At 67.1% G+C, this 57671-nt stretch carries 43 protein-coding genes and 1 tRNA gene (2 of these 44 cut by a window edge); 20 read left to right on the forward strand and 24 right to left on the reverse strand.

The features are described from left to right. From ABE85_RS26025 to ABE85_RS26050, 6 genes are all read left to right on the forward strand, one after another. Window positions 1-8428 carry the 3' portion of a C80 family cysteine peptidase gene (locus ABE85_RS26025; protein ID WP_067283731.1) on the forward strand. It extends 7445 nt beyond the left edge of the window, so only the last 8428 of its 15873 coding nucleotides appear in the window; the start codon falls outside the window, past its left edge; it ends in the stop codon at window positions 8426-8428. An 82-nt stretch (window positions 8429-8510) separates the two neighbouring features. Beyond that, window positions 8511-9407, forward strand: coding sequence for a LysR substrate-binding domain-containing protein (locus tag ABE85_RS26030; RefSeq protein WP_067283733.1), 897 nt, complete (start codon window positions 8511-8513; stop codon window positions 9405-9407). Between the two features lie 92 nt (window positions 9408-9499). Then, entirely contained in the window at window positions 9500-9862 is a 363-nt protein-coding gene (locus tag ABE85_RS26035) for a helix-turn-helix domain-containing protein (protein ID WP_067283736.1), read from the forward strand. A 337-nt stretch (window positions 9863-10199) separates the two neighbouring features. Next, entirely contained in the window at window positions 10200-11396 is a 1197-nt protein-coding gene (locus ABE85_RS26040; protein WP_067283743.1) for a CaiB/BaiF CoA-transferase family protein, read from the forward strand. A 10-nt stretch (window positions 11397-11406) separates the two neighbouring features. Then, a complete protein-coding gene (locus ABE85_RS26045; protein ID WP_067283745.1) occupies window positions 11407-12417 on the forward strand; it encodes a hydroxymethylglutaryl-CoA lyase in 1011 nt (336 codons plus the stop codon). 61 nt (window positions 12418-12478) lie between these two features. Continuing rightward, window positions 12479-13483: a tripartite tricarboxylate transporter substrate binding protein gene (locus tag ABE85_RS26050; RefSeq protein WP_067283747.1), complete on the forward strand. Its 1005-nt coding sequence runs from the start codon at window positions 12479-12481 to the stop codon at window positions 13481-13483. Between the two features lie 13 nt (window positions 13484-13496). Here the strand turns inward: ABE85_RS26050 and ABE85_RS27830 are convergent, their stop codons facing one another. From ABE85_RS27830 to urtA, 7 genes are all read right to left on the reverse strand, one after another. Next, window positions 13497-13829: a hypothetical protein gene (locus ABE85_RS27830; protein WP_157523218.1), complete on the reverse strand. Its 333-nt coding sequence runs from the start codon at window positions 13827-13829 to the stop codon at window positions 13497-13499. Window positions 13830-14103: 274 nt separating this feature from the next. Next, window positions 14104-18876, reverse strand: a complete 4773-nt coding sequence (locus ABE85_RS26055) for a TcdA/TcdB pore-forming domain-containing protein (RefSeq protein ID WP_067283748.1) — start codon at window positions 18874-18876, stop codon at window positions 14104-14106. A gap of 149 nt (window positions 18877-19025) precedes the next feature. After that, window positions 19026-19730 (reverse strand): urea ABC transporter ATP-binding subunit UrtE, encoded by a 705-nt coding sequence (urtE, locus tag ABE85_RS26060; RefSeq protein ID WP_067284006.1) that lies wholly within the window; start codon window positions 19728-19730, stop codon window positions 19026-19028. A 49-nt stretch (window positions 19731-19779) separates the two neighbouring features. Beyond that, complete coding sequence (gene urtD, locus ABE85_RS26065) at window positions 19780-20616, reverse strand: urea ABC transporter ATP-binding protein UrtD (RefSeq protein WP_067283750.1); 837 nt, start codon at window positions 20614-20616, stop codon at window positions 19780-19782. Next, a complete protein-coding gene (gene urtC / locus ABE85_RS26070) occupies window positions 20613-21830 on the reverse strand; it encodes an urea ABC transporter permease subunit UrtC (protein WP_082939146.1) in 1218 nt (405 codons plus the stop codon). The genes urtD and urtC overlap by 4 nt, the downstream gene beginning before the upstream one ends. An 18-nt stretch (window positions 21831-21848) precedes the next feature. After that, window positions 21849-23459: an urea ABC transporter permease subunit UrtB gene (gene urtB / locus ABE85_RS26075; protein WP_067283752.1), complete on the reverse strand. Its 1611-nt coding sequence runs from the start codon at window positions 23457-23459 to the stop codon at window positions 21849-21851. Further along, a complete protein-coding gene (gene urtA, locus ABE85_RS26080; RefSeq protein ID WP_067283754.1) occupies window positions 23459-24775 on the reverse strand; it encodes an urea ABC transporter substrate-binding protein in 1317 nt (438 codons plus the stop codon). Before urtA ends, urtB begins: the two co-directional genes overlap by 1 nt. Window positions 24776-24902: 127 nt before the next feature. Here urtA and ABE85_RS26085 point away from each other — a divergent pair, with 127 nt between their 5' ends. Next, complete coding sequence (locus tag ABE85_RS26085; RefSeq protein ID WP_067283755.1) at window positions 24903-25505, forward strand: 2OG-Fe(II) oxygenase; 603 nt, start codon at window positions 24903-24905, stop codon at window positions 25503-25505. A 190-nt stretch (window positions 25506-25695) separates the two neighbouring features. Then, on the forward strand, window positions 25696-26745 hold the full coding sequence (locus ABE85_RS26090; RefSeq protein ID WP_157523221.1) for a hypothetical protein: 1050 nt from the start codon (window positions 25696-25698) through the stop codon (window positions 26743-26745). A gap of 103 nt (window positions 26746-26848) precedes the next feature. Here ABE85_RS26090 and ABE85_RS26095 read toward each other — a convergent pair whose 3' ends face one another. Further along, window positions 26849-27742: an NAD(P)/FAD-dependent oxidoreductase gene (locus ABE85_RS26095; protein WP_067283759.1), complete on the reverse strand. Its 894-nt coding sequence runs from the start codon at window positions 27740-27742 to the stop codon at window positions 26849-26851. Continuing rightward, window positions 27732-28202 (reverse strand): Rrf2 family transcriptional regulator, encoded by a 471-nt coding sequence (locus tag ABE85_RS26100; protein ID WP_067283761.1) that lies wholly within the window; start codon window positions 28200-28202, stop codon window positions 27732-27734. Before ABE85_RS26100 ends, ABE85_RS26095 begins: the two co-directional genes overlap by 11 nt. Window positions 28203-28326: 124 nt before the next feature. Here ABE85_RS26100 and ABE85_RS27215 point away from each other — a divergent pair, with 124 nt between their 5' ends. Together ABE85_RS27215 and ABE85_RS26110 are read left to right on the forward strand one after the other, a co-directional pair. Continuing rightward, window positions 28327-28704 (forward strand): TA system antitoxin ParD family protein, encoded by a 378-nt coding sequence (locus ABE85_RS27215; protein WP_067283764.1) that lies wholly within the window; start codon window positions 28327-28329, stop codon window positions 28702-28704. 2 nt (window positions 28705-28706) lie between these two features. After that, window positions 28707-29501 carry a hypothetical protein gene (locus ABE85_RS26110; RefSeq protein ID WP_067283766.1) on the forward strand — a complete coding sequence of 265 codons (795 nt, stop codon included), beginning with the start codon at window positions 28707-28709 and terminating at the stop codon, window positions 29499-29501. A 24-nt stretch (window positions 29502-29525) separates the two neighbouring features. Here ABE85_RS26110 and ABE85_RS26115 read toward each other — a convergent pair whose 3' ends face one another. The 4 genes from ABE85_RS26115 to ABE85_RS26130 all read right to left on the reverse strand — a co-directional run bounded on the left by ABE85_RS26115 (window position 29526) and on the right by ABE85_RS26130 (window position 36037). Continuing rightward, window positions 29526-30575 carry an AraC family transcriptional regulator gene (locus tag ABE85_RS26115; protein WP_067283768.1) on the reverse strand — a complete coding sequence of 350 codons (1050 nt, stop codon included), beginning with the start codon at window positions 30573-30575 and terminating at the stop codon, window positions 29526-29528. Next, window positions 30572-31393, reverse strand: a complete 822-nt coding sequence (locus tag ABE85_RS26120) for an oxidoreductase (protein WP_067283770.1) — start codon at window positions 31391-31393, stop codon at window positions 30572-30574. The genes ABE85_RS26115 and ABE85_RS26120 overlap by 4 nt, the downstream gene beginning before the upstream one ends. A 100-nt stretch (window positions 31394-31493) precedes the next feature. After that, window positions 31494-32531, reverse strand: a complete 1038-nt coding sequence (locus tag ABE85_RS26125; RefSeq protein WP_067283772.1) for a response regulator — start codon at window positions 32529-32531, stop codon at window positions 31494-31496. Window positions 32532-32533: 2 nt separating this feature from the next. Next, on the reverse strand, window positions 32534-36037 hold the full coding sequence (locus tag ABE85_RS26130) for an ATP-binding protein (RefSeq protein WP_067283774.1): 3504 nt from the start codon (window positions 36035-36037) through the stop codon (window positions 32534-32536). 47 nt (window positions 36038-36084) lie between these two features. Here ABE85_RS26130 and ABE85_RS26135 point away from each other — a divergent pair, with 47 nt between their 5' ends. From ABE85_RS26135 to ABE85_RS26170, 8 genes are all read left to right on the forward strand, one after another. Further along, the gene (locus tag ABE85_RS26135; protein ID WP_067283776.1) at window positions 36085-36387 is read left to right on the forward strand and encodes an urease subunit gamma; all 303 of its coding nucleotides are present in this window, start codon (window positions 36085-36087) and stop codon (window positions 36385-36387) included. 25 nt (window positions 36388-36412) lie between these two features. Continuing rightward, on the forward strand, window positions 36413-37072 hold the full coding sequence (locus ABE85_RS26140; RefSeq protein WP_197507421.1) for a HupE/UreJ family protein: 660 nt from the start codon (window positions 36413-36415) through the stop codon (window positions 37070-37072). Window positions 37073-37080: 8 nt separating this feature from the next. Then, on the forward strand, window positions 37081-37386 hold the full coding sequence (locus ABE85_RS26145) for an urease subunit beta (protein ID WP_067283781.1): 306 nt from the start codon (window positions 37081-37083) through the stop codon (window positions 37384-37386). Next, window positions 37386-39104 carry an urease subunit alpha gene (gene ureC, locus ABE85_RS26150; protein ID WP_067283783.1) on the forward strand — a complete coding sequence of 573 codons (1719 nt, stop codon included), beginning with the start codon at window positions 37386-37388 and terminating at the stop codon, window positions 39102-39104. Before ABE85_RS26145 ends, ureC begins: the two co-directional genes overlap by 1 nt. Next, window positions 39105-39728, forward strand: a complete 624-nt coding sequence (gene ureE, locus ABE85_RS26155) for an urease accessory protein UreE (RefSeq protein WP_067283786.1) — start codon at window positions 39105-39107, stop codon at window positions 39726-39728. After that, window positions 39712-40425 carry an urease accessory protein UreF gene (locus ABE85_RS26160; protein ID WP_231993372.1) on the forward strand — a complete coding sequence of 238 codons (714 nt, stop codon included), beginning with the start codon at window positions 39712-39714 and terminating at the stop codon, window positions 40423-40425. Before ureE ends, ABE85_RS26160 begins: the two co-directional genes overlap by 17 nt. After that, on the forward strand, window positions 40422-41093 hold the full coding sequence (gene ureG / locus ABE85_RS26165; RefSeq protein WP_067283788.1) for an urease accessory protein UreG: 672 nt from the start codon (window positions 40422-40424) through the stop codon (window positions 41091-41093). Before ABE85_RS26160 ends, ureG begins: the two co-directional genes overlap by 4 nt. A gap of 82 nt (window positions 41094-41175) precedes the next feature. Next, on the forward strand, window positions 41176-42675 hold the full coding sequence (locus ABE85_RS26170; protein WP_157523225.1) for a hypothetical protein: 1500 nt from the start codon (window positions 41176-41178) through the stop codon (window positions 42673-42675). Between the two features lie 95 nt (window positions 42676-42770). Here the strand turns inward: ABE85_RS26170 and ABE85_RS26175 are convergent, their stop codons facing one another. The 3 genes from ABE85_RS26175 to ABE85_RS26185 all read right to left on the reverse strand — a co-directional run bounded on the left by ABE85_RS26175 (window position 42771) and on the right by ABE85_RS26185 (window position 45906). After that, window positions 42771-44327, reverse strand: a complete 1557-nt coding sequence (locus ABE85_RS26175) for a tripartite tricarboxylate transporter permease (RefSeq protein ID WP_082939124.1) — start codon at window positions 44325-44327, stop codon at window positions 42771-42773. Between the two features lie 13 nt (window positions 44328-44340). Next, window positions 44341-44766 (reverse strand): tripartite tricarboxylate transporter TctB family protein, encoded by a 426-nt coding sequence (locus tag ABE85_RS26180; RefSeq protein ID WP_067283790.1) that lies wholly within the window; start codon window positions 44764-44766, stop codon window positions 44341-44343. Window positions 44767-44958: 192 nt separating this feature from the next. Further along, window positions 44959-45906: a LysR family transcriptional regulator gene (locus ABE85_RS26185; protein WP_067283793.1), complete on the reverse strand. Its 948-nt coding sequence runs from the start codon at window positions 45904-45906 to the stop codon at window positions 44959-44961. A gap of 100 nt (window positions 45907-46006) precedes the next feature. Between ABE85_RS26185 and ABE85_RS26190 the strand changes: the two genes are divergently transcribed. Continuing rightward, window positions 46007-46810 (forward strand): NAD(P)H-dependent oxidoreductase, encoded by an 804-nt coding sequence (locus ABE85_RS26190; protein ID WP_067283796.1) that lies wholly within the window; start codon window positions 46007-46009, stop codon window positions 46808-46810. 28 nt (window positions 46811-46838) lie between these two features. On the opposite strand, the gene ABE85_RS26195 is transcribed toward ABE85_RS26190, so the two are convergent. The 8 genes from ABE85_RS26195 to ABE85_RS26230 form a co-directional block, all read right to left on the reverse strand. After that, a complete protein-coding gene (locus ABE85_RS26195; RefSeq protein ID WP_067283801.1) occupies window positions 46839-47774 on the reverse strand; it encodes a cyanophycinase in 936 nt (311 codons plus the stop codon). Between the two features lie 21 nt (window positions 47775-47795). Next, window positions 47796-50909, reverse strand: a complete 3114-nt coding sequence (locus ABE85_RS26200; RefSeq protein ID WP_067283804.1) for a type I restriction endonuclease subunit R — start codon at window positions 50907-50909, stop codon at window positions 47796-47798. Further along, window positions 50906-51592 (reverse strand): nucleotidyl transferase AbiEii/AbiGii toxin family protein, encoded by a 687-nt coding sequence (locus tag ABE85_RS26205; RefSeq protein ID WP_067283807.1) that lies wholly within the window; start codon window positions 51590-51592, stop codon window positions 50906-50908. The genes ABE85_RS26200 and ABE85_RS26205 overlap by 4 nt, the downstream gene beginning before the upstream one ends. Continuing rightward, the gene (locus ABE85_RS26210) at window positions 51579-52133 is read right to left on the reverse strand and encodes a hypothetical protein (RefSeq protein WP_067283809.1); all 555 of its coding nucleotides are present in this window, start codon (window positions 52131-52133) and stop codon (window positions 51579-51581) included. The genes ABE85_RS26205 and ABE85_RS26210 overlap by 14 nt, the downstream gene beginning before the upstream one ends. Window positions 52134-52203: 70 nt before the next feature. Beyond that, window positions 52204-53463 carry a restriction endonuclease subunit S gene (locus ABE85_RS26215; protein WP_231993373.1) on the reverse strand — a complete coding sequence of 420 codons (1260 nt, stop codon included), beginning with the start codon at window positions 53461-53463 and terminating at the stop codon, window positions 52204-52206. A gap of 74 nt (window positions 53464-53537) precedes the next feature. Continuing rightward, entirely contained in the window at window positions 53538-55382 is a 1845-nt protein-coding gene (locus tag ABE85_RS26220; RefSeq protein WP_067283814.1) for a class I SAM-dependent DNA methyltransferase, read from the reverse strand. Window positions 55383-55432: 50 nt separating this feature from the next. Beyond that, a tRNA-Ser gene (locus tag ABE85_RS26225) sits at window positions 55433-55522 on the reverse strand. 38 nt (window positions 55523-55560) lie between these two features. Then, on the reverse strand, window positions 55561-56391 hold the full coding sequence (locus tag ABE85_RS26230; RefSeq protein ID WP_067283816.1) for a symmetrical bis(5'-nucleosyl)-tetraphosphatase: 831 nt from the start codon (window positions 56389-56391) through the stop codon (window positions 55561-55563). A 99-nt stretch (window positions 56392-56490) separates the two neighbouring features. Here ABE85_RS26230 and ABE85_RS26235 point away from each other — a divergent pair, with 99 nt between their 5' ends. Continuing rightward, window positions 56491-57671, forward strand: the 5' portion of a protein-coding gene (locus ABE85_RS26235; protein WP_067283818.1) for a hemolysin family protein. 121 nt of this gene lie beyond the right edge of the window; 1181 of the gene's 1302 nt are visible here — the first part of the coding sequence; it begins with the start codon at window positions 56491-56493; its stop codon lies off the right edge, out of view.

The raw sequence follows: 57671 nt of genomic DNA on the forward strand, positions 1-57671 counted from the left end.
CCCCGCCATGCGGGGATTGAGTGTGACCCAGACCTTGAGTGTCGTCATTTCCCCGCTGGCCACGATGTTGGGCCAGGCGCTGGGAACGCTCGGCACGGTAGCTCGTTTCGGGGTGCTCCGCGCTGCCACGACCGGCCTCTCGATGGGCGCGGCCAATGTCGCGTTCTCTTTGGTCGGTGCGGCCATGTGCGGCTTGCAATGGAAAGACTTCCTGGCAAGCGGGCAATCGTTCGACAGCTATGCCGGCAAGTCACTGATCATCAACACGGTCATGACATCCATCGCCGTCGCCATTGCAATCACCAGTTTCGTGATCGGCACGGTCGCTGCGGTGTCTGCCGTGGTCAGCGTTGCCTTGGCGACGGCATCGATGGTGATGTCCAAGGTTGCAGGGCCGATTGCGATCATCATGTTCGTGGCCAACGCCGTGGCCCAGGCGGCGCTCTGGTTCGACACCTTCGGCCAGTACATCCGCGAATCGACCAGCGTCGGCGACCGCGTCCTGGCAGCGTTTGCCAAGGCGTTCGGCTTCTCGACCGATGTCACGTTGAGGGCCGAAGTGGAGAAGGCCGCGCGGGAGGCTGCGGCCAGCCTCTCCAATGCATTGAAGGGTCAGTTCAACGATTCCATGGCGTTCGAGGCTGGCCAATTGGCCAAGCTGGGCTACGACACGTTCATGGTCCCGGAGACGACGCATCCGGTGAAGGAAACAACTTTCTACGATGCCCAAACCACCCAGAAGTACACCTTCTTCCTGCAGCCGGGGACGGCAACGGCCGAAACGTTCCGCAAGGACACCCGTCAGCGGCTGCGTCAGGAACTTCCATCCGGGACTGCTTGGCTGTCGATGGAAAAAGTCAGGGAAAAGCACTTCTTTGCCGATGACGGTTCTCGTCGTCAGCTGTTCCAGGTCGGCAATCGCGCGCACGTGTTTGTGCACGGAGGTGGTAAAGCCGATGTCTTCCAGATGAAGAAGACCGATGGGGCATATATCGATGGGACGGGCGTCTATGACGGGCAGTCCGGCGAAGGCGATGAGGTCCAGATCGATGCGGAGGGTGCGGATCTGAGGATCTCTCCGCGTTGGCCCGGCGCTAGAGTTCTGAAAGTTCTTAGTTACGCCGACGCCGAAGACACTTCGTTGGTGTGGATCTCTCACTTTGTTGTGCGTAATGCTGGCAAGGCTGAGATAACAGGAGACAGCGGAGACGAGCGTTTCGATATCTCGGCGAAGGAAGCGGACATCAAGGGAGGCGGAGGGCGCAACACGTATGCGGTGCGCAAAGGCAATCGGATCGTCTCGACGTCTAACGACGTGGCCATCTGGACGCGTGGTGTCAGCGATGCCAGCGTCGATGTCGGTGAGAGCGCCAAAGCCAGTCTGCTGCTCAAGGTCGACGTGCCGCACGAGTCGCTGTCCTTGCGCCGCGACGGAGCGGATCTGCTCGTGTTCAATGGCAACGAACGGCTGACGCTGAAGCGATATTTCGACCGGCTTGGGTCGTCCAGTTCGGGCACCTTGCCGCCAGTGTCCTTCGTCGACGGGCTCGGCACTGTGATCACCCTGATCAATCCCGGAGTGATCGACGACAAGGTCGTTGCCATGACCGACCTCGCGAAGCACCTGGTGATCAACAGTGATCTCCCGGCTTCGCGAAGGACGCTCTCCGGCGACAACGCGTACAACCGCATTCATCTCTCATCGGGCGCGGGTGACATTCGCGTCTTGCCGATGACGGGCATGCCCATGGACCTGTCCCTGGACATTTCCGCAGAGCGTCTCCGGATGCTGTCGGAGGGGGATGACCTCCTCATCATCGAGACGCCGCCGGCTGATGCCGACGCGAACTTCGCGCCGCTGCGCTTGCGGCTCTCGGGGCAGCGGCGCGCCGCCGTGCACGTGGGGGGGGAGATCCTCACTGTCTGGGTGAAGGAAAGGGAAGCGGGCGAGTCCTTTGTTACCTTGCTTCTTCCGGGGAGTGACCAGCCGGTCGACGGACCTGTGCGCCTCAATGCCGCGCTCACGGAGAACAAGGTCGATGTGAGCGACAAGACGACCGACGCCTCGTCTGCGAAGACGAATGTTGCGGCGTCGATACCCGGTCAGGGGACGGACAAGGACGATGTCATCGAGGCCTGGGAGCTTCCGGAAGGCACCGTCCTGCGCGGCGGCGGTGGGGCTGACACATATCGCATGCGCGCTGGGCAGTCCGTCATCATCGACAACAGCGCAACTGATTCGGCAATGGATGTCCTCGCGCTGGAATTCGAGGGATTGCCCGGGCTCTCACCACTAGGCAATCATCAGTCGTCGACGGCGAGTGATATCGATCGCGGGGACAGGCTGCGTGCGCTCCTGGACGGCATCCGGTTTTCGCGCGCGGGAGACGATCTCCAGATCGAATTGGGCGGCGGCAGGATCACGGTTCTCAAGCACGCGACGACGAGTCAGGCGCGTCGCCTGTCGCTGGAAATCGCGGGCGATCGTTTCGCATTGCCTGTCATCCAGAAGGGTGTGATGGTGCACGAGCCCTCCGGCACGGCAGGGACTGTGCTGGCAACGGCACCGGGGTCACACCTGGTCTTGCCTTCGGATGGCGCACCATGGAACCTGAAGCAGGCGCCGCGAATCGTCCGGATGAATCAGCCCGGCGTGTGGAGCAGGCATGGATCGATGGCGGAGACCAGCGTCGAAGGTGAGCGCGCTTCGACCGTCACGTTGCTGGACTATCACCTGTACCCTCAAGGCTGGCAGCTGTGGGTATCGCAGCCCTCGACGCAATGCGATGTGATGCAGACAGTCGAGTCGGCGAATGCCCAGCCCGAGAAACTCCTGCGTCTTGGCCGCGCGATCCGATCTGGCGAGGACTACAGCCCCCCGCCCGAGGACGTCATTCCCTATCTGGCAGCGCTCGGAATGCCCGAGCGGATCGCGACGCAACTTCACCTCACCACCACGGACCAGCTGCGACGACTGCATGCACTGCTGACCGTCACGGGTGATGGCGGCAAATGGCAATTGCCGACGGCATTCGTCGCGGCCTATCTGGCGACAGGCTTGACGCCGCTGCCTCACCAGGGATCGTTGCTCACCCACCTAGCGTCAGGCAGCATGCCATGGCGGTTTGCCGAGCGAGTCCTGCGCGGCACGCTCACCATGGCGCAACTCGGGGCCTTCGAATCGTGGGCCGCCGTCAGCCTGCCAGGCGAGTGGGGAGACGAAGCACTGGCGGCGTTGAAAGATTTCATCCTGATGCTGGGCGGCGAAGCGCCGTCGGCGAAGATTCCGTCGTTGCTCGCGACCGTGCTGGAGTTGAAAGGACGGCCGTCCACTGTGTCGCAGGAGCTGGCGATGGCCATGCTGGCCGCGGGCACCATGGACGATCAATGGACGGCCGGCATGCTGCAGGCAGGCGTTGTTCACCATGGCGTCCTGTCCCTTCTGTCGAAGGAGAAGGTGTCGCCGCAGGACGTGGTGCTGAGCAATGCCAACCGTCTCCGCTACGAATCTGGCGATCGTTCTGCGCTGATCGCGGTCGACACCTCGCCAGAGTTCAAGAGCAAGCCGACCAAGGCGTACCGGTACACCTTGACTCGCTATCTCAAGTTGGACAATGACGGAGAAATTGATAAAGCTCACAAAGCTCCTGTACCGGGCATCGAGTACGACGCCGTTCCCGGAGTGATCGTCGACCAGAGCGGCGCATCGCCAGAACCGCAATCGACCTATGACGCCTGGAAAAAGATGCACGACGAGAAGAAGGCAGCGGAACACAAGAAGCAGCAGGAGTACAGCGAAAGATCCAAGATGGGGGCCAGCCAAGGATCCTCGAACCAAGTGAACCTCATCGAACCGGCCTTGGACAGGCGGACGTTCTATATACCGCCGCTGTCTTCTGTGGTGCGCCTATGGGACTGGGGATATGCCAAGGCCGAGCCGTATGACGTCGACGGCTCGTGGTGGATGCGATCCACACCCGGAAACCTCGTCGACGGGCTTGAGGGTCGGGACGACATCGTGGCGTGGGAACCTTACGAGCACCTCTGGCTGAAGGACAGGTACATACAGTTCGACTTTGCGCATCCAATCGCGTTGGAGAGCCTGTCGCTGAGTAGCCGGACGTCATTGGGGTCGCCAGTCGAGTTCAACTCCGAGTGGCCCGCTGAGTGGGTGGTTCAAGCGCAGAGCCAGGATGGGCAGTGGATTTCCGTTTCTCCCATCTGGAAGATGGCCAACGGCTATACCAAGGCCCAGCGACTGACTGGCATCGATACGAAGGGCGTCCCGTACCGTAGCTATCGACTGACTGGCGTAGGCGGGGTGTATCCGAAGTGGGTCTGGTTCAGCGAGGTCACCTTCACCACGGCCGAGGCGGGTGCGGCGCCCAAGGCCATCACCGATGCATTGCGAAATGGTGGCTTCAGCGACGAAGAAGCGCGAGGCCTGTACCTGCACGGCCTCCGTGACGAGGAGCAGGCCAGGCGGGCGATCGACCTGCGTCTGCCTTTCGACGATCTGCCGCCGGCTGTCATCATGAAGGACGTGGAGGCGCATCGCCCGATGGGTGAAGCGGCGCGCAAGATCCTGGACAATCTGTTCGACTCCTCGATGGACGCGCGCCAATGGCCGTCCGAACGGTTGCTCAAAGCGGTCCGCTTACGCATGGCGGTACGTCACATCGATCTGCTCAACCAGCGGCTGCCGTTCCTGGACCCCGCGCCGGTCAAGGAGGAGGACGCTGAACACAGCAAGTTCGTCGCCGAGATCAAGACGCTCCTCAGCAAACTGCGCGATCACGTGGCCAAGGGCGGTGACCAGGACAAGGCCGGCCTCCCGGTGATCGATCCCCTGGTCTACAAGCGTGCCCAGGAGCTTCTGGAGAAGCATCACGGTGAGCTTCGGAAGCGCCTGGGAGAGGACAAGGCGGCGCTTGCCACGGTGCCCTGGTCGCTGCACCTGACGATGCTGATGGACGCTGCCCATGACCGGCCACTCATTCTGTCATTGGGGGCCGGAACGTCACCGACGGAGCGTGCCACCGTGGCGGTGATCGAGAACTCCCTCGTGCGGCTGCAGAGCGCCACGGAAGAGGGCTTGATCGGCGTGTCGTTCCTGTCGTTGTGGCGGCCTGTCGGCGGCAGCACGCGCTGGAGGACTAAGGGGGGGGGTTACGGCGATGAACGGATCTACTCGCCCGGTGCCGACCTCGCCGCCGAATTCCGCGCGGCCCGGGCCGGCCAGCCCATCCAGCGCCTGAGGGCGGGCGGCTTCACGCAGATCGAGGCGGAGTCGATGTTCAACAAGGGCGTGGTCAAGCTGAGCCAGGTGACCCAGGCGATCGAATGGCGCAGGCTCTTCACGAGACTGTCCTCGGACGCCATCGCCAAGGACGTGCTTCTTGATCGACCCTTCGATGACGGCCAGCACAAGCTCGTGAACTACATGAGCACGAGACACGCGTGGAAGGAGCATCCGGAGAAAAGCGTCGAGAGGTTCCGCAAGGGGCTCACGAAGGAGCAACGAGTCGGCGTGATCGACGGCCTGCTGCCCAACAGCCCGGAAGGCCTGGTCGACGGCAATCTGACCATGCCGATGGACGACCAGGTGAAAGCGTGGCTGCACGCCGCCCAAGGGAAGAATTCCGGAATCCGCCCTTTGGACGTGAACATCTCGATCGCCATGCGTCTGCTTCTGGCCGCGAGGGGAATCAGCAGCGGGTTGCAGGGAGCCTTGGAGCTGGCCGTGTTCAAGGACCTGCGCCGCTTCGGGAAAGAAGAGGTCACCGAGACCTCTCCGTGGACGCCGCGGATGCTCGGTGGGCTCGTATCGCTGGCAGGTGCCTCTTCGGGCGCGGGCTTCAAAGCCGCCCATTACATCGTGCTCAGCACATATGAACAGCTCCTCGACGAGCTGGACAAGAAGCTCAGGGCGGCGGGGTACTCCGAGGAAAAGGTGCTGGCGGAGCTCCGTCCGAAGTATTTCGATCTTGCCGTGATCCGCGCCGCGCTCAGCGGACAGCAACTGAGGCTGCATGTGCCATCGGGGGAATCGCCGCAAGAAAAGGAGCTCATGACGCTGATCGAGGCGAGACTCAAGGCCTTGGAAGATGCCGAGCTCATCGGCTTCGTCGACGCGACGATCGCCTCGTCGATGCCTCCCAGCAATGAGGCGGTGCCGTGGACGACGGAAGTCGTGGGCGGCAAGACCTGGTACCTATCGCCGCAGGGGCCGCTGGAAACGGCGTGGAACGAAGCCAAGGCCGGTCAGCCCATGCCCCTGTTGAAGTCGGCCGGCTACAGCGAGAAACGGGCGCAAGTGCTGTTTGCGCAGGGCGTCTGCACGCCGGAGCGCGTGGCGCGGGCGATCGAGCTGAGGGAGCATTTCGGCGACCTGCCGACGGATGTCATCGTGAAGGATGTCGAGACGCCGCTCGACAACATCGACGACGCCTGGTACTGGCGTCTTGTCAAGGAACATGCTTCTCCGGATCCTGCGGCGTTTCTGGCAGCCGTCCGCGGCAATCTGGTCAGGCCGCTTCCGGAGGTGGTGCTCGACCCCGGCTATCTGCCCCTCTCGCGTGACTCGTTGCTGAACGTCGACGAAGAGAAGTACAAAGAAGTCAGGGATGCCGTCATCGATCGCCTGTCGCAGATGATGGGCGTTGAACCGGACGCCCAGGGGCGCACAGGTCAACTTGTGCAGTCTCTCCGAGAGCATCGCGAATTGAATCCCGCCATGCTTCGGTCGCAGTGGTGGCACATTCAGCGCGGCCTGCAGGACGCGGTTGACGATACATCGCCCTGGGATCCGGAGCGCCTGCGAGGCATCGTGTCGATCGGACGAGGTGAGGGAGCCGGAAGGGAGATCCTCCGCTCGACTGCCGTCGTCCTGCAGGCGTATGAGCAATATGTCGATCTGCTGGCTGCAGAACTTCAGAAGCAGGGGTGCAGCGAGGCCGAGGTGACCGAAGCCGTCGTTCCATTGTTCCTGCAACTGGCCATGTTGCGCGCAGTCGCCAGCGGGGAGCCATTGCGTCTGCATGTGCCGGTCAAGGGGTCGCCCCTGGAGTCGACGATCCGTCGCGTCGTCGAGCGGGAGCTTCCCCTGCTGGAAGTGGCCAGGCGCGATGGCGCCATGGATATCGCCATTGCCTCCTCGCTTTCGCCCGGTGTCGAGCGGCACAAGTGGACCTCTCATGAAGTGGAGGGCAAGTCCCTGTATGTCTCCTCGAACGGGTCCCTGGAAGTCGCTTGGCGCGACGGGATCCTGAACGATCCGTTCAATCGTCTTGCAGCCGGTTCTGGCGACGACGAGGCGCGGTCGCTGCATGACGGTGGCATCCAGACGATCGACCAGGTCGACCGGGCGATTCAATTGCGCAACTTGTTCGGCGAACTGCCTTCGGAGGTAGTGCTGCAGGACGTGCTTGGCAGCCCGCCCCTCACCCCGTTGCAAGCCGTGCTGGGCGCTCGCCTGGGCAAGCTCCTGCACGCTTACCAGATGGACGCGCTCGGACTTGTCCGGGGCGGCTTGGGTGACATCGCGCCGCTGATCCTGATCAGCGATGCACTACGTGTACAGGGAATGCTCAGCTTCGTTTTCGATGAAAGACTCAGAAGCGCCCGTGCCGCGAAGTTTCTCGATTGGCTTTCCAGCACGCAAGGTCCCGGGTGGTCGTCCGACAATGCTGCCGTCCTTGCGCTCGCTGATGCGATGGTTTCCGCTGCCGGCGGACACTGGCAATCTTTGTCTCGTGCGCTCGCCATCTCCCGGGGTTTGAACCTCCTGCACCTAGGACAAGCCCGTGTCGCCGACGCCGAGAACTGGATGCCCGAATTCGTGAGCCGCCACGCGAAGCTCGTCGCCGCAGGTGACGTCGGAGTCGCCAGGGACATGGCTGCGTCGGACTACATCGTCCTGCAAGGGTACAAGCGTCTCCTGGACGGGCTGTATGACGAATTCCTGAGGGATGGCGTTCCCGAGGAATCCATTTCTTGTCTGTACGACTCCTACTTCCACCTGCAAGTGCTGCGTGCCGTCGCGACGGGGCAGCGCGTCGAACTGCATCCGCCGCAGGGCGACAACCGTCGGGACCGTTCCTTCCGGCAGACGTTCATCGATCTTCGGCGCTCATTGGAGAAGCTCCAGTCGTCGGGATTGCTCAGGCTCGACCTCCTGACCGAGGTCTCCCAGCTTGTGGGTGAAGAAAAGCCTGCTTCCGATGCGCCAGCCCCATTGGCTCAGGGGGGCACTGCGCACGCCGAAGAAAGCGCCTTGGACGACGCCGGGAGCGGTTCGATCCGCCAGGCCAGCCTGCTCAAGCAGGCGATGTCGTCGTTGCAGGACGAAGGTTCCGGCGGCCCCAGTGCTTTCGGTGTTTCGGAGACGCAGTCCAAGCAGGTGACGCTCGCCGGCCAGGCGACCTGACGCGCTGACTGCGCCATGGCGCCGCCGCCCGTCAGGCAGTGGCGCCAGCACCTCGACGCTGCGGACGGATACTCCCTCCGCCATGAACCTGCATCGCGTCGATCTCGTCTCGCTGTCGCTCTTCAGCCTGGTCGCCCGCACGGGCAGCATCAGCAAGGGGGCGGCCCTGGCCGCGCTGGCGGTCGGCGCGGCCAGCAAGCGCCTGAGCGACCTGGAACACTCGCTCGGGACCCTGCTGCTGGAGCGCCATTCCCGCGGCGTCACGCTGACCGCCGCGGGCCTGGCGCTGCAGCAGCATGCGCAGCGCATCCTCAGCGACGTGGACCAGATGACCGCCGACCTGTCCGACTACGCGTCGGGCCTGACCGGCGTCGTGCGGTTGTGGGCCAACACCTCGGCGGTGACGCAGTTCCTGCCGGCGCAGGTGTCGGCCTTCGTGCGCGACAACCCGCGCATCCGCATCGAGCTCGAGGAAGCCGACAGCCACGAGATCGTGGTCGCGGTGCTGGACGGCCGCGCGGACCTCGGCATCTTCGCGGACCGCACGCCGGCGCTGGGCCTGCACGTCCTGAACTACCGGCACGACCGGCTGGTGCTGGTCGCGCCGGCCGGGCATCCGCTGACCAAGCGCAAGACGGTCCGCTGGGAGCAGGCCGTCGAGCACGACTTCGTCACCCTCGCCAAGGCGACCTCCTTGCAGAAGCGGCTGGAGATGGAGACCGAGAAACTCGGCCGCCGCCTGAAGAACCGCATCCAGGTGCGCAGCTTCGACGCGATGTGCCGCATGGTCGCCGCGGGCATGGGCATCGCGGTGCTGCCTGACGTGGCGGTCGAGCCGCTGCTCAAGCCGCTGAACCTGCGCCGCATCGGGCTCGACGAAATCTGGTCCGATCGGACGCTGCTCATCGGGGTCAGGGACCTGGATGCGCTCCCGAGGCATGTGCGGGTGTTCATCGATCATCTTTGCGAGAGCAGTTAATGGTCCTCTTGTCCGCAAGCGGCAGGATCCTGCCGGTAGAGGCTGAACCCCGGCTCAATCGGCAGAATATTGCCGCTTAAGAAATTTCATTCATGCGGACCTTGTTGAACGACGACGAGGTTGAGCAAGGCATCGGCGAGACGATCCGAGCGCTTCGCCTTCAACTCAACCTTGACCAAGCCACGGTGGCCGAGCGATCGGGCGTCAGTGTTCGAGCACTACGCAATCTTGAGAAAGGCGCCGGCTCGACCGTGCGCACATTGCTGGTAGTGATGCGTGTGCTGGGACGTGAATCGTGGTTCGACGGCATGGCACCCATGCCCACGATCAATCCGCTCAACCTGCCTCGCAGAAACAAACAGCGGGAGCGGGCAACGGCAACGAGCGTGAGGCAAGCGCAGGAGAGGGCGCGGAAGTCGGCATTCGTTGCCAATCGCCTCGCGCAGATCAAGTAGCCTCGGCGAACCAGCCGATCGTGTTGCGACCCTTCTGCGGGGCAGCGCATCCAGTCTGAGAGCGACTCGGTCTTGCTCCCTCTCCCGCTTGCGGGAGAGGGCAGGGGTGAGGGCCAGCAGCGGTGGAAGTACCAAAGCCTTCTTGCTGACTGCCCCGACCGCGCGCGCTGCGCGCGCCCCTCACCCCCACCCTCTCCCGCAAGCGGGAGAGGGAGCAAGACGAGGGAGAACCCCACCCCGCTTTCGCGATCCGTGAAAGCTGTCGCCGCCACTCCGGCATTCCCACCGGAGGCGGACCTTCCCAGAATCCGTCTCCACAACAAGGAGACAGCTCGCCATGGAAGGTCTGCAGGCCCTGCACGGGTTGCGCATCGTCGAGATGGGCCAACTGATCGCCGGCCCGTTCGCCGGCAAGACGCTCGGCGACTTCGGCGCCGACGTGGTGAAGATCGAGGCCCCCGGCAGCGGCGACCCGCTGCGCAACTGGCGCATGATCCAGGACGGCACCTCCGTCTGGTGGCAGGTGCAGTCGCGCAACAAGCGCTCGATCGCCCTCGACCTCCGCCAGAAGGACGGCCAGGACATCGCCCGGCAGCTCATCAAAGAAGCCGACGTGCTGATCGAGAACTTCCGCCCCGGCACGCTCGAGGGCTGGGGCATGTCCTATGAGGAACTCGCCAAGACCAACCCCGGCCTGATCATGCTGCGCATCAGCGGCTACGGGCAGACCGGGCCGTATCGCGATCTGCCGGGCTTCGGCGTGATCGGCGAGGCGATGGGCGGCCTGCGCCACCTGAGCGGCGAACCCGGCCGCGTGCCGGTGCGCTGCGGCATCTCCATCGGCGACACGCTCGCCGCGCTGCACGGCACCATCGGCGTGCTGACCGCGCTGTACCACCGCAAGGTCAACGGCGGACGCGGCCAGGTCATCGATGTCGCGCTCACCGAAGCCGTGCTCAACGTGATGGAGAGCCTCGTGCCCGAGTACAGCGCCTTCGGTGCCGTGCGCGGTCCGGCCGGCTCGGCGCTTCCGGGCATCGCGCCGTCGAACGCGTATCCCTGCGCGGACGGCGTCGTGCTCATCGCGGGCAACGGCGATTCCATCTTCAAGCGGCTGATGCAGGTCATCGGCCGCGAGGACCTGGCCAACGACGAGGCGCTGGCCAACAACGCCGGCCGCGTGGCCCGCGTCGAGGAGATCGACGCCGCCATCGGCGCCTGGGCCGCGACGCGCAGCGTCGAGGAGGTGCTCGCGCCGCTCGGCGAGGCCAGCGTGCCTGCAGGCCGCGTCTACACCGCCAAGGACATCGTCGAGGACCCGCACTTCCGCGCCCGCGACATGATCATCAGGCAGCAGACGCGCGACGGCCATGAGCTCGACGTGCCGGGCATCGTGCCCAAGCTGATGGGCACGCCCGGCGCCGTGCGCCGCGCCGCGCCGCGCCTGGGCGGCGACACCGACGAGGTGCTGCGCGAGATCGGCCTCACCGCCGAACAGATCGCCGCGCTGCGCGCCCGCAAGATCGTTTCCTGAAGGTCCCGTGATGACTGCTTCCTCTTCCTCGTCCTCCTCCCCCTCCGATGTCTGGACCGGCGCCGGCCGCCGCATCTTCATGCAGGACGTCGGTACGCGCGACGGCCTGCAGGCCGAGACGACCTTCGTTCCCACCGCCGACAAGATCGCGCTGGTCGACGCGCTGTCCGACGCCGGCCTGGCCAAGGTCGAGGTGACGGCCTTCGTCTCGCCGAAGGCGATCTCCGTGCTGGCCGACGCCTCCGAGGTGATGGCCGGCATCACCCGCAAGCCGGGCGTGATCTACACGGTGCTGGTGCCCAACGTCCGCGGCGCCGAGCGCGCCATCGAGGCCCGCGCCGACGAGCTCAACCTGGTGATGTCCGCCAGCGAGAGCCACAACCTGTCCAACCTGCGGATGACGCGCGAGCAGTCCTTCGCCGGCCTGGCCGAGGTCGCCGCGATGGCGCACCAGGCCGGCATCGCGGTGAACGTGTCGCTGTCGTGCTCGTTCGGCTGCCCGATGGAAGGCGACGTGCCCTTCGAGACGGTGCTCGGCTGGTGCGGCCACTTCCTGGAGGATCTCGGCGCTCGCGGCGTCACGCTGTGCGACACCACCGGCATGGCCTATCCGACGCAGGTCGTCGCGCTGGTGCGCGCCTTCCGCGCGCGCTGGCCCGAAGCCCAGCTCACGCTGCACTTCCACAACACGCGCGGCATGGGCCTGGCCAACGTGATCGCGGCGATCGACGCCGGCGCGGACCGCTTCGACGCATCGCTGGGCGGCATCGGCGGCTGTCCCTACGCGCCGGGCGCGACGGGCAACGTCTGCACCGAGGAGATCGTCCATGCGCTGCAGTGCATGGGCTGCGACACCGGCGTCGATCTCGAACGACTGATCGCCGCGGCCAGGCGCCTGCCGCCACTGATCGGGCATGCGGTGCCCAGCCAGATCGTCAGCGCCGGCCGCCGGCTGGACCTGCATCCGAGGCCGCGCGACTTCGACGCGATCCGCGAGCGCGCGCTGGCCCGCGACGCCTGAGTTCCTTTCCGCTTCACCCCAACGACAACGCCGCCACGAGCGGCTTCCCGGAGACAAGACCATGAACCGAATCCGCCGCCGCCTCGCCGTGGCCGCTCCTGCCGCTGCGCTGATCGCGACCGCTGCCACGGCGCTGGCCGTCCTGGCGCCGATGAACGCCGCGCTGGCGCAGTCCTATCCGAACAAGCCGATCACGATGCTGGTGGGCGCCGCGCCCGGCGGCACCACCGACATCGCCGCGCGCATGCTGGCCGAGCCGCTGGGCAAGGCGCTGGGCCAGACGGTGGTGGTGGACAACCGCTCCGGCGCGAGCGGCGCGCTGGCCGCGGTCGCGACCAAGCGCGCGGAGCCGGACGGCTACACGATCCTGATGCAGTACTCCGGGTATCACGTGATCACGCCGCACATCCAGAAGGGCGCGTGGGAGCTGAAGGACCTGCGCCCGGTGGCCAACGTGCTGACCGCGCCGCAGCTGATCGTCCTGCGCGAGGGCGTGCCCGCGAAGACCACCGCCGAGTTGATCGCCTACGCGAAGAAGAACCCCGGCAAGCTGTCGTTCGCGTCCTCGGGCAACGGCTCGCTGCAGCACGTCACCGGCGTGATGCTGGAGCAGCAGGCCGGCATCCAGATGATCCACGTCCCGTACAAGGGCACGGGGCCGGCGCTGCAGGACCTGCTGGGCGGGCAGGTCGATCTCACCTTCGGCACGCCGCCGCCGTTCATGCCCTTCATCGCGGCAGGCAAGCTGCGCGCGGTGGCGGTGACGGGCAAGGAGCGCCTGTCCTCGTTGCCGGACGTGCCGACCGCCGCGCAGGCGGGGTTGCCCAGCCTGGACGCGGGCTCGTGGTTCGCGGTGTTCGCGCCGGCGAAGGTGCCGCAGGCGGTGGTCGATCGTCTGACCTCGGAGATCCAGAAGATCATGGCCACGCCCGAGTTCAAGAAGAAGGCCGCCGAGCTGGGCGCGACGGCGGACTACATGAACCCGCAGCAGCTGCAGGCGCATTCCGATGCCGAGTTCCTGCGCTGGGGCAAGGTGATCTCGTCGGCCAAGATCCAGGCGGATTGAGCAAGCTGCCCGATCAGTTCGGAGGCGCCAGCGTCGGCGGGATATCTTCGGGCGGAGGGGATCCTGCGGTGGCGTCCGCCGCCGACGGTGGAAGGGCCGCGATCGCATCAATCAATTGCGCGGCCTGCCGCCGGGAAGTTTCCCCGAACAGGCTGGAGGCCGGGATCTGCGCCCTGAGATCGGGTATGAGCGCCTCCGCGGTGGGCAGGGTCGCCGGCGTTTCAGGTGTCACGTCGGCGTCTGCCGGACCGGCGGCGGGCTCGTCGCCGGACAGGGCCGCGCGATCGAACGGATCGGCGGGACGACGGCGCGCGGGGTTGTTCGTGGAAGGGTCAGGTTTTGACATCGCACAGCTCCATGGGAAGAGCGTTGTCAGTGTGCGCGTGACACCCTTCGTTCGGCCGAGTATGTAACAGCGCTTCCCGCGGGCTGGATGCCTTCGGTCGGCTCGTCCAGGATCAGCAGACTCGTCTTGCCTACGCCGTCGCGGCCGAGCAGCACCGCGTGATGCGCCCTGGCGATGCGGTCACCAACACGTCGCGCAGGATGTGCGCGCCGCTCAACACGCCCCACAGCGACGCGCGCAGCGCACGCGAGCCCTGCAGCGCGAGCTCGAGGCTTCAGCTGCCGTGCGGCGCGAGCAGCACGGCCGGAGACGCCCGGGGCGACTGCGTCAGGCGGGTCAGGCCTGAACCCTCGGGAAACTCGGGGGGCATACCGGCGATGAAGGCGCCCATCTCCGACGCCCGCGACTGGAAGGGCAGCGTCGGTGGATCCCGCCGACGCGACTTGGGCGCCAGATAGTCGTCGATCTCGATCAGCCGACCAAGGTCTTCCTTGAACAGCGCCAACCGGCCGGCATCGGCGTCGTAGTGGTCGTCGACGCTGTCCCGGTCGACGCCGCGCGGGTCGTCACCGACGTCGATCACGATGTCCACGCCGGCGTGGCGCAGACGCAACGCGAAGTCGCGCGACAGCGCCGGGGTGTCGCCGAGATTCATCCATGGTCGGTCGCTTGTCGTCAGCTGAGTGGCAAAGCCTTCCACGGCGGCAAGCAGCGTCTTGCGCTCGGCGCGCAACGGCGCGCCACGATCCGACGCGTGCCTCCTCCGCGCATCGGCCGTGGACGACCTGTCTACGCCGACTTCGACGTCGCTGTCGCTGATCTCGTCGATCGTCGTCTTCCGTATCCACTGGCCTGCCGGATCGGAGCCAGCGCGGGTCGAGGCGTTCGTCGGGATGCTCACTGGATCGTGGATCCACAGCGTCCGGCCGCCTTGCAGGACCGCGTGACCGCTCTGCAGGTCGAGGTAGCCGACTAGCGGTATGCGCGGCCCGATGTCCGTCGATGCCAGTTGCCGCCGAAGATCCGGCGCGGCGGACGTCCGACCGTCGCGCGGCGTCGCATCGGTGGCGTCGACCTGCGCCGTCAGCAATACCTGACTCTCGTCGTCTTCGGGCAGAACCAGCGCGGTCAATCCGCCTTTCATCAGATCCTTTCCCAGCGCATCGAGGTGGGCGTGAACCTCCGCCAGCGGGTCGACGTCGTAGGGCTCATAGCCCAGGTCGACCACCAGCGTGGCGTGCCGTCGCCGCAGGTCCAGGCTCACGCTCAGTTCCGGCTGACCTGGATCCACCACGCGAACCGGACCGTCCGGCATCGCCTCGAACCGGATCGTCTGACCGTTGAGCCGGAAACCGAGGGTGGCGCTTTCACCATGGCCGCTGTCCTTGCCCTCGTCATGCAGGAACTCGAAGGCCTTGCCGCCTGCAGTCAATGCGCCGTCGAGCATGATGGTCCACGACTCTCCCGACCGAGCCGACGGCACGATGGTCACCGGGTTGCGCACGGTGCCGTCGCCGGGCAGCAGCAGCACGACCTGACCCCCGCCGCCGATCAACCGGTAGTCCGTCGACGACTGATCCAGCGGGCGGATCTCGCGGTCCGGCTCGCCATCGTGGTTGCGGAAAGTGAAGCGCGCGTCGTCGAGGCCGGCGCGGCCCGGCAGCACGAGCACGCGCGGCTGCTGGTCGAGCACCACCGACAGCGTGCCGTTCCGATAGCGGTAGCGCCAGACGTCGGCCGACTTCGCCATGCTGCCGGAAGACACGTAGTCGCCGACGAACTGTCCGCCGCTGCGGCGTTCCATCCGGTCCAGCCGCGCATCGCCGAGCAGGGAGAAATCGCCTCCCGCCCGGCTGTTCGAGAAGGTCTCGGAATCGATGTCGACTGTGGCGCTCGTCGCGAGGATCAGGAGGTGGGACGGATCCAGGTGCGCCTGGGTGAGCGCCGTCACGGGACGGATGGCGCGGCCCTGTTTCCACAGCAGGGACCAGAGGTCGAGGTCCATCCCTTCGCGGGATTTGGCCGTCTGCGCATCGGACCCGTCGTTGATCTTCCACTCGTGCGGGTGACCGGCGGAGGTGTAGAGCCCCGACAGGCGGAGCGACGTCTCCCCGATCGTGGCGTCGCCGAAGCCGACCTCGCCGTTCACGAAATCGATGCGGTTCACCGGCGCCCAGCCGGCGACGGCGAGGAACTGTCGGTCACCGTCGCTACCGCCCGAACTTGCACGTGCACCGGTGTCGGCGCCGGTGCCGGGAGGCAGCAGGCGGAGCGGCGTGTCGTATCCCTCGTCGATCTTGCCCAGGGGTTGCAGGTTGTAGACGAGCCGCTCCTGTTCCTGCGCGACGGCGAGCGCCAGACCGGTGACGCCGATGGCGATGCCCGCGAGCGGCACGGCCAGCTCCCGCAGGCCGGCGGCCAGCGTGGTGAAGCCGGCCAGGGCGGCGATGGCGCTGGCGCCCAGCAGTCCGAGCCCGGCGATGTCGAACGCGAGCTGCGTGCCTGCGACGCCGATCGCGCTCGACCGTCCCGAGGCGATCGCGTCGACCAGGCTCTTGATGTCCAGGCCGACGACGCCGACCTGCAGCAGGGAGCCCAGCCCGCGCAGGCCCTCGGCCAACAGCCCGGCCGTCCGTGCAAGGCCCGAGACGACGGCAGCGTCCGTGCTCTGCATCGTCGCGCGGATCGAGTTCGCCAGCGTCACCGCATCCGCCCCCAGGAAGGCGGCGCCCTGCGTCATGCCGAGGTAGGCGACGGCCGCCTGGTAGGGCGAGCCCGTCGCGGAGGTCCTCGAGAGCTGGCTCAGCGCCAGTGCGAGCAATCCGGCATTGAGGCCGTCGGGCGCCTGGGTCTCGAGCATCGCGGACAGCTGCCGCAGGTAGAGGTCCACGAGCCCGGCTTCGCCCGCGTCGTCGAGCGCCGCGACCACGACGGTCCCCGTCGTCTCGTCGAGGAAGCGCAACGTCGCCGGGTCGGTGTTGGACGGCACGGGCAGCAGGTGATGGCGCGCGGAAGGCCGCACGCGGTCGATGATCCGGCCGGCCGCGCCGAGGATGACGCAGTAGTCCGAGCCGAGCGAAGACGACTCGCGATAGACCGTGTCCGCCGGACGCTGGCCCGGCGCGGCGGGGTACTTGTCGTGGCGGGTGATCAGGCCGGTCGCCGGATCGCGCCGGTAGATCCAGGTCTTGCCCGGCGCATGGCGTTCTTCGGCGGCGCCGAGGTAGCGGAGCGTGACGCGCACCGTGTCCGGCCGCCGCAGCGGCGCCATGAACCAGTCCAGCCGGCGCAGGTCGAAGCCCATGATCTCCGAATAGGCCGTGACCTGCGCATCGCCGGTCAGCAGGCCGCGATCGACGCCGGCCTCGATGAAACGCTCGGCAAAGGAATCGGGCACGGCACGGCTGACCAGCGCGCAGGAGCGCAGGGTGACCCGGCTCGTGGTCCGGGTGATGCCCAGCTCGTGCAACGCCGACTTCACCCGGTCGACGAGCGCTGCCGGAGCGTAGTGTTCGAGCTCGGTCGTCCCGGTGTCGCTCAGGCTGTCGTGGCCTTCGATCTCGAGCTTCACGCGGGTGTCCGGCGTGATTCGCGACAGCAACGCTCCGCCTCCGACGATGCGCTGATGGCCATGGCGATCGATCTGGATCCAGACGGCCTCGTCCGGGTAGCGGAAGCGCTCGAGCGCCAGGTTCGGGCTGTCCGGGCCCATCTGGAGGAACAGGCGCAGCTGCCGGACTTCCGTCGCACGGATGCGGGGTTCGAAGAACCGGTAACCGCCGCCGTCCCACCACTGGTCGACGGTCGAATGGACGCCCGGCCGCTCGATGACGGTCGTCACGCTCCGTGCCTCCTTGAGGGCTTCGACGTCCGGAAGCCAGACGCCGCGGCGGGACCGGCTGGCGACGGGGAGGTCGCCGACGAGGATGTCATCCCCCTTGAGCGTGACCTGGAGCCGGTTCGTGACGCCTTCCTGGAACAGCCGGACCATCACGAAGTCGCGGAGGAGCCGGAACTGTCGATCCTGTCTGGCGATGTCCTCCATCGATGCGTCGGCGGGGAGCGGATCGACGTGCAGGGTCGCCCTGGATCCGCGGCGATCAGGTTGGAAAACCCAGGCCCCTTGCGCGCGCTCCGAAGGCGTGGGCGCGATGTCGAGCATGCTCAGCACGCTCCAGGACGGCGGTGGCGTGGCGGCTTCCGGCCCGGCGGGCCGGTCCGTGCCGCCGGACAGCAGCGCCCCGATGAGCACTCGATCTTCCGGGGTTCGCTGCCGTGGCCGCGACGGACCGGGCGGGATGAACCGGGTGGCGGGCACCAACCCCCGGCGCGCGAGCCCGTCCTGCGCCGCGACCACGTCGCGGATCGCTTCGAAGGCTGCCGGCTGTTGCGGCGCCTCCGCACGCCACAGCGTGCGCGCGTGGGCGAGGTCCACCTTCAGCGGCTGCTCGCAGAGCAGCGCCTTCAGCGCCTGGACGCGCGCCTTCACGCCCGCCGTGGCGTCGTCGGGACTCGCGGACCGCGCGGAGGCCACGGCCAGGCCGAGCAGCTTCAGCATCAGGCCTTCGGAAAGCGGCAGCACGACCTCGGTGGCCTTGACCGGCGCGAGCGCGAGGGTGTTGTCGGAGCGGTAGCGGCACAGATGGACCGGGTCCTCCGGCTCCTGCCCCAGCCGCAGGTTGCTGCTCAACGCATGCGCCGCGTCGGGAAGACCGGAGAAATCGGCCGTGCGCACCGCCGTCATGATCGACGCGATGAGGGGCGACAGCATGGACGTCCACATGCCTCGCAGGCGTGCAGGCGGGATGACCACCTTCGGAGGCACGGCCCGCATGACGAAGTCCACCGCCCATGCCGTGAGCGCATCCTTCGTGCCGTCGGCGAACCGGACCTCGCCGGGCGCCGATACGCCCGCGCGCGGCGCAAGTTCCCGTGCGAACAGCATCAGCACGCCTGCATGCGACGCCAGCGCTGAATCCGTCCGGGATCGCTCCACCGGTTCCAGGCGCGTCAGGTTGTCGGCGAGGGCGGGGTTGAAGGCGGGCATGGTGGGTCCGGCAGCGGAGGGACCCCCCTAGTGGCCCGGCGCGCGTGCCAGGTCTTGCCTTGATGCTTCGATGCGCCGCCGACAACGCCTGCAGCGGTTGTCGAGCCCGCGGGTTTCAGGACTGTCGCTTGTTCTCGGAGCGCATTGCGTCAGATCGCCACCAATCCTCGAATCTCCGGCGTCTGCATGTCCGCGTTGTTCCCCCGCGCGATGACGCTCCCGCGCTCCAGCACGAGGAACTCGTCGGCCAGTTCCGCCGCGAAGTCGTAGTACTGCTCGCAGAGCAGGATGGCGACCGGGTGGCCGTCGAGGCCTTCGTCCGCCAGGCGCCGGATGACCCGGCCGATGTCCTTGATGATGCTGGGCTGGATGCCTTCGGTCGGCTCGTCCAGGATCAGCAGTCGAGGCGACGCCGCCAGCGCCCGCGCGATCGCGAGCTGCTGCTGCTGGCCGCCTGAGAGGTCGCCGCCGCGGCGCTTGAGCATCTGCTTGAGCACCGGGAACAGCGCGTACAGGTGCTCCGGGATGGGCGTGCCGCCGGGCTTGCTCGCCAGGCCCATGCGCAGGTTCTCCTCGACGGTCAGCCGCGCGAAGATCTCGCGCCCCTGCGGCACGTAGCCGATGCCCGCACGTGCGCGCTGGTACGGCGTCGCGCGCGTGATGTCCGCGCCGGCCAGCGTGACCCTGCCCGCGCGGATAGGCACCAGCCCCATGAGACTCTTCAGCAGGCTGGTCTTGCCGACGCCGTTGCGCCCGAGGAGCACGGTGATCCGTCCCGGCGACGCGCTCACCGACACGTCGCGCAGGATGTGCGAGCCGCCGTAGTACTGCTGGATGCCGATGGCTTCGAGCATCGGTGCGATCGTCGTCGTGGCGCCGTTCGAGCCGGGCCGGTCCTGAAGTTCAACGTCCAAGGTACACCTCGATCACGCGTTCATCGGCTTGCACCTGGGCCAGCGTGCCTTCGGCCAGTACCGAGCCTTCAGCCAGCACCGTCACCTTCTCCGCGATCCGGTCCACGAAACCCATGTCGTGCTCCACGACGATGATGCTGTGCCTGCCCTTCAGCGTCAGGATCAACTCCGCGGTGCGCTCGGTCTCCTGGTCCGTCATGCCGGCCACGGGCTCGTCGAGCAGCAGCAGCTTCGGGTCCTGCACCAGCAGCATGCCGATCTCCAGCCACTGCTTCTGCCCGTGGCTCAGCAGCCCGGCCGCGCGCTTCATCTGGTCCTGCAGCCGGATCAGCGTCAGCACCTCCGCCAGCCGGTCCTTCTGCGCGCCGCTCAGCACGCCCCACAGCGACGCGCGCAGCGCGCGCGAGCCCTGCAGCGCGAGCTCGAGGTTCTCGTACACGGTGAGCGCCTCGAACACCGTCGGGCGCTGGAACTTGCGGCCGATGCCGAGCTGCGCGATCTCCGCCTCGCTGTGGCGCAGCAGGTTGATGGTGCCGCCGAAGAACACCGTGCCGGTGTCGGGCCGGGTCTTGCCGGTGATGATGTCCATCATCGTGGTCTTGCCCGCGCCGTTCGGGCCGATGATGCAGCGCAGCTCGCCGGGCGCGATGTCGATGGACAGGCCGTTGATCGCGCGGAAGCCGTCGAAGCTGACGAACACGTCCTCCAGGTACAGGATGCGGCCGTGCGCCAGGTCCAGCTGGCCCGGCAGCACGACGCGGCCGTAGCCGGGACCGCTGGCGGCGCGCAGCCGCTCCTCGCCTTGTTCGAGCAGGTCGGGACTCATGCCTTGTTCTCCGCGTTCTTGCTGTCAACGCCTGCGCCGATCCTCTTGCCGGACCTGCCGCCGAGCTTGCGCCTGACCAGCCCCGCGATGCCGTCCGGCATGAACAGCGTGACCGCGACGAACAGCGCGCCCAGCAGGTACAGCCAGTACTCCGGCGCGAACTGCGTCAGCCAGCTCTTCGCGCCGTTGACCGCGAAGGCGCCGACGATCGGACCGATGAGGGTGCCGCGCCCGCCGACCGCCGCCCAGATGGCGATCTCGATCGAGTTGGCGACGCTCATCTCGCCCGGGTTGATGATGCCGACCTGCGGCACGTACAGCGCGCCGGCCAGACCGCAGATCAGCGCCGACAGCACCCACGCGGCCAGCTTGTAGGGCAGCGGCGAATAGCCGCAGAACATCAGCCGCGACTCCGCGTCGCGCACGGCGCTGAGCACGCGGCCGAACTTCGCGCGGGTCAGCCAGCGCAGGCCGAGGTAGCAGCCGGCCAGCGCCACCGCGCTCAGCACGAACAGCGTCATGCGCATGCCGGGCGTCGTGACCGACAGCCCCAGCAGCCGCTTGAAATCGGTGAAGCCGTTGTTGCCGCCGAAGCCGCTCTCGTTGCGGAAGAAGAACAGCATCGCGGCGTAGGTCATCGCCTGCGTGATGATGGAGAAGTACACGCCCTTGATCCGCGAACGGAAGGCGAAGAAGCCGAAGAGGAACGCGATGCCGCCGGGGACCAGCAGCACGAGGAGCATCGTCGCGAGGAAGCTGTCGCTCAGGCTCCAGTGCCAGGGCAGTTCCTTCCAGTCGAGGAAGACCATGAAGTCCGGCAGCGTGCTGCGGTACTGGCCGTCGGTGCCGATCTGGCGCATGAGGTACATGCCCATCGCGTAGCCGCCGAGCGCGAAGTACAGGCCGTGGCCCAGCGACAGGATGCCCGCGAAACCCCAGATCAGGTCCATCGCCAGCGCGCACATCGCGTAGCAGCAGAACTTGCCCAGCAGGCTGATCCAGTAGCCGTCGACGTGCAGCGCATGACCGGCCGGCACCAGCAGGTTCAGCGAGGGCAGTAGCACGCAGGCGACGGTCAACGCGGCCAGCACGGCGACCCAGCCGGAGCGACTCAGCAGGGCGGGGCGCTGCGGCAGCAGCAGGACCGCAACCGGAGCGGCGGAGGTGCCAGGTGTTGCGCCGGTGGGCGCTGGGAGGGGAGACGTCGCGGTCATGAGGGGATCCCTGCGCATTCAGGACTCCTGCGCGCGGCCCTTGACCGCGAACAGGCCCTGCGGCCGCTTCTGGATGAAGACGATGATGAAGAGCAGCACGGCGATCTTGGCCAGCACCGCGCCGACGACGCCTTCGAGCGCCTTGTTGGCCAGGCCCAGCCCGAGCGCCGCCAGCACCGTGCCGGCGAGCTGGCCGACGCCGCCCAGCACGACGACCATGAAGGCGTCGACGATGTAGCTCTGGCCGAGGTCCGGGCCGACGTTGCCGACCTGGCTGAGCGCGCAGCCGGCGAGGCCCGCGAGTCCGGAGCCGAGCGCGAAGGCATAGGTGTCCACGCGCGCGGTCGGCACGCCCATGCAGGAGGCGATGGGGCGGTTCTGCGTGACGGCGCGGACGAACAGGCCGAGCCGCGTGCGCGCGATGAGCAGCGACATGCCGCCGAGCACGACGAGCGAGAAGACGATGATCACGAGCCGGTTCGCCGGCAGCGCGAGGCCAGGCATGACACTGGGCAGGAGAGCGATCGAGCCGCCCATCCACGACGGGCTTTCCACCGCGACGTTCTGCGCGCCGAAGAGCGAGCGCACCGCCTGCATGAGCACCAGGCTCAGGCCCCAGGTGGCGAGCAGCGTCTCCAGCGGCCGGCCATAGAGCCAGCGGATGACGGTGCGCTCCAGCGCCGCGCCGACCAGCGCGGAGGCGAGGAAGGCGGCGGGCATGGCGACGATGAGATAGGCGTCGAACCAGCCCGGCAGCCACTGGCGGAAAGCGACCTGGACAAGGTAGGTCGCGTAGGCGCCGATCATCATCAGCTCGCCGTGCGCCATGTTGATGACGCCCATCAGACCGTAGGTGATGGCCAGGCCCAGGGCGACCAGCAGCAGGATGCTGGCCAGGCTGATGCCGGTGAACAGCGCGCCCAGGCGTTCGCCCCAGGCGAGGGTGTCCTCGACGGCGCGCAGCGAGCGCTGCAGCGCGCGTTTGACCTCGGGGTCCTGTTCGTCGGACAGACGCTGGTTGAGCAGCAGCCGCGTCTCGGGGCTGTGCGATTCGCCGAGCAGCTTCGCGGCGGCGAGCCGCTTGACGGGGTCAGGACTTGCGGCGAGCGCGGCGGCGCGGGCGAGCTTCAGGGCGTCGAGGACGGCGGCGTCCTGCTCCTTGGCGATGGCGGTGTCCAGCAGCGCGACACGCGCGTCGTCGCCGCCGGCTTCCATCAGCGCCTTCGCGGCGGCCAGGCGTTCGGCCTTGTCCGCGCTCGACAGATGGAGCGCGGCGAGCGCGCCGTCGAGTTCGCCGCGCAGCCGGTTGTTGAGCATCACGTCCTCGAGCGAGGACTGGGCGTCCGTCGTCAGCGTGACTGCGGCGCCGGTCGCGGCGTCGACGACGCCGGCGTCGGTCGTGATCAGCACGCGCTGATCCGGACCGAGCTTCACGCGTTCGTCGGACAGCGCCTGCAGCAGCACGGCCGTGCGCGCGTCCGGTGCCGCGACGAGCCTGCCGAGCGCAGCGATGCGGTCGTCGGTCTCGCCCTGCGCCACGGACAGCGCCTGCGGCTGCGTCAGCGCCTGCGCTGTCGACGCGAGGCTGCCGATCGCCAGCAGGATTCCGAGGAGCAGGGCGCGTCGCATCACTTCTTCGCCGGCTCGTCAGGCTTGCCTTCGTTCCCGGCGATGTACGGGCTCCACGGCTTGGCCTTCACCGGCGCGGGCGTCTTCCACACCACGTTGAACTGCCCGTCCGCGCGGATCTCGCCGATGAACACCGACTTGTGCAGGTGATGGTTCTTCTCGTCCATCTTGGACGTGATGCCCGACGGCGCGCTGAAGGTCTGGCCGGCCATCGCGGCGATCACCTTGTCGGTGTCGGTCGACTTGGCCTTCTCCACCGCCTGCTTCCACATGTTGATGCCGATGTAGGTGGCCTCCATCGGATCGTTGGTCAGCGGCTTGTCCTTGTGGCCGGGCAGGTTCTTGGCCTTCGCATACGTCGACCACTTCTTGATGAACGCGTCGTTGGTCGGGTTCTTGATCGACATGAAGTAGTTCCACGCCGCCAGGTGTCCGACCAGCGGCTTCGTATCGACGCCGCGCAGCTCTTCCTCGCCGACGGAGAACGCCACCACCGGCACGTCCTTGGCCTTCAGCCCGGCGTTGCCCAGCTCCTTGTAGAACGGCACGTTGGAGTCGCCGTTGATCGTCGACACCACCGCGGTCTTGCCGCCGGCCGAGAACTTCTTGATGTCCGCGACGATGGTCTGGTAGTCGCTGTGGCCGAACGGGGTGTACTTCTCGTCGATGTCGCTGTCCTTCACGCCCTTGCTCTTCAGGTAGGCGCGCAGGATCTTGTTGGTGGTGCGGGGGTAGACGTAGTCGGTGCCCAGCAGCACCCAGCGCTTGGCGCCGCCGCCGTCCTTGCTCATCAGGTAGTCGACCGCGGGGATCGCCTGCTGGTTGGGCGCGGCGCCGGTGTAGAAGACGTTCTTGCTGAGTTCCTCGCCCTCGTACTGCACGGGATAGAAGAGCAGGCCGTTGAGTTCCTCGACCACCGGCAGCACCGACTTGCGCGACACCGAGGTCCAGCAGCCGAAGATCACCGCGACCTTGTCCTGGGTCAGCAGCTGGCGGGTCTTCTCGGCGAACAGCGGCCAGTTGGAGGCCGGGTCGACGATCACCGGCTCCAGCTTCTTGCCCAGCACGCCGCCCTTGGCGTTGATCTCGTCGATGGCCATCAGGACGGTGTCCTTGAGCACCGTCTCCGAGATCGCCATCGTGCCCGACAGGCTGTGCAGCACCCCGACCTTGATGGTGTCGGCGGCGAAGGCGGGCAGGGCGGCGAGGTTCAGGCCGGTCAGCGCGCCGGCGACGGCCAGGGTCTTGAGGGCGAAGCGGCGCTGCTGGGGCTGCGGGCGAGGTGTGCGAGCGGTTTTTGGCGGGTGCGACGACATGGGGAGCTCCGGTGGATGAAGGAAGACTTCGACGGACTTCGCAGGACTTCAGGAAGTGACCGGATGCTAGGAAGGAGGGGACGCGGGGCATATACGGCACATGGCGTACATCGGGTGAGAATGGGCCATGCAGATCCAGACCCACAACGATCGCGTGTTCACCGTGCCGGGTTTCCTCTCCCCCGAGGAATGCACCGAGGTGATCGCCCTGGCGGAGCAGAGCGGTTTCGACGCCGCGACGGTCCGGCTGGAGGCGGGACAGCAGTTGCTGGCCCACATCCGCAACAACGAGCGGACGACGGCGGCCAGCGCCGCCTGGGTCGAACGGCTGTGGGGGCGGTTGCGGCAGCTGCCGCTGCCCGAGATCGACGGCTCGCGCGCGGTGGGCCTGCCGCGGGAGCTGCGCTTCTACAAGTACTCGCAGGGCCAGCGCTTCCGGATGCACAAGGACGGGCCGTGGCGCGAAGACGGGCTCGTCAGCCGGCTGAGCTTCCTGGTCTATCTGAACGAAGGTTTCGAAGGCGGCGAGACCGGCTTCCGCGACTTCTCCGTCCGGCCCCGGACCGGCGGCGCGCTGGTCTTCGTCCACGACACCTGGCATGAAGGCTCGCCCGTCACCTCGGGCACGAAGTACGTGCTGCGCTCGGATGTCATGTACGCGCCGGTGGTCGACAGTCAGGATTCGAGGGTCGACTCGAAGTTCGACTCCGGCTTCGACTCGCGGTTCTGACCTGCGCTTCGATTCGACTTTCGGCGATGGTGACCGCTCGTAACACCTCGAAGAAGTGTGCGTGCACCGCCGGGCGTGTCACGTCGTTGATGCAACATGCGGGCCCTTCCCCGGGCGAGGTGTTGGCCTCGAAGGGGATGAAGGCTTGAGAAGAACTCCGAACAACAGGAAAGAACCAGGAGGTACCGCGATGACGATGACTTCAATGACGATGATGACGACGGCCGGACGGCCGGGGCGCGCGATCGCGCAGATGGGCAAGGCGGTGCTGGCGGCGCTGATGCTGCTGGTGGCGATGCTGACGGGCACCTCGGCCTGGGCCGCGCGCGACGACGGCCAGTGGCAGATCCTGAACGCGCGCTACGGCACGGCGCAGCGCAACATGGACGTGACCGGCCAGCTGCGCGATCTGGCGCGGCGCGACGACCGTGTGCGGGTGACCAACGAGCTGTTCGGCAACGATCCGGCCTACGGCCAGACGAAGATGCTGCGCATCTACGCGCGCAACCGCGGCGGCGAGAACCGGACCTTCGAGTTCCGCGAGGGCAGCGTCATCGACGGCAACGACTTCACCGGCTGGCGCGGCGGCGAATGGGGCCAGGGCGGCGGCAACGGCAACTGGGAAGGCGGCGGCGGTGGCCGCGATGACGGCGCCTACGCCATCCTGGGCGCGCGCTACGGCGCCGCGGAAGGCAGCATCGACGTGACCGGCCGCCTGCGCGAGCTGGCGCGTCGCGACGCGAAGGTGCGGGTCACCAACGACCTGTTCCACGACGACCCGGCGGTGGGCCGCACGAAGACGCTGCGCATCTATGCCCGCGACCGCAGCGGCCAGGTGAAGACTTTCGACTACCGCGAAGGTTCGTGGATCGACGGCGGCCAGTTCACCGGCTGGGGCCGGGGCGACTGGGGGCAGGGCGGTTGGAACGGCGGCTGGGACGGTCGTCCGGGCAACGCCAATCCGGGCGGCTACAACCCGGGTGGACAAGGTCCGGTCCAGGACCAGCGCTTGAATATCGTGCGCGCCTTCTACGGCAACGGCGTGCGCACCGTCGACGTGACGGACCGGATCCGCAATGCCAGCCGGGGCGGCGTGCTCGACATCCGTGTCGACAACGACCTGGCGGGTCGCGATCCGGCCTACGGCGAGCAGAAGACGCTGCGCGTGACCTACACGGTAGGCCGCGGCCGGGAGCAGACGCGGGAAGCGCGGGAAGGCGATCGGATCCGGTTGCCTTGAGCGTGCGCTGAGAACGCGCTGAGCGTGACGCGATGTTCCGGTCCGTAGGGCCGGTGGGCATCGCGACCCGATGACGAGGGCCCCGCGAGGGGCCTTCGTCGTTTCAGAACATCGTCGACCGATGTGCGCCGAAGCCGGCCATCGCGCCGTCGGACACGGCGAGCGTGACGCTGCCGGCCGCGCGGGCCGCATCACCGCAGGCGAAGACGTTGGGCACGTTGGTGTCCTGCATGGCGCCGACCTTGATGAAGGGGCCCATCGGACCGTCTTCCATCGCGCAGCCGAACTGCTCGGCGATCGTGCTCGACGGCGTCGTGCGCGGCTGGGTGAAGAGGCCGTCCATCGTCAGCGTCCGGCCGTCCTGCAGCACGACGTCGGCGAAACCGTCGATGCGTGCGATCGGCGTGGGCTCCACGCGCGTGCCGCGGCGGGCGAACTCATCGAGGTCGTCGGCGCTGGGATCGTAGGCGCCGTTCAGGAACAGCGTCGGCACGCCCCAGTCCGGCAGCATCATCGCGTGATGCTGCGCCAGCGGTGACGCGGCGACGATGCCGATGCGGCCCTGGTCCAGCTCGTAGCCGTGGCAGTACGGGCAATGGAAGACGCTGCGTCCCCAGCGCTCCGCAAGACCTGGCACGGGCGGAAGTTCATCGCGAACGCCGGTGGCGAGGATCAACCGCCCGGCGCTGACCGCGACGTCGCCGACGCGGAATTCGAGCCGACCGTCCGGCGCCACGCGGCCGTCGTCGGCCAGTCCGGCCATCCACTGCACGGTCGGATAGAGCCGCAACTGACGGCGCGCTTCCTCGGCGATCGCCGCGGGCGCGCGGCCGTCCTGCGTCAGGAAGCCATGAGCCTCGCCGTCGTGATCGTCGACACATTGGTTGCGACGGCGCCCTGCATCGACCACGAGCACCTGGCGACGAGCCCGTGCCAGCTGAAGGGCGGCGGCCATGCCGGCGTAGCTGCCGCCGATGACGGCGAAATCAATCTTCATGGTGATGCTCCTCGAGGCGATGAGGCGCGTGGCCGAGTTCGACCATGCGCTTGTGGAAGTCGCGGGACAGCGTGGCCAGCGTGACTGAACCGAGCCGCTTCAGCAGGAGCGCTTCGGCTTCCTGCACGGCGTTGCCGATCGCGTCGTTGACGGCTCGGGCGACGAGGCACTCCGGGTGCTCCTCGCGGAAACCGAGGGACACCAGCGATGCCCCGCCGAGCGCCTCATGCACGTCGCGCAGGGTGATGCGGTCGAGCGGGCACGACAGCACCCAGCCGCCGCCGTGGCCCTTCGCGGACGCGACGAAGCCCGCCTCGCGCAGGCCGCCCATCAGGCGGCGCAGCACCACGGGGTTGGTCTGCATCGCAGCGGCGAGCGATTCAGAGGTGGACGGTCCTTCGCTCTCGGCCATGTGCAGCAGCACGTGGAGGACGTCGGACAGCTGGCTGTTGGATTTCATGCAACATTATGAGTTGCGAGAAATTGTCAATGTTCGGCTAGGGGCTTTGGCGCCCGCGCGACATCGGGACTGGGAAGAACAGACGTGTAGTGCTAGGCTGAGGCAAATTGCCACAGGAGTTCTCATGTCATCGAATTCGGTCCGCGTCAGCGCTGAACTTTTTCAGTCGGCCCAGGAGCAGGGAACGGACATGATGCGATCGGCCGCGCAACAGGTGGAGCACTGGGCCAGGCTGGGAAAGGCGCTGGAAGAAGCCGGCCTGTCGACCGGCGAGATGCTCGCCGTACTGCGAGGCGCAGTCGCCGCGACCACGAAATCGTCCAGAACAAAACGCGCCTTGAGCGTTGAGGTCGTCAGTGAGGAGGAACTCTGGGCGCACAAGCGCGCCAAGCAGGCGAAGGACATTGCGAACGTCGACTCGGGCAAGGTGTCGGCAATGGCAATGGGCTGGTTCTCCTCCAAACGCATCAAGCAGGCCGAGATTCCCAACTCTCCGTATTGAGCATGACCACGTCGCCCAAGCTTCCAGCCGATGAAGTTCCTCTGACCGATGCAGCCATCGATCGAATCCTCTCGATCGCGGGCGATGGATTGATCCTGGTCGGTGGGCAGGCCCTGAACTTCTGGATGAAGCGATTCGGGATTTCGTCGAAGGGTTCGGTCGTCACCAACGACGCCGACTTCATCGGAAACATCCAGCAGGCCGCCGAGCTCGCCCATGGGCTGAACGCTCGACTGCTGAAAACGCCGTCGACTGCGCGTTCGGCGCTCGTGGCTCAGATTCGAATGTCCGGCGCTGCGGGAAAGTTCGGCAACATCGATGTTCTGCACCAGCTGTACACGGTCAGCACACCGAAGAAGACGATGGAGTTCACACGGCGTGTGATCGCGAATTCGATGCCCGTGCAACTGCAAGAGGGCTTCAGCATTCGGGTGATGGACCCTTTCGATCTGCTCGAGTCACGCCTTCAGAATGCGGTCGGCTTTTCGGACATCGACAGGAAGGGACCACATGTGCTGACGCAAGCGCGGTGGGCCATTGATGTCGCGAAGGCAGCCCTGTTGCTGCATGCCTTTGGCAAGGGCGAGTTTCAGGCCCGGGTCGGGGTGAAGGTCCAGCAGATTCTTCGTCTGGCTCGAAGCGCGCCCGGCCGTCGCGCGTGGCGTGAGTTGCATATCGACGTGCTCGATGCGATCGATGCGGACTTGTTGCAGGCAATCGTGCCCGCTTGTGCGCTCCAGCTTGACGGTGTCCGCCTAATGCAGGATCAACGCGAGAAAGCGAACCGCCGAGTGTGAGATTCAGGGGGTGTTACGGCTTGCTCAGCTGCGCAGCTCCTCGGATCCCTGCTGCTCCCGCCACTGCGCCGGCGTCCTTCCCTCCCACCGCCGGAACGCCCGCTGGAACGAATTGGCCTCTTCGAATCCGAGGAAGAACGCGATCTCGCCCGGTGAGAACGCGGTGTCCGCGAGCAGGCGCCTCGCCGTCTCCAGACGGACGTGATCGAGCACGCCTTGATAGCTGGTCCCCGCCTCGCCGAGTCTGCGCTGCAGCGACCGTGCGCTCATGTTGAGCGCGCGGGCCAGCGTGTCGATGGTCGGACGGTCGCCGCGCATCATCTTCATCAGGACCGAGCGCGCCTGCGTCTCGATGTCCACCTCGCCCATCGCGTCCAGCTGCGCATCGAGCGCCGGCACGAGCACCGCGAGCAGGTCCTCGTTGCGCGTCACGAAAGGGAGGTCCAGCGCCTCGGCGTCGTAGACCAGCGCATCGCCGACGCATCCGGTGCGGACCTCACAGCCGAAGTACGACGCGTAGGGCGCGGTGTCCGACGGCATTCGCATCAACTCCAGCCGGTGGGGCACGACGGTGCGACCGGTGCCCACGCGTGCCAGCGCGTGCGCCGACGCGAAGGCCGCGTCGCTGATGATGGTCGGGCAGGACTCCTTGGCCAGGATCCAATGGAAGCTCAGGCGGGCCAGGTCGCGTTCACCAGCGCTCTCGCCTTTGCCGCTGCCACCCGCGCTGGAGCGCTCGACGCGCACTTCCTCGGGACAGCACAGGCCCTTGTAGCGCGCCAGGCGGGCCAGCGCGTCGCCGAAGGTCGCCGAATGCAGCGCGGCCACCGAGACGGCCTCCAGTTGCGACGGACCGACCTCGCCGCCGATCTTCAATCCGATCAAGGGATCGCCCGAGAGCTCCGCGACCGCGCGCCAGAAGGCGAAGAACTGCCGCGTGTCGAGACCGGTCCCCGGTCGACGCGTGAATCCCGCCGGAATCCCCGCCCGGGCGGCGACGACGTCGACATCGAGGCCGAGCGCGGCCAGTCGCGCCGACACGGATGCCACCATCGGGATATGGGTCGCCCTCATCGCATCGCCATCCTGATCATGCGGTCGAAGAGCCGGTCGGACAGGACGTACTTCAGGAACAGCATCGGGCTCGCGAGGAAACCCCCGTGGTATCGCGCCTTGGGGCGTCTGGCCTTGAGCGCCTTGACGACGAGATCGCTGATCACGGCCGGTCCCGGGTTGCTGGTGATCTGCTGCTGCAGGTCGTTGAACTTGTTGGCGAGCGCGGCGTACGCGCCCTTGCCGGAGTAGCGCAGCGCCGCCTCCGAGGCGATGCCGGCCCATTCCGACGCGACGCCACCGGGCTCGATGACGACCACGTCGATGCCGAACTGTGCCACCTCGTTGCGCAGCGCGTCCGAGTAGCCCTCCAGCGCGAACTTCGAGGCGTGGTACCACCCGCCCATCGGCGAGGCGAGCTTGCCGCCGATCGACGAGATGTTGATGATCCTCCCGCGACCTTGCGCCCGCATGTGCGGCAGGCAGAGCTGGATCAGCCGCGCCGCGCCGAACAGGTTGGTCTCCATCTGCCGGCGGCCTTCATCGAGGGGCACGTCCTCCAGCGCGCCGTACTGGCCGTAGCCGGCGTTGTTGATGAGGACGTCGATGCGTCCCTGCTCGTCGACGATCCGGCCGACCACGGAGGACATGGAGACCTCGTCGGTCACGTCCATCGCCAGGATCCTGCCGCCGGCCGCGCGGATGTCTTCCATCCGGTCGAAGCGGCGCGCGGCGGCGTAGACGAGGTAGCCCTCGGCGATCAGCCGCAGGGCGAAGTCCTTGCCCATGCCGGAGGACGCGCCGGTGACGAGGGCGACGGGTTGCTGTTGGGGACGCATGTGGAGGGGCCGGAGGTTGAGGTGCCCTCATGGTTCCGGAGCGGCGACCCGCGCGCCAATCCGATCGCGCCAGCCTTGCATCCGATCGCGCCAGCGATCCTCAGACCTCCCACTGCGGATGCATCTCCCGCACCCGCGTGAGCGCCATCGACGCCGCCGCCGTGCGGGTCTCCACGCCCAGCTTGGCGTGGATGCGCTCCAGGTGCTTCTTCACCGTCGCGGGGCTGGCACCGAGGATCTCGCCGATGTCGCGGTTGATCTTGCCCTTCACCACCCAGTAGAGCACCTCCGCCTCCCGCGCCGTCAGGCTGAAGGCCAGCCCCAGCGAGCGGATCACCGCGACGTCCGAGACCTCGCGCATCACGATCAGCCAGTCGCCGCCGGCCGCCGCACCCACGCCGGCCACGCCGGGCGTGTCCTCGCCGCCGATGCAGTGGTGCAGCCGGAAGCTCAGCCGCCGCGCGCCGAGCTCGGCGCACAGCCGGGCCGGCTCCTGCGGCGGCATGCCGTCCGCGGGCGCGTGGCTCGCCATGTCGTCGAGCGTCTTGCGCAGCCACGCCAGCACCGGCGCCGGCGTCTGCGGCGCGATCGTGCCGTAGTAGAGCTGCAGCAGCTCGCGCGCCAGCGGCGTCTGCCAGAGCAAGCGGCCCGAAGACGCGCGCACCGCGATGCTCGCGTAGCCGAAGGCGTCCAGCGCCTGGCGCGTCTGCCGCGCCTGCCGCGCGCCCTGAAGGTGGACCTGCATGCGCGCCAGCACCGCGCGCGGATCGAGCGGCTTGGTCACGTAGTCGACGCCGCCGGCCTGCAGCGCGGCGACCAGGTGCTCCGTCTCCGTCAGCCCCGTCATGAAGATGATCGGGATGTGGGCCGTCGAAGGATCGGCCTTCAGCCGGCGCGCGACCTCGAAGCCGTCCATGCCCGGCATCATCGCGTCTAGCAGCACGATGTCGGGCCGACCCTGCTGCACGCAGGCGAGCGCGGCCTCGCCGCTGGTGGCCGCCAGCACGATGTAGCCGTGCTCGTCGAGCGCGTCATGCAGCAGCGACAGGTTGTCCGGCACGTCGTCCACCATGAGGACGCGATCGCCTTGCTGCTGGTCCAGCAGCGCGGCCACGGCGGAAGGAAGCGGAGAGTTCATGATCACGCGGGGTTCTCGCTGCGCGCGAGGGCGCGCAGCATCGCTTCGAACTGGAATTGCCGCGCCAACGCGCGCTGCGCTTCACAGAAGGGACGCCACGCGGCGTCGGCGGCCTCGATCGCGTCGAGCTGCTGCAGCACGCCGCGGTAGTAGCCGAGCTGCAGTGCCTCGCGCAGTCCGGTGAGGCGATCGGCAGGTGGTGTTTCGACCGCCGCAGCAGCCGGCTGTGGATCGGGAGACGCGCGCTCGGGGCCGACGCGCCAGGACAGCGACAGCTGCTCGGTCAGCCAGTCCAGCAGCAGTTCGTGCCGCACCGGCTTCAGGATGAAGTCGCGCGCGGCGATGCCGGCATCGTTGTCCTGGCCGCGCTCGAACGCATTCGCCGACACCACCGCCACCGCCGGCGCGTTCACGCCGAGCTCGCCCAGCATGCGCCGCAGCCGCCGGATCGTTTCCCAGCCGTCGATGCCCGGCATCGCGAGGTCCATCAGCACCGCGTCCGGCACCCAGCCGGCCGCGACGAGATCCAGCGCGTCATGGCCGCTCGACGCGTCGCGCACGGTGAAGCCGAGCGGCTCCAGCAGCTCGATCAGCAGCTGGCGATCGTCGGACTCGTTGTCGACGATCAGCACCCGCGGCGAGACGCCGTCGAGCCCGAGGCGCTCCTTCGCCGCGCGACGCATGCGCGGCGTGTCCCAGATGCGGCCGTGCAGCTCGGGCAGGAACAGCCGCACGCGGAAGATCGAACCGCGTCCGGGCTCGCTGGTCGCCGACATCTCGCCGCCCATCAGCGCCGTCAGCATCTTGGAGATCGTCAATCCGAGTCCCGCACCCGGCGCGCCGCCGGCGCCGCTCGTGCCGCGCGCGAAGGGCTCGAAGATGCGCGCCAGTTCCGCCGCGTCCATGCCCGGACCGGTGTCGGCGATCTCCAGCGTCGCCATCTCGCGGCCGTGCCGCACGCGCAGCGTGACCTCGCCCTCGGTGGTGAACTTGATCGCGTTGCCCAACAGGTTGATCAGGATCTGGCGGAGGCGCTGCTCGTCCGCGCGCACCCACTCGGGCAGCGTGCCTTGCGGCTCGAAGCGGAAGCTCAGGCCCTTCGCCGCGGCCTGCGGCTCGAACATGTCGGCCAGCTCGCGCAGCAGCTCGTCGAAGCGCACCGGCGCGGGCTCCAGGCTCAGCCGGCCGGCTTCGATGCGCGCGATGTCCAGCGTGCCGTCGATCAGCTGCATCAGATGCTCGCCGCCGCGCTTGATGACCTGCACCGCCTGCCGCCGTTGTGGCGGCAGCGAGGCGTCCGCCGCCATCAGCTGCGCGTAGCCGAGGATGCTGTTCAGCGGCGTGCGCAGCTCGTGGCTGATGGTGCTGATGTAGCGGCTCTTGGCCTGGTTGGCGGCCTCCGCCGCGGCCTGTGCGCGCTCGGCCTGCAGGCGCGCGCCCTGCAGCGCCTCGTCGGTGCGGCGGTGGGAGGCGATCTCGCGCATCAGCGCCTGCGTCTGCCGCATCGATTCTTCCTGGGCGACCACGCGGCTCTGGTGCGCCAGCACCAGCCACCACGCGACGGTGCCGGCCACGAGCAGCAGCGCGAAGAAGGCCTTGAGCATCCCCGCCTTCAGGCTGGCGCGGAGCGCGTCCTGCGCGGCGGCGTCGATCAGCGGGAGCTGCTGCAGCTGCTGGTGATAGAGCAGCCCGAACAGCGTCGCCAGCAGCGGCGTGAGCACGAGCATCAGCAGCAGGTAGTGGCCGAGTCCGGTGTCGATGTAGCGCCAGCTGCGCTGCGGCAGCACGCGGCGCAGCGCGGCGGTCCATTGCGCGGACAGGCTCGCGTGCGGCTTGCAGAGGTCGCCGCAGCGCGCGTCCAGCGTGCAGCACAGCGAGCAGATCGGACCGCGGTAGGCCGGGCAGTGCGCCATGTCCGGACCTTCGTAGTCGCGCTCGCAGATCACGCAGCGGCGCACGCCTTCCGCCGACTCCGTCTGGAGTCCGGCGGCCTGAATCTCGGCCAACGGCCGCGCGAGGTAGTAGCGCCCCTTCGTCGCCCACGCGATCAGGGGCGCGGTGACCAGCGCCGTCACCATTGCGATCGCCGCCGACCAGGCCTGCGCGAGGTCGCCCATCATCCCGAGGTGCGCCGCCACCGACAGCACCGAGGCCAGCGCCATCGCGCCGACGCCGACGGGATTCACGTCGTACAGGTGCGCGCGCTTGAACTCGATGCCCGGCGGCGAGAGTCCCAGCGGCTTGTTGATCACGAGGTCCGCGACGACGGCCATGATCCACGCGATGGCGATGTTGGCGTAGAGGCCGAGCACATGCCCGAGCGCCTCGAACACGTTCATCGACATCAGCATGAAGGCGATGAGGGTGTTGAACACGACCCAGACCACGCGGCCCGGATGGCTGTGCGTCAGGCGCGAGAAGAAGTTGCTCCACGCCAGCGAGCCCGCATACGCGTTGGTGACGTTGATCTTGAGCTGGGAGACGACGACGAACAGCGCCGTCACCGCGACCGCCCAGCCGTACTGCGGGAACACGTACTCGTAGGCGGCGAGGTACATCTGGTTGGGGTCGACCGCTCGCTCGGCGGGCACGGCGTGGCTGACGGCGAGGTAGGCCAGCAGCGCCCCGCCCAGCATCTTCAGCACGCCCAGCACGATCCAGCCCGGTCCGCCGGCCAGCACCGCGGCCCACCAGCGCAGGCGGTTCTCCTTCGTCTGGCGCGGCATGAAGCGCAGGTAGTCGGCCTGCTCGCCCATCTGGGTGATGAGCGCCACACCGACGGTCAGCGCCGCACCGAAGGCGTGCACGTCGAAAGCCGCCGTGCCCGATTGCGACCCAACCTGGGTCGTGATGCCCTCGAACGCACCAGGATGAAGCCACCCCACCCACGCGAAGGGCAGCACCAGCAGCGCCAGCCACAGCGGCTGGGTCCAGAGCTGCAACCGGCTGATCGCGGAGATGCCGTGTGTCACGAGCGGGATCACCACGACCGCGCAGATCAGGTAGCCCCACTGGGGTGGGATGTCGAGGGCCAGCTCCAGCGCGTAGGCCATCACCGCCGCCTCAAGGGCGAAGAAGATGAAGGTGAAGCTCGCGTAGATCAGCGAGGTCAGCGTCGAGCCGATGTAGCCGAAGCCCGCGCCCCGGGTCAGCAGGTCCATGTCCACGCCGTGGCGGGCCGCGTAGACGCTGATGGGCAGGCCGGCCAGGAAGATGATCAGCCCGGTGGCCAGGATCGCCAGCGCGGCGTTGGTCCAGCCGTAATGCAGCAGCAGCGTGGCGCCGACGGCCTCCAGGATCAGGAAGGACGCCGCGCCGAAGGCCGTGTTGGCCACCCGCCAGGTCGACCAGCGCCGGAAACGGTGCGGCGTGTAGCGCAGCGCGTAGTCCTCCAGCGTCTCCCTCGCCACCCAGGCGTTGTAGTCCCGCCGCAGCTTGATGATGTGCTGCGGGGCGTCTTGGGTGGGGAGGGGAGCGTCCATGGGCGGGCTACCCAGGAAATGCATGAAGCGTGCCCGCGCACCGGCATGGGGCTTGCTAGAGCAGAGGGACCATGGAATTGACGCCCCGCGAAAAAGACAAGCTGCTGATCTTCACCGCCGCGCTGCTCGCCGAGCGGCGCAAGGCGCGAGGGCTGAAGCTCAACTACCCGGAAGCCGTCGCCTTCCTCAGCGCCGCCGTCATGGAAGGCGCCCGCGACGGCAAGACCGTCGCCCAGATGATGAAAGAGGGCCGCGAGCTCCTCACCCGCGACGACGTCATGGACGGCGTGCCGGAAATGATCCCCGACATCCAGGTCGAGGCGACCTTCCCCGACGGCACCAAGCTCGTCACCGTCCACCAGCCGATCCCTTGATCCATTGATCCCCTTGAGGACAGCGATGACCGCACGACTCCTTCCCGCGTCCCTCACCGACGCCGCCGTGACCGCCCTCCAGGCGCTCGCCCTGACCGTCGCCGCCGTGCTCCCCGTCTTCGTCTTCGCCCACACGGGTGATGGCAGCCTGCACGACCACGCCGCGCAGAGCGCCGGCGCCGCCTTCGGCGAGGGCTTCACCCATCCGTTCACCGGCCTCGACCACCTCGCCGCGATGCTCGCCGTGGGTCTGTGGAGCGCGCTCACGCAGACCGGCCGCCGCATGCTGGCGGCCCCGTTCGCGTTCGCCGGCCTGCTGCTGGCGGGCGCGCTGCTCGGCCTCGCGCTGGCCGACGAAGGCCTGGGGGTGCCAGGTGTTGAGCCGATGGTCGCCGCGTCGGTGCTGGTGCTGGGCCTGGTCGCCGCCGCGCGCTGGCGCCTGGGCGCGACGATGTCGGCCGCGCTGGTCGGTGCGTTCGCGGTCTTCCACGGCCTGGCGCACGGCGCCGAGTTGCAAGGCGGTGCCGCGCTCGCCGGCATGGTCCTCGCGACCGCGCTGCTGCACGCGGGCGGTCTTGCCCTCGGCTTGAAGCTTCGTTCGCTCGCGCCGGTCTGGTCGCGCGCCGCGGGTGGCGCGATCGCGCTGCTCGGCCTGGGACTGCTGGCCCGCATGGTGGTCGCATGACGTCCGGCATGACGCCCGGCGAGCTGCTGGTCGACGACGGCGAACTCGCGCTCAACCCGGGCCGGCGAACGATCGTGCTGACCGTGGTCAACGGCGCGGACCGGCCTATCCAGGTCGGCTCCCACTATCACTTCGCGGAAACGAACGGCGCGCTGGTCTTCGACCGCGAGGCCGCGCGCGGCATGCGACTGAACATCGCGTCCGGGACCGCCGTGCGCTTCGAGCCCGGCCAGCAGCGCACCGTGGAGCTGGTCGACTACGCCGGCAGCCGCGAGGTCTGGGGCTTCCGCGGCCTGATCCAGGGAGCGCTCTGATGGCCCGCATCGGCAAACGCGCCTACGCCGAGATGTTCGGCCCGACCGTCGGCGACCGCGTCCGGCTCGCCGACACGGCGCTGGTCATCGAGGTCGAACAAGACCTGACCCTGCGCGCCGGCGGTTACGGCGAGGAAGTGAAGTTCGGCGGCGGCAAGACGATCCGCGACGGCATGGCGCAGTCGCAGCGCACGCGCGCCCAGGGCGCCGTGGACACGGTGATGACCAACGCGCTGATCCTCGACCACTGGGGCATCATCAAGGCCGACATCGGCCTGAAGGACCACCGCATCGTCGCGATCGGCAAGGCCGGCAACCCGGACACGCAGCCGGGCGTGGACATCATCATCGGCCCGGGCACCGAAGTCATCGCCTGCGAGGGCGCGATCGTCACCGCGGGGGCGATCGATTCGCATATCCACTTCATCTGCCCGCAGCAGATCGAGGAGGCGCTGGCCAGCGGCGTGACGACGATGCTGGGCGGGGGCACCGGGCCGGCGACCGGCACCTTCGCCACCACCTGCACGCCGGGACCGTGGCACCTCCAGCGCATGCTGCAGGCCGCCGACGCGTTCCCGATGAACCTGGGTTTCCTCGGCAAGGGCAACGCGAGCCGGCCCGAGGGCCTGGTCGAGCAGATCGAGGCCGGCGCGATCGGCCTGAAGCTGCACGAGGACTGGGGCACGACGCCCGCGGCGATCTCCAACTGCCTGGACGTGGCCGAGGTCACCGACACGCAGGTGGCGATCCACACCGACACGCTCAACGAGAGCGGCTTCGTCGAGGACACGGTGGCCGCCTTCAAGGGCCGCACCATCCACACCTTCCACACCGAGGGGGCGGGCGGCGGCCACGCGCCGGACATCCTGAAGGTCGTCGGCGAGGCCAACGTGCTGCCGAGCTCGACCAACCCGACACGCCCCTACACGATCAACACGCTCGACGAGCACGTCGACATGCTGATGGTGTGCCACCACCTGGACCCGGCGATCGCCGAGGACCTGGCCTTCGCCGAGAGCCGCATCCGCAAGGAGACCATCGCCGCCGAGGACATCCTGCACGACCTGGGCGCGATCAGCATGTTCAGCTCGGACTCGCAGGCGATGGGCCGCGTGGGCGAGGTGGTGCTGCGCTGCTGGCAGACCGCGCACAAGATGAAGCAGCAGCGCGGCCAGCTGCCCGGCGACAGCGATCGCCACGACAACGGCCGCGTGAAGCGCTATGTCGCCAAGCTCGCGATCAACCCGGCGATCGCGCACGGCGTGAGCCACGAGGTCGGCAGCATCGAGGTCGGCAAGTGGGCCGACCTGGTGATCTGGAAGCCGGCCTTCTTCGGCGTGAAGCCGTCGCTGATCCTCAAGGGCGGCGTGATCGCGATGGCCGCGATGGGCGATCCCAACGCGTCGATCCCGACGCCGCAGCCGGTGCACTACCGGCCGATGTTCGGCAGCTTCGGCGGCTCGCTGGCGCGGGCGTCGCTGAGCTTCGTGTCGCAGTCGGCGCTCGCGGCCGGCGTGCCGGAGCGCTACGGCTTGGCCAAGACGGCGGTCGCGGTGAAGGGCATCCGCGGCGTGGGCAAGAAGGACATGGTCCACAATGACTATGCCCCGCGGATGGAGGTCGATCCCCAGACCTACGCGGTGCGCGCCGACGGCCTGCTGCTGCACTGCGAGCCCGCCTCGGTGCTTCCGATGGCGCAGCGCTACTTCCTGTTCTGAATGATCCAAGTTTCCAAACTGCTGGCGCAGGGCGCCGGCCTCGCGCCCGTGCTGCTCAAGCGCGCCGCCTCCGTGACGCTCGATTGGGACACGCGCCAGAAAAGCCGCTTCCAGGTTACCGACAGCCAGGGCCGCGAACTCGGCGTCTTCCTGCCGCGCGGCACCGTCGTGCGCGGCGGCGACGTGCTGGTGGCCGAGGACGGTTCGCTGGTCCGCGTCGTCGCGGCACCGCAGGCGCTGCTGCGCATCACCGCGTGCACGGCGCATGGCTCGCCGTTCGACCTGGTCCGCGCGGCGTATCACCTCGGCAACCGCCATGTGCAGATCGAGCTGAAGCCCGATCACCTCAAGATCGAGCCCGATCACGTGCTCGCCGACATGCTGCGCGCGATGCACCTGATCGTGAACGCGGTCGAGGAAAGCTTCGAGCCCGAAGCCGGCGCCTATGCGGCCGGCGGTCATGGCCACGCGCATGCGCATGACCACGGCCATGAGCATTCGCACGGGCACTCGCACGATCACGCGCACGATCACGGTCACAAGCCCGCCGCCAAGAAGACCATCGCGATCCAGGCCGCGGCGACGCCCCATGTGCACGGCCCGGGCTGTGGACACGACCACTGATCCCATCATCGACCCCGTCCCGCCGCAGCTGCGGCTGACGTGGCTCGCGTCGCCGGCCTTGCCGATCGGCGCGTTCTCGTATTCGGAAGTGCTGGAGGCGGCGGTCGAGCACGGCCTCGTGCACGACGACCTCAGCGCCGGCCAGTGGCTGAGCCAGCAGTTGCGGCTGCTGGCGCGATCCGACCTCGCGGCGATCGCGCAGGGCATCGTCGCGTGGCGGGCCGGCGACGAGCCCGCGCTGCGCGAGATCGCCCGCTGGCTGCGCATGACGCGCGACGGCGCCGAGGCGCGCCTGCAGAGCGAGCAGATGGGGCAGTCGCTGCTGGCCTGGCTGCGCGGCCAGCCGATGGCATCGGCCGCTCAGCTCGCGCTGCTCGTCGCGTGCGGCGACGGCCAGCCCATGCCCTATGCCTTCGTGATGTCGCTCGCGCTGGCGACGATCGCCGTTCCCGTCGAGCAGGCCCTGTCCTCGCAAGCCTTCGGCTGGGCGGAGAACCAGGTCCAGGCCGCCCTCAAGGCCGTGCCGCTGGGCCAGACCGCCGGCCAGCGCGTGCTGACGCGCCTGGCGTCCGAGATCCCCGCCGCGGTGGCCGAGGCCATCGCCACGCCGCCCGCGCGGCGGCAGCTGTTCGCGCCGATGCTGTCCGTCCTCGCGGCGCGCCACGAAACCCAGTACTCCCGATTGTTCCGATCATGAGCATCCCTTCTTCCGCCTCGGTCTCCGCCCTCCATCACATCCCCGGCCGCACGAAGCGGCTGCCGCCGTTGCGCGTCGGCATCGGCGGTCCGGTGGGGTCGGGCAAGACGACGCTGCTGGAGATGCTCTGCAAGGCGATGCGCGAGAAGTGGGATCTGGTCGCGATCACCAACGACATCTACACGAAGGAAGACCAGCGCCTGCTGACGATCAGCGGCGCGCTGCCCGCCGAGCGCATCCTCGGCGTGGAGACCGGCGGCTGCCCGCACACCGCCATCCGCGAGGACGCGTCGATCAACCTCGAGGCGATCGACCGCATGCTGGCGCAGTTCCCCGAGGCGGATGTCGTGTTCATCGAGTCCGGCGGGGACAACCTCGCCGCGACCTTCAGCCCGGAGCTGAGCGACCTGACGATCTACGTCATCGACGTCGCCGCCGGCGAGAAGATCCCGCGCAAGGGCGGACCCGGCATCACGAAGAGCGACCTGTTCGTGATCAACAAGACCGACCTCGCGCCGCATGTCGGCGCCAACCTCGACGTCATGCGGTCCGACACGCAGCGCATGCGGCCGACGCGACCCTTCGTGATGAGCAATCTCAAGACGCTGGACGGGCTGGACGAGGTGGTCGCGTTCATCGAGCAGAAGGGGATGCTGGGCACGGCCTGACCCCAGGCCTCGCCGCGGCGGGTCGCCCGACCACGCCCGAAGGAGGGAAGAACCCGTCTCCTGACCGCCGGACTGAACGGCGATGCATCCCTCCGAATCGTTCTCCTCCACGGTGTCGTCGACCTCTTCCTGGGGCGATGACACCCGGCCCATCCTGCCGCCGCCGCGCGCCGCCGCGTCCTCTCCCTGGCAGCCCCGCAGTCCACCTCCGTCGCCCGCATCGCCGACATCGCCGCAGGTGTCGATGTCGCCGGGCTCTCCAAGCTCGGAAGCGCCCTTGATCGACGGCGCGCTCGACGCCCTCGGACCGCGCGGCGCGGAGGAGTCCGTGGTGCTGGTCAGGCAACTGGTGCGGGGCGTCGATCTGCGCGTCGTGCGAGGAACGCCGGGCGACGGCGTGGACCGGTTCGTCCGCGACGGTGTGTGGCGGGACCTGCCAAGAGCGCTGCATGCGCCGGCGGCCCAGGCGCTCGACGAGGAACGCGATCGCGATTGCCCGAGCGGCCGCCTGCGCGCGTTCATCGCCGCGATTGGCCGCGCGGCCGTCAACATGACGCATTGCGGCGTCCGGAGCTTCGCCTCGGTCGCCCTGCCGACGATGGTGCGGCAGGCCGTCGGCCGCGCGCTGGACATCGCGCTGGCCGAAGGCGTGTCGGAGACCGCGCGCACCTGGCTGTCCTGCGGCGCGCTCGCCGTGCCGGTGGTGGGTCAGGTCGTGCTGCTGATCCGCGACGAGGCGCGCGGCGAGGCGACGCCGTACTCCCGCGCCACGCGGGCCGTGCTGATCGCGCTGCCGATGGGCACGGCCGCGCTCGGCGCGGCGACCGGCTCCATGCTGTACGCGGGCACACGTTTCGCGGAAACGGTGCTCTATCCGCTGATGCGCGACAGCATCCAGGCCCGATGGCCAATGCTCACCGAGCCCGACAGCGGACCGACGCGAAGCTCGCTCGCGCTTGCGGGACTGGGCTATGCGATCAACCAGTTGGCGGTGAGCCGCGTGTTCAGCGCAGCGCCCGATGTGGACCTGGACGCGCACGGGCAACCGCACGCGCTGCTGCCCGGCGGCATCGTGCTGCGCGGGTTGTCCAACTGGGGCGGCGAGGCGCTCGACCTCTGGACCCTGCTGATGCTGCATCACGCCTGCCGCCACGGCACCGGCACGCAGGTCCGCATGCACACGGGGCAGGGTAGCCTGCCCGAGGCGATGCGCACGCAGCGGCACTGGGACACGATGGCGGCCCGGGGCAGTTTCGTGTCCAGCTTCAACCAGCTCTACGACACGCTGGGCGCCGACTCGACGCTGACCCGCTGGGTCCGGCCCACGTTCGGCGCGAGCGCGCCGGTGGCCGCGGACTGGCTCACCGAGCTGATCGTGGGCAGCCTGACGGCGCCGAGTTACCTGTTCTGGACCGACCCGCTGAACTCCCGCGGCATCGAACTGCAGACCCTGGACGAGTTGGCGAGCGGCGCGCGGCCGCCCCGCCAGTACGCGGGCAACAACGCGGAGCCCCCGCTCGCGCCGGACGAACACGCGGATGCCGTGTCCCTGACGGCCTTCCGCCGTCCGCCGCGGACGTAAAAAAGCCGCCGGTCGTGGGACCGGCGGCTCAAGGCGGTTGATTGCGCCCGAATGCGCACGACGGCGGCGTCAGACGCCGCGTCGATGGGGATGAATCAAGCCACCTGCGGCGTCACCCCGCCGCCGTCCTTGCCCTTGGTGTCGTCGTCGTCATGGCCGCCGGTGGACTTGACGCCCTTGCGGTTGGCCAGGATGAAGGCGATGAACTGCCATGCGATGAAGAACGCGATGATGGCCAGCAGCGTGGCGCTGATCGGACGCTGCACGAAGACGTCGAAGTGGCCGCGGCTGATCAGCATCGCGCGGCGGAAGTTCTCTTCCAGCATCGGGCCCAGGATGAAGCCCAGCATCAGCGGCGCGGGGTCCATGTCCAGGCGCATGAAGATGTAGCCCGCCAGGCCGAAGACCGCCGTGACGAAGATGTCGTCCAGGTTGTTGTTGACGCTGAAGGTGCCGATGCAGCAGAAGAACAGGATCGACGGGAACAGCACGTTGTACGGAATCTTGAAGACCGACAGCCAGTAGCGCACCAGCGGCACGTTCAGCACGACCAGGAACACGTTGCCCACCCACATCGAGGCGACCAGGCCCCAGAAGATGTCCGGGTGTCCGGCGATCATGTTGGGACCCGGCTGGATGCCCTTGATGATGAACGCGGCCATCATCAGCGCCATCACCGGGTTCTCCGGGATGCCGATGGACATCAGCGGGATGAAGCTGGTGCGGGCGGCGGCCTCGTCGGCCGCGGCCTGGCCGGCCACGCCTTCGATGGCGCCGTCGCCGATCTCGTGGCGGTACTTGCTGACCTTCTTGTCGACGGCGTAGGCCGCGAACTGGGCGATCGTCGGGCCGCCGCCGGGCAGGATGCCCAGCACCGAGCCGATCACGCTGCCGCGCAGCGCGCTCGGGATGATGCGCTTGAACTCGGGCCAGGTCGGCATCAGGTGGATCTTGCCGTTGAAGGGCGTGCGCTCGTTCTTGGCGTCCAGGTTCTTGGAGATCTCCGCGATGCCGAAGCAGCCCAGCGCGATGCTCACCAGGCCCACGCCTTCGGCGAGGAAGGGCATGTCGAAGGTGTAGCGCTCCATGCCGGAGTTGACGTCGGTGCCGATCTGGCCGAAGAGCACGCCGATCAGGCACATGGCCAGACCGTTGAGCAGGCTGCCGGTGGTCACGAAGCTCACGCAGAGGAAGCCGAGCAGCATCAGGGAGCAGTAGTCGGCCGGGCCGAACAGGAAGGCCACTTCGCCCAGCGTCGGCGCCAGGCAGGCCAGCACGACGATGGCGACGGTGCCGCCGATGAAGCTCGAGATGCCCGCGGTGAAGAGGGCCAGGCCCGTCTTCCCCTTCAAGGTCATCTGGTACCCGTCGATGCAGGCCACGATGGAGCTCGCATGCGGGATCTTCATCGTGATGGCGCTGACGCTGTCGCCGTACTGCGCGCCGTAGTAGATGCCGGCGAGCATGATCAGCGCGCCGTTGACGGGGATGGAATAGGTCAGCGGCAGCAGCACGCTGATCGTGGCCAGCGGGCCCAGGCCCGGCAGCAGGCCCACGAGGGTGCCGACCACGCAGCCGATCGCGCAGAACATGAGGTTCTGCCAGGTCAGCGCGTGCTCGAAGCCGAAGGCGAGGTTGTGGAGGATTTCCATGGTCGTCGGTGCCTTACAGCAGCGGCAGGTTGAGGCCGAGGAACTTCTGGAAGGCGAAGGCGATCGCCAGCAGGCCGATCGAGATCACGATGTTGCGTTTCCAGGAGTAGTTGCTGCCGGCGGCCGTGGCGATGAAGACCATCACGACGATGCCGGCGGACATGTTGAGGAAGCGCGAGGTCAGCGAGAACGCGCTCAGCGCGGCCAGGATCAGGCCGATGTTCTTGACCTTGAACTCCAGGCCGGGGCCGCCGGCGACGATGCCGCGCACGATGGTGGAGATCGCCACCAGGCCCAGCAGGATGCTGATCATCAGCGGGAACATGCCGGCGCCGGCATGGTCCATGCGGCCGATGGGATAACGCAAGGCGCCCAGTCCGAAGAACAGGGCGACCGCGGCGAGGAACAGGCCTCGGGCTAGCGAACGGTTGAGGGTCATGGCACACCGGGGAGGTATCGAGATGTGCCCATGGTTCCGGCGTGGCTCTGCGCTGTCGTACGCATTTCTGCGCAGCGATGACTCATCGAAGTGGGTTGGACAGCTTGCCGACAGCTTCAGGTTAAGAAGCTGTTTGCCATACGTTGTATGAACGTTCTGATGACGTCGGAGCGTCGTTGATTCACGACGTCGTCACGCCCCGCCCACCGCCAGGACCTGCTCGCGCAGCCACTGCTGGCCGGCGTGGCCCTGGTTGCGTTCGTGCCAGACCATCGCGATGTCGAAGCCGTCGATCGGCAGCGGCGGGGTCAGGACTTGCAGGCCGGCGGAGCGTCCCTTCACGAGGCGCTCGGGCACCAGGGCCACGAGGTCGGAGCGGCTGACGATGTCCGGCACGAAGAGGAAGGACGCCGCGGAGAGCACGACCTGACGCTTCAGGCCCAGACCGGCCAGCGCCTGGTCGACCGGCGTCGAGAACGCGCCGCCGGCGGGCGAGACGATGACCTGCTCCAACTTCGCGAAGGCCTTGGCGCTCAACTTGCCGCCCGGTTTCCCGTTCGGTTTTCCGCTCAGCTTTCCGCTCAGCTTCTCGTCCAGCGCCGGATGACCGCGGCGCGCGATCAGCACGTAGCGTTCGTGGAACAGCGCGCGCATGCGCAGGCTGGGCGCGGCCTCGATGGGCTGCATCAGGCCCAGGTCGACGTCGCCGCGCGCCATCTGCGCGGCGTGCTGGGCGGGATCCATGTGGCGCACGGCGATGCGGATGCCGGGCGCCTCGCGGCGCAGCCGCAGGACCAGCGGTTGCAGGACGCTGGTCTGCAGGTAGTCCGAGGCCGCGATCGTCACGGTGAGGTTGGCGGTGGCCGGGTCGAAGTTCAGGTGCGAACTCGCCACGCCGCGCACCTGGTCCAGCGCCTGGCGCAGCGGCTCCAGCAGCGAGAGGGCCTTGGCCGTCGGCGTCATGCCGCGTTGCGCGGGGAGCAGCAGCGGATCCTCGAAGACATCGCGCAGCCGCGCGAGCTGCGCGCTGACGGCGGGTTGGCTCAGGCTCAGGCGGGCGGCGGCGCGGGTCACGTTGCGCTCGGTCAGCAGCGCTTCGAGCGTCACGAGCAGGTTCAGGTCGAGACGGCTGGTATCCATGGGATCGATAGTAGGGCAGAGAAGCTGTGATTTCACGGATGGATCGCGGATCGTCAGACTGCCTTCATTCCCGATCCACTTCGACTTCCCGGAGCCTCATATGACCCGTTCCCCTGACACCGATTTCCCCGATCGCAAGACCGTGCTGATCGTCCATGCGCAACCCGAGCCGACCTCGCTGACGCGCACGCTGGTGGATGTCGCGGAGCAGACGCTTCGCGCCGCCGGCCATGAGGTGCTGCAGTCCGACCTCTATGCGATGGGCTGGAAGGCCGTCTACGACGAGCAGGACTTCCCGGTTCGCACCGACTCCGGACGTCTGGACTTCGTGCGCGAGTCCGGCCATGCGTTCGAGCAGGGGCATCAGCCGGCCGACGTCGTCGAGGAACAGCGCAAGCTGCTCGTGGCGGATCTGGTGATCCTGCAGTTCCCGCTGTGGTGGTTCGGCATGCCCGCGATCATGAAAGGCTGGATCGATCGCGTCTGGGCGCGCGGGCTCGCCTACGGCCGCAACGGCCAGGGCAACCGCATGCGTTACGGCGAAGGGGGCTTCGAAGGCCGGCGCGCGATGGTGTCAGTCACGACCGGAGGCCCGTCGGCTGACTACGGACCGCGCGGGATCAACGGACCGATCGATCAACTGCTGTTCCCGATCACGCACGGGACCTTGTTCTATCCCGGCATGTCGGTGCTGAAGACGCAGGCGGTGCATGGTGCGGGCCGGATGACGCCGGAGACTGTCGAGGCCGCTGCGGCCGCGTGGCGCGAGCGCCTGGCCCATGTCTTCGATGAAGCCCCTGTGGCGTTCCGCGCGCAGAACGGCGGGGACTATCCCGACGGGCACGAGTTGGGTGAGGACGTCGCGCCTGGTCTCACCGGATTCGCGGCGCACGTGGCCGCGTGAGCGGCGATGCGGCGCGCCTCGCCGTGCGTCAGTCGCGCAACGACGCCGATGCGGCGATCGTCTGCAGCAGGCGCTGCAGATGAGCCGGCACCGTCGGGTCGTCGAAGCTCAGCGATGTGCCCGATGCGAGCAGAGAGAAGCCGAGGTTCTCCAGCGCGATGATCCCGGCGGGCTCGCGTCGGTCGCTGGCGCGTGAGGCGTCGATGACGGTCACCGCGCCGCTGCCGACGACGCGCAGGCTGACATCCGGGCGGACGAGGACGGCAGTGTCTTCATCGATGCCCACACCGAGCCGGCGCGGATCGAGCGTCACGAGGCGCAGCAGCCGCGCGTGCCGCTTTCGTTGCGCGAAGTGCTGATCGACGATGAGCGCCGGCATCAGCCCGAGCGCGCGATGCAAGGCCTGCGGCGGTCCCGCGAACTGCTCGTCGAGATCGCCGACCGGCATGTGCGCGCCGAGCGCCGAGGCCCCGGCGCTCGTACCCGCGATGGCGAGCTCACCGGCGCGATGGCGCTCGCGGATGAGCGCGTGCAGCGGGGTGTCGACGATCACGTCGACGAGCCGCTCCTGATCGCCGCCGGTCATGAAGAGCAGGTCCGCCGAGCGCACGGCATCGAGGGCGTCGTCGGCGGTGGCCGCATCGTGATCGCGCGGATCGAGCCAGCGCGGTGCCGCGCCGAGCGAGCGGAAAGCCGGTTCGTACTGGGACCAGAGCACATCAGGTTCGCCGCTGGCGGTGCTGAGGACGACGACCTGCAGCGGCGTGGGCGCCGCGTGCGTCTCATGACAGGTCGCGATCAGTTCGCGCAGCACCGTGCCCGGCGTCAGCCGGTCCTCGTTGCCGCCGATGAGGGCGAGCAGGGCAGCGGGGCGGGCGGACGTGCGGGCGTTCATGCCGATGGATCCAGACATCAGCGGCGTGCGGTCGTCTGAGTAGGTGATGAAGGTTTCGTCGTCATCCATACGCGCTCGCTACGTGTGCGCCTATGCGCCGGCACCAATTGAACGGGCACGAAGCGCCTCGTACAACTGCCCCGGCCCCAGCAGGATGTCGAGCAGCGATTCCCTCACCCGGTCCGAGTTCAGCGCCTGTGTGCTCATCGCCTGGTAGGCATCGTGCGAATCCATGATGGCGTGCATCAAGGCGTTTTTCAGGTCGGGCGAGTTGTCGAACTGCGCCTTGCTGTTGTTGGCCGCCTGCTGCATCAGCATGTCGTTTTCCAGCAGCTTGCCTTTCAGCACGCCGTTGACATAGATGAGCTGATCGTCGTCGGTCAGTTCCCCTTCGAAAAGTCCATTCACCTTCTGGATGATCTCGACGAGGTAGGCCGCCTGCTTCTCCTGTACCGAGCCGCTGCCGACGGCATCCATCGCCGTCAGCTTGTAGCCCCTATCCTCTTTGAGGCTCATCGCTTGGCGGCCGCGATTTTTCAGTGTGTGATGGGTCAGCAACACCTTGCTCAGGTCGACCGTGTCGCGCTCGCGGCCGAAATCCAGTAGCGGGATGAGGCGTTTGAAGAATAGAAAGCGCTTCTCGATGCCGGTGTTGCCGTAGTCGAAGATCTGGCTGAGGAACGCGTAGATGCGCACGTAGGCGCCCATATCGTTTTTGAACAGCAACAGCGCATCCATCATGTCCTTGGCCGCCTGGCCGGCTTTCAGGTCCTCGCGTTCATCGGCGGCCAGCTTGTCCTGCCGCGCAGCCTTGTACCGTCTCAGCAGTCGGTCGGCCACGGGCGCTATCGCCGAGTCCAGCGCCTTCTGCGTGCCGTACGGATCTGTTTCCACCTTGGCAACGCGGTCGACTTCGAACTCGTCGTAGTTGCCGCTGGCGTCCAGCTTGGCGCGCAGGTCGTAGACGAGGTGAGGGTCAGTCCTTGCCTCTAACTCGGCGGTCTCATAGTAGGTCTTGAAAGCCGCCAAGATGCCTTCGGCCTCGTTGATGAAGTCGAGGATGTAGGTGGTGTCCTTGCCAGGATGAGCGCGGTTCAGTCGGGAGAGCGTCTGTACCGCCTGGATTCCGCCGAGGCGCTTGTCCACGTACATGCCGCACAGCAGCGGCTGGTCAAAGCCGGTCTGGAACTTGTTCGCCACCAACAGCAGGTGGTACTCAGGTTCGGCGAAGGCATCCCGGATGTCGCGCCCTTTCAAGCCAGGGTTCAAATCCCTGCTGGCTTCGGTCACTGGGCCCACAAAACTGTCGGCATCATTGACTTCGCCGGAGAAGGCCACCATCACACCCAATGGATAGCGCTGGCGCTCGATGTAGCCGCGGATGGCCTTCTGCCAGCGCACCGCCTCCTTGCGGCTGCCAACGACCACCATCGCCTTGGCCCTGCCTTCCAGCAGCGGCTGCACGTTTTCGCGGAAGTGCTCGACAACGATCTGCACCTTCTGCGCGATGTTGTACGGGTGCAGCCGGACCCACTGCATGATGCCCTTCATTGCGGTGCTGCGCTCCACCTGCGCATCGTCATATTCCTTGCCGTCGTGGGCCAGCTTGAATGCCAGTTTGTAGCTGGTGTAGTTCTTCAGCACATCGAGGATGAAACCTTCCTCGATGGCCTGACGCATCGAATAGACATGGAAGGGCTGGGGCAGGCCATCCGGGCCGGCATGGCCGAACAGTTCAAGCGTCTTCTGCTTCGGCGTTGCTGTGAAGGCCACGTAGGTGAGGCCTTTGCTGCCCTCACCACTGCGCGCAGCCATCTGCGTGGCCAGCAGCGCTTCGGTGTCCACCTCGCCGCCGTCCTGCAACTCCGCCCATTCCTCGGCGGAGAGCAGTTGCTTCAGTTTGGCCGCGGCCTCGCCAGTCTGCGAGCTGTGTGCCTCGTCAGCAATCACGGCGAAGCGCTTGCCCTCTGTGGAGGCCAATTCCTGCGCGGCCTTCAAGGCGAAGGGGAAGGTCTGGATCGTGCAGACGATGATCTTTTTGCCATCCTTCAGCGCTTGGCCGAGTTGCTCGCTCTTGCTGCCATGCTCGTGGGTGATGGTGGCCACCACGCCGGTCGTGCGCTCAAAGTCGAAGATGGCTTCCCGTAACTGCGCGTCCAGCACATTGCGATCGCTGACGACCAGCACGCTGTCGAACATCTTGCGGTGCTCCGCATCGTGCAGGTCTGCCAGGAAGTGCGCCGTCCATGCAATCGAATTGGTCTTGCCGGATCCAGCGGAATGCTGGATGAGGTAGCGCTGGCTGGGTCCGTTCGCCAGCACATCGGCCACCAGCCGGCGAGTGACGTCCAACTGGTGGTAACGCGGGAAGATGACGTCCTTCGGCAACTTCCTGTCGTCCCGCTTGGCGATGAGGTAACGATGCAGGATTTCCAGCCAGCTCTCGCGTGCCCAAACCTCTTCCCACAGGTAGGCTGTGGCGAAGCCTTCAGGGTTTGGCGCATTGCCGGCTGCGCCTTCGTTGCCACGGTTGAAGGGCAGGAACTGCGTTGCCGGCCCCGCCAGGCGGGTCGTCATCATCACCTCGCTCTGGCTGACGGCGAAGTGCACCAGCGCCCCACCGGGGAAGCAAAGCAGCGGCTCGAGCACGCCGCCTTTGGGCTGCGGATGGCGGTCTTCACGATATTGGTCCACGGCATCGCCGACGCTCTGCGTGAAGTCGCTCTTCAGCTCGGCCGTCGCGACGGGAATGCCGTTGAGGAACAGCACAAGGTCCAGTTCATCCTTGGGCCGGTTTGGCGAATGACAGACTTGGCGCACTATGCGTAGACGGTTCGCTTCGTAGGCGGCCTGAATAGCGGGGTTGATGGCCAAGGCAGGCTTGAACTGCGCCAGCATCAGCGGCTCTCTCAGGCCCAGCATCTCCACACCGCGGCGGAGCACGTCCAGCGTGCCTCGATCGTTCAGGCTCTTGCGCACCCGCTCGGCCAGCAACGCTGGAAGGGAATGGCCGTGGGTCTTGATCAGGCGCTTGAAGCTCTCTGGCTGCGAGGCTTCTACCCAAGCCAGCAGATCGGGCGGAAACAGGCCATTGTTCCTGTCGAAGCGTGCGGCATCGCTTTCGTGATGAAACCAGCCGTGAGCCGACAGGTGGGCGCAGATCTCGCGTTCGAAGTGGTGTTCATGATGCAGATTCGTGGTCATTGCTGGCTCATTTCTTTCAGACGAGCCAGCACCAACCCCGCACGCTCGGGCTCGGCAAGCAAGCCCGGCAACACGTTCAAGAAGCCAGCATTTTTCAGCAGCGGCGTGAAGGTCGTCGCCACGGCGTTTCGCAATTCGACGGGAGCGCCCGCTAGTTCGGCGACGAGTTCCTGGCGCCCGTCGACGATGTTCAGCACGTCTTCCAGGTCGTGGCTGGTCATGTAATCGCTTTCACCGCGGCTGGCGAAGGCCTCCAGCTTGGTTGCCACGAAAGCCACCGCGCTCACCAATCGGACCAAGCAGCCTGCGCCGAGGTCCACCACCTCGGCGGTTTCGACGGCAAATGGATACCAACGATTGGTGAAACCCAGCACCTCGGGTTGCACCGGCATCAGGTCGAACAGCACACCCGATTCCTTGTGCACCCAGCGGCAGATCACATCGCTGCTGACGTCGCGTGCGAATCCTCGTGCCGCGACGGCTTCCTCGATGCGATGGAACATCGCCCGGTTGGCGTTCACCACGGCATCGACATCGCGGGTGGCGCGCACTGTGTCGGCCAGCGGATCTGTCACCAACAGGCCGGCCACGGCGCCGCCGACGAAAACCACCTGCTCGCGCAATTCGCCCAGCGCTTCGGCGACGCTGCGCAGGTAGGGCAGGTTGGGGTCATCGCGGCGCATGGGCTGTCACCTTTCCGGCAAACGCCTGCGTCAATTCGACTTCCATGAGCTTCGACGCCAGACTGCGCTCGCGAGCCCGGCCTGTTCGCAGGGCATCGAGCAGTGCGAGGAGGCGATGCAGAGCCGGATCGGCCAGCGCGGCCTGCGGAGCCGTCCGATAGATCGGCGACAGCGTCGGTCCCTTGGCGCTGCCGGACGGATGTGCCCAGACCGGCGCCTCGCCGGGAGCTGCCGTCAAATGGCTCGCCAGCGGCTCGGCACCGAAGGCCGTCGGAACGCCGCGCTTGATCGGTCCGGGCATGGCCGGCCAGACGTAGCGCACGCCGTGCAGCGCGAACTCCAGCAGGTTGGCGTGAACGGGCGACCATTCACCGCGGGAGGGCGCCACGGCCAAACCGGAGGCGACGGCCCGTTTGACGCTTGCGTGCGTCTCGGAGGGGCTCATCGTCAGCGCCTCGCCCAGCGAGGCATAGGTCCAGCGTTGCGGTGGGTGCGCAGCGGCCTTCAGCAGCACCAACAGGTCTTGGGGTTTGAGGTCCATCTCAGCGTGATATTCGGTATTCGCGAATTGCGAATATCGCTGAGAGCGCGGCGCTTGGCAAGCGATTGCTTCAGGCGGCGCGAACGTCGATCTGGCCGGTGACGGCGGCGGCGATCAGGGCGGAGCGGCGTTCCTGAAGAAGGCGCACGGCTTTCGCAGCTGTAGAGTTCAATGCGTCAAGTCTTGCCAATTCGTCATCCAGCAGCTTCATGACATGGTGCTGCTCTTCTAGCGGTGGCAGTACAAGAGGCAACTCCATGATGTTGGACGACGAAATCGAGGCCAGATTGGTGCTCTGCTTTGATCTCCCCATGAAGTAGAACCGCGCATAGCCCGAACTCGTGACGCGGCTTAGCCATGCTGCGCTAACGCCATGCGGCCGGACAGCGAAGACGTGATTCTGATGAATGCAATCCAAGATTTCGCCATGCCATACGGCACCACGTCCCAATTTGTCGAAGTCTCCACCTTCGTTCATCAGCACATCGCCGGGTGTCAGTCGATAACGGTCTAACTGCTCCGCCTCAATCTCGATGGTCGCAATGTCATCGAGGGCCAGGAAACCGTCCTGGACGTTTGCGACGCGAAGGTATGGAACGGCAGTGGTTGACTTGCCAGTTGTGTCCTTGCCTTTGGCAATGCCGGTTTGCACGGTGGCCACAAACTTCAGGCGCGTCACGTCCCAGTGCTCCGGCACGTCTCCCGACCACGCCACACTGGAGTCCTTCATCGGCGCGTCGGGATCAAGGCCGCGAGTCACTGCATGGGAGATGGTGGCCTGGCGCTTTTCGGCCAACAAGGCGATGAGCTTTTCCTGCTGTTCAATCAGCGCATCGATCTTGGCGGTTTCGCGTTCGAGGAAGTCAACGATTGCATCTTGTTCGCTCAAAGATGGCAGGACAAATCGCAGCGCCGAAATGTCCGGCATATATATCGTGCTGTGAGTTGATCCAAACATGAGCCGTCTGAACTCGCCATGCATTGCTCGAAACACATGCAGCAGAAAGCGCGGTCTCAGCGATGGGCCGCATACCCAATTGGCGAAATCCTGCGTCGTGGCCATCTCAACACCCATGATGGCGGAGAAGCCAACTGAGGCGGTACGCGACAGCATCACGGTTCCCGCCGGGAGTTTTCGCGCTGATGAGTTCTGAAGGCCGAGTTCGCTCACCATTTCTTTGGTCTCATAGATCACGTCTGCACCGTCGCGACGGATCTGTGAAACGTCTGCCAATGAGAACCACGGCACATTGCAGTTCTCCCACCAATCGGGTCTGCTTCGGCTTGGCGTGTGGCCTGACTCAAGCCGTGCGGCGTAACGTATCGGCATGACTGACCAATGGCTCGGAACGCTACCCAGCCAAGTTACCCCACTTGCCCTGTACTCCCCGTACCTCGGCAAAGTCATTCGGCCAGCCCCCCCAGCATCTTCATGATGCTCGCCGAAACTGCCTGCAACTCCTCATCGATGGCATGCAGGCTGCGCGGCGGTTCGAACACATAGAAGTGCCGGTTGAACGGAATCTCATAGCCGACCTTGCTCTTCTCGGGGTCGATCCAGGCGTCTGGCGCGTGGGGCAGAACCTCACGCTCGAAATACTCGCTGACGCTCTCGTTCAGCGGTACGTTCTCGGTGTCGCGCAATGAACTGTCAGCTTGCGGCTTTCCCTTGCCCTTGCCTTTCAACCCCAGCACGACCTGACCCTGATCGTCCCGGATCGGGCGCTCGACGGTGATGGTCGTGTAGCCGAAATCCTCATTCCGGAAAATGCGCGAGATCGGCACGCGCTTGAGCTTGCCGCCTTCGGGCGCCATAGGCGCGTCGTCGGTGCCAGTGACCAGCATCGGCTCCCCCTGCGCCCGGCCAGCGGCGTCGAACACGCTGACCAATTCCGCCTCGATGAAGCTGCCGAAAAGCCGAGTCACCGTCTCGATGTGCGCGTCGCTCATCTCTTTGCGCTTGGAGCCAAGGCTCTTGCGCATCTTCTGCCAGAAGCTGCTGGCGTCGATGAGCTGCACATGACCGCGACGTTGGACGTTCTTCCTATTCGACAGAATCCAGATGTAGGTGGCGATGCCGGTGTTGTAGAACATGTCGCTGGGCAGACCAACGATGGCTTCCACCAGATCGTTCTCCAGCACATAGCGGCGGATCTCGCTCTCGCCGCTGCCCGCGCCACCCGTGAACAGCGGTGAGCCGTTGAGCACGATGCCGAAGCGGGCCCCGCCGTCCTGAGCCAGGCGCATCTTCGACACCAAGTGCATTAGGAACAGCATCGAGCCGTCGCTGACGCGCGGCAGGCCGGGGCCGAAGCGGCCGTCGAAACCCTGGCGCTCGTGTTCGTTGCGCACGGTCTTCTCGACCTTCTTCCATTCGACGCCGAAGGGAGGGTTCGACAGCATGTAGTCAAACTTGCGGCCAACGTGGCCGTCATCGCTGAGCGTGTTGCCGACAGCGATGTTCTCGACCGGCTGGCCCTTGATGAGCATGTCGGCCTTGCAGATGGCGTAGGACTCGTCGTTGAGTTCCTGGCCGTACATGTTCAGTCGAGCCTTGGGGTTATGCGCCAGCAGGTGCTCGCTGGCGACCGACAGCATGCCGCCCGTGCCGGCCGTCGGGTCGTAGATGTCGCGCACCACGGCCTTTCCCGCAGTCAGGACTTCATCGTCCTCGATGAACAGCATGTTCACCATCAGACGAATCACCTCGCGAGGGGTGAAATGTTCACCGGCGGTCTCGTTTGAGTCTTCGGCGAATTTGCGAATCAGCTCCTCGAATACGCTGCCCATGCTGGCGTTGTCTACGACCTCCGGGTGGAGGTCGATGTTGGCGAATTTTTCGGTGACGAGGTAGAGCAGGTCGGCCTTGGCCAAGCGTTCCACCTGCGTGAGGAAATCGAAGCGCTCGAAGATGTCCCGTGCGGCGGGAGAGAAGGCGCGGACGTAGTCGCCCAGATTGCGGCGGATGTTGTCTTGATCGCCGAGCAGTTTGTTCAGGTCTCCGGACCAGGTGTTGTAGAAGCGACCGTTGCCCGATTTGCGCAGAAGGAAGGGCGCGGGATTGATGCCGGCCTTCTTTTTCTCCGCCAGTTCCGCAAGCACGGCGGACTTGCTGGCTTCGAGCACGCAATCCAGCCGCCGTAGGACCGTGAAGGGAAGGATGATGCGGCCGTACTCGGATCGCTTGAAGTCGCCACGCAGCAAGTCCGCCACTGACCAGATGAAAGACGACAGCGCTTGATGGTTCATGGTCCCGCAGAATGAAAAATGGGCCACAAGGCCCATTTCTAAGGTGCTCCTGGCGGAGACGGTGAGATTCGAACTCACGGAGGGCGCGAACCCTCGGCGGTTTTCAAGACCGCTGCCTTAAACCACTCGGCCACATCTCCTGGAAGAAGGCGCGCATTGTATGCGCGGCCGGGGCGGCTCAGTCCGCTCCCGGCTTCTTCGCCTGCACGCACTCCACCTGGATGATCTCCTGCGCCTCGCCGTCCGCCACGCGCGCGGTCGTGAGCTGGCCGCCCCAGACGCAGCCCGTGTCCAGCGCCAGCAGGTCCGGCCGCTGCACCAGCCCCAGCGTCGACCAGTGCCCGAAGGCGATCGGATGCCCCGCCGTGCGGCGCTCCGGCACCTCGAACCACGGCATGAAGCCTTCCGGCGCCGTGCCCAGGCCTTCCTTGGTCTTGAAGTCCAGCCGGCCCTTCGCGTTGCAGAAGCGGATCCGCGTCAGTACGTTGATGATGAAGCGCAGCCGCGGCACACCCGTCAGGTCGTCCTTCCACCGGTCCGGCTCGTTGCCGTACATCTGGGGGAGGAACTCCGCCAGCTCCGGGCCGCGCATCAGCGCGTGCACTTCTTCGGCCAGCGCCAGCGTCTCGTCCGCGTCCCACTGCGGCACAACGCCCGCGTGCACCATCAGCCAGCCCTGCGAACGCATCGCCAGCCGCTGCCGGCGCATCCACTCCAGCAGCGCCTCGCGGTCCGGCGCCTGCAGGATCGCGTCCAGCGTGTCCCCTTTGTGCGGGGCTCGCACCCCCGCCGCCGTGGCGAGCAGGTGCAGGTCGTGGTTGCCCAGCAGGCATTGCGCCGCGTCGCCCAGCGACTGCAGGCGGCGCAGCGTCGTCAGGGAATCGGGGCCGCGGTTGACCAGATCCCCCAGGAGGTAGAGCCGGTCGCGGGACGGGGAGAAATCTATCTTCTCCAGCAGACGCGCCAGCGCGTCGCAACAGCCTTGGAGATCGCCGATGAGGTAATGCATAGCGGGATTCTGCGGTGCTGATGTCACACAGGCTCTGCTAACCTTGCCGACCTTGTGTTTTGGGCGCGACTCGGGGTTAGTACCCGGTCCGCGCTGTCAATGGATACCGCCCTAGTTCTCTTCCTGATCCTGCTCAACGGTTTGTTCGCCATGTCGGAGATGGCCCTCACGGCCTCCCGCAAGGCACGCTTGCAAGTCATGGTCGAAAGCGGGGAAGGCGGCGCGCAGGCCGCGATGGACCTGCACGAGAACCCCACGAAGTTCCTGTCCACGGTCCAGATCGGCATCACCTCCATCGGCGTGCTCAACGGCATCGTCGGCGAGGCCGCCTTCTCCGGTCCGCTGGCCGACGTGCTGCGCGCCAACACGCCGCTGAGCACCCGCGCCGCCGACATCACCGCCACCGGCCTGGTCGTGCTGGTGCTGACCTTCGTGACCATCATCTTCGGCGAGCTGGTCCCCAAGCGCCTGGGCCAGATGTACCCGGAGAACGTGGCACGCCTGGTCGCGCCGCCGATGGAGATCATGTCGCTGGTGACGCGGCCCTTCGTCAAGCTGCTGAGCTTCTGCACCGAGTTCACGCTGAAGCTGCTCGGCATGGGCGGTCGCGCCAACCGCGCGGTGACGGAAGAGGAGATCGCCGCCAGCCTCGACGAAGGCCGCGACGCCGGCGTCATCGAGGAGCACGAGCACCAGATGGTGCGCAACGTGTTCCGCCTGGACGAGCGCCAGATCGGCTCGATGATGATCCCGCGCGCCGAGATCGCGTGGCTCGACATCAGCGACCGGCCCGACCAGATGCTGCAGATCCTGCGCGCGCACGGCTACAGCCGCTACCCGGTCTGCCGCGGCGGGCTGCATGACGTCGTGGGCACGGTCAGCGCGCAGAACCTGCTGGCGCGCTCGCTGGCGGGCGAATCGCTGGACCTGTCGACCGGCCTGGAGCCGCCGGTCTTCGTGCCCGAGACGCTGTCCGGCATGGAACTGCTCGCGCACATGCGCGGCGCGGAAACCCCGCTCGTGTTCGTTGTCGACGAATACGGCGAAGTGCAGGGCGTCGTCGCGATGCGCGACGTCCTGGAAGCCATCGCGGGCGAGTTCAACTCGTCCGATGGAGAAGACGCCTGGGCGGTCCAGCGCGAGGACGGCAGCTGGCTGATGGACGGCCTGATCCCCGTCACCGAGCTGAAGGACCGCCTGGATCTGAAGGAACTGCCCGAGGAGGATCGTGGGCGCTACAACACCCTGGCCGGCATGGTGATGCTGCTGCTGGGGCGCTT

It is taken from the genome of Mitsuaria sp. 7, assembly GCF_001653795.1.
Lineage (GTDB): Bacteria > Pseudomonadota > Gammaproteobacteria > Burkholderiales > Burkholderiaceae_C > Roseateles.

Coding starts and splice junctions, on each gene's coding strand:
- ABE85_RS26045 (WP_067283745.1), top strand. CDS start 11,407: ATGACTGCTTCCTCTTCCTCGTCCTCCTCCCCCTCCGATGTCTGGACC.
- ABE85_RS27215 (WP_067283764.1), top strand. CDS start 28,327: ATGTCATCGAATTCGGTCCGCGTCAGCGCTGAACTTTTTCAGTCGGCC.
- ABE85_RS26185 (WP_067283793.1), bottom strand. CDS start 45,906: ATGGATACCAGCCGTCTCGACCTGAACCTGCTCGTGACGCTCGAAGCG.
- urtB (WP_067283752.1), bottom strand. CDS start 23,459: ATGCGACGCGCCCTGCTCCTCGGAATCCTGCTGGCGATCGGCAGCCTC.
- ABE85_RS26035 (WP_067283736.1), top strand. CDS start 9,500: ATGCGGACCTTGTTGAACGACGACGAGGTTGAGCAAGGCATCGGCGAG.
- ureG (WP_067283788.1), top strand. CDS start 40,422: ATGAGCATCCCTTCTTCCGCCTCGGTCTCCGCCCTCCATCACATCCCC.
- ABE85_RS26125 (WP_067283772.1), bottom strand. CDS start 32,531: ATGAACTCTCCGCTTCCTTCCGCCGTGGCCGCGCTGCTGGACCAGCAG.
- ABE85_RS26170 (WP_157523225.1), top strand. CDS start 41,176: ATGCATCCCTCCGAATCGTTCTCCTCCACGGTGTCGTCGACCTCTTCC.
- ABE85_RS26190 (WP_067283796.1), top strand. CDS start 46,007: ATGACCCGTTCCCCTGACACCGATTTCCCCGATCGCAAGACCGTGCTG.
- ABE85_RS26215 (WP_231993373.1), bottom strand. CDS start 53,463: ATGCCGATACGTTACGCCGCACGGCTTGAGTCAGGCCACACGCCAAGC.
- ABE85_RS26040 (WP_067283743.1), top strand. CDS start 10,200: ATGGAAGGTCTGCAGGCCCTGCACGGGTTGCGCATCGTCGAGATGGGC.
- ureE (WP_067283786.1), top strand. CDS start 39,105: ATGATCCAAGTTTCCAAACTGCTGGCGCAGGGCGCCGGCCTCGCGCCC.
- urtA (WP_067283754.1), bottom strand. CDS start 24,775: ATGTCGTCGCACCCGCCAAAAACCGCTCGCACACCTCGCCCGCAGCCC.
- urtC (WP_082939146.1), bottom strand. CDS start 21,830: ATGACCGCGACGTCTCCCCTCCCAGCGCCCACCGGCGCAACACCTGGC.
- ABE85_RS26175 (WP_082939124.1), bottom strand. CDS start 44,327: ATGGAAATCCTCCACAACCTCGCCTTCGGCTTCGAGCACGCGCTGACC.
- ABE85_RS26145 (WP_067283781.1), top strand. CDS start 37,081: ATGACGCCCGGCGAGCTGCTGGTCGACGACGGCGAACTCGCGCTCAAC.
- ABE85_RS26055 (WP_067283748.1), bottom strand. CDS start 18,876: ATGCCCGCCTTCAACCCCGCCCTCGCCGACAACCTGACGCGCCTGGAA.
- ABE85_RS26210 (WP_067283809.1), bottom strand. CDS start 52,133: ATGGACCTCAAACCCCAAGACCTGTTGGTGCTGCTGAAGGCCGCTGCG.
- ABE85_RS26180 (WP_067283790.1), bottom strand. CDS start 44,766: ATGACCCTCAACCGTTCGCTAGCCCGAGGCCTGTTCCTCGCCGCGGTC.
- ABE85_RS26140 (WP_197507421.1), top strand. CDS start 36,413: ATGACCGCACGACTCCTTCCCGCGTCCCTCACCGACGCCGCCGTGACC.
- ABE85_RS26085 (WP_067283755.1), top strand. CDS start 24,903: ATGCAGATCCAGACCCACAACGATCGCGTGTTCACCGTGCCGGGTTTC.
- ABE85_RS26050 (WP_067283747.1), top strand. CDS start 12,479: ATGAACCGAATCCGCCGCCGCCTCGCCGTGGCCGCTCCTGCCGCTGCG.
- ABE85_RS27830 (WP_157523218.1), bottom strand. CDS start 13,829: ATGTCAAAACCTGACCCTTCCACGAACAACCCCGCGCGCCGTCGTCCC.
- ABE85_RS26200 (WP_067283804.1), bottom strand. CDS start 50,909: ATGACCACGAATCTGCATCATGAACACCACTTCGAACGCGAGATCTGC.
- urtD (WP_067283750.1), bottom strand. CDS start 20,616: ATGAGTCCCGACCTGCTCGAACAAGGCGAGGAGCGGCTGCGCGCCGCC.
- ABE85_RS26130 (WP_067283774.1), bottom strand. CDS start 36,037: ATGCATTTCCTGGGTAGCCCGCCCATGGACGCTCCCCTCCCCACCCAA.
- ABE85_RS26095 (WP_067283759.1), bottom strand. CDS start 27,742: ATGAAGATTGATTTCGCCGTCATCGGCGGCAGCTACGCCGGCATGGCC.
- ABE85_RS26110 (WP_067283766.1), top strand. CDS start 28,707: ATGACCACGTCGCCCAAGCTTCCAGCCGATGAAGTTCCTCTGACCGAT.
- ureC (WP_067283783.1), top strand. CDS start 37,386: ATGGCCCGCATCGGCAAACGCGCCTACGCCGAGATGTTCGGCCCGACC.
- ABE85_RS26205 (WP_067283807.1), bottom strand. CDS start 51,592: ATGCGCCGCGATGACCCCAACCTGCCCTACCTGCGCAGCGTCGCCGAA.
- ABE85_RS26120 (WP_067283770.1), bottom strand. CDS start 31,393: ATGCGTCCCCAACAGCAACCCGTCGCCCTCGTCACCGGCGCGTCCTCC.
- urtE (WP_067284006.1), bottom strand. CDS start 19,730: ATGCTCGAAGCCATCGGCATCCAGCAGTACTACGGCGGCTCGCACATC.
- ABE85_RS26195 (WP_067283801.1), bottom strand. CDS start 47,774: ATGGATGACGACGAAACCTTCATCACCTACTCAGACGACCGCACGCCG.
- ABE85_RS26135 (WP_067283776.1), top strand. CDS start 36,085: ATGGAATTGACGCCCCGCGAAAAAGACAAGCTGCTGATCTTCACCGCC.
- ABE85_RS26030 (WP_067283733.1), top strand. CDS start 8,511: ATGAACCTGCATCGCGTCGATCTCGTCTCGCTGTCGCTCTTCAGCCTG.
- ABE85_RS26115 (WP_067283768.1), bottom strand. CDS start 30,575: ATGAGGGCGACCCATATCCCGATGGTGGCATCCGTGTCGGCGCGACTG.
- ABE85_RS26100 (WP_067283761.1), bottom strand. CDS start 28,202: ATGAAATCCAACAGCCAGCTGTCCGACGTCCTCCACGTGCTGCTGCAC.
- ABE85_RS26230 (WP_067283816.1), bottom strand. CDS start 56,391: ATGCATTACCTCATCGGCGATCTCCAAGGCTGTTGCGACGCGCTGGCG.
- ABE85_RS26220 (WP_067283814.1), bottom strand. CDS start 55,382: ATGAACCATCAAGCGCTGTCGTCTTTCATCTGGTCAGTGGCGGACTTG.
- ABE85_RS26090 (WP_157523221.1), top strand. CDS start 25,696: ATGACGATGACTTCAATGACGATGATGACGACGGCCGGACGGCCGGGG.